The sequence below is a fragment of the Cyanobacterium sp. T60_A2020_053 genome, assembly GCA_015272165.1.
Lineage (GTDB): Bacteria > Cyanobacteriota > Cyanobacteriia > Cyanobacteriales > Cyanobacteriaceae > Cyanobacterium.
This window is the reverse complement of sequence record JACYMF010000020.1, coordinates 1-40,718: the sequence shown is the minus strand read 5'-3', so window position 1 is coordinate 40,718 and position 40,718 is coordinate 1. Positions and strand designations below refer to the sequence as shown.

The following is a 40,718-nucleotide window of genomic DNA, read 5'->3' as shown; positions in this document are numbered from 1 at the left end:
AAATCAAGAAGGGGGGAAATAAATAAGGGTGTCGCTATCCTTCCCCAATCCGCTTTGCTGAGATTGGGGACTGTCGCAACGAACGTTCAAATGAAGAATTAAAAATTTGGGCGTTGGTGATTTTCCCTATGATTTCTGGTTAGGGTGAAGGAAAGGGATGCAGAGGAAGCAGAGGTGGAAGGGGAAGCAGGGGTGGAAGGGGAAGCAGGGGTGGAAAGGGAAGCAGGGGTGGAAGGGGAAGCAGGGGTGGAAGGGGAAGCAGAGGTGGAAAGGGAAGCTAGGAGATAATAATTCATAATTCATAATTCATAATTCATAATTCATAATTCATTTTATTTCTTGTGCTAATTTAATTAAGGTTTCTTCTACTTTTTTCATACTGCCCGGATTAACTAATCCATAGTAATCAAAGTCATAAATTTTATCTTCTTTCACTGCTGTTAATTCACTCCAAAAAGGCTCTTTTTTTAATTGCTCTAATATACCTTCTCTAGCTGGGTCAACTATAATAATTTTTTCGGGATTTGTCTCTAAAATTTTCTCAGGAGACAGTGTGACATAACCACCAAATTCTGAACTTCCTTGCAAATCTGCTACCACATTTTGATATTTAAATTGGGTTAATAAATCCCCTGTCCAACTATTTTTATTAGGTGCTAAAATTGGTTGACGACTAACTAAAATTAAAATAGAAGAATTAGAGTCTAAATTATCAGGAATCATGGCTTGATAACGGTTAATTAAAGGTTCTGCATCAGCGCCCGTCACCGTTGCCAATTCTTCGATCATTTGTAATAATGAAGCCCAACTATTAATATTTGTAGTCATGGTTTTTACGCCCAATTCTTCTAAACGAGTGAGAATTTGATCGCTAAAACCTTCTGCGCCCACCACCAAATCAGGCTCAAGTGCCATAATTTTCTCTAAATCCGGCGGAGTGCGCCCTTCACTCACCATCACCAAATCGTTAAAACGGCTATCTTCTTTTAATAAACTACTACCGGGAATCCCGACTAATTTAGTCGGCTCTAATTGCTGAATAATATCAGCACTGAGGGAAGTTAAGGCGACAATGCGGTTAACGGCGGTGGAGGGCGCTGGATTTTCTACTGGTGTGCTATTATTTTCACTTACTGAATTAGTGGTGTTATTACAAGCGGTAACTCCAAATAAAGAGATAATTAAACTAAGTTTGATTAATAAAGATAAATTAATTTTTTTCATTCGTTAATACCAATTAAAATTTAGTCAAAAGGGCAAGAAGCAAGGGGATGTAACCCCCTTTTTAATAACTCGATAATTTCTAAAAGTTCAATTCATTGAACGATATATTATTAGCCGTGTAATTCATTACACGGTGAGTAAATTACGAAGGGATAAAACCTCAATAATTCATCTGTTCAAATTGGGTTGAATGATATTCAACCCCTACACAGAAAAAAACAAATTTTTTTACTAAAAATTTATTGGGTAGTGCATAATAATTACCCATGAAAAAATAAATTAAAAGCGCACGATAAAATTAACTCCCATATTAAAACCGGGTGGTGCATAACGAGGTAAATTAGCATTATCAGCAGTTAAACCGCGCACATCAGACCATGAAAAATATTCCGTATTAAACAAGTTAAATAAACCTACATTAAGAGAAGTATTAGGAGAAAAATTATAGTAACTAATTAAATCTAATAACACATAACCATCAGGGGCAAATAAATTCTCTCCATCAATGCGATCGGCAGATTTAGCGCCCACAAAAGTGCTGAGTAATTGTGTACCCCATTTATCCTCATCAGCACGATAGCGCACTCCTAACACCGCCTCAAAAGGATTAACTGAGTTTAATGGCACAAAACCACTACCCGAATCACTGTCTCCCACAGCCCAAGCCAGACTACCTAAAACACTAAAACCAGTTTTATCAGGGTTGAAGAAATACTCAGTTTTAGCCTCGATACCATAGATACGGGCGCTGTCGATATTTTGACTCTGAAACTGCTGGAAACCATCGGCACGAGTGCCAACATTAACCGTGTCAATAAAATCCTCATAGTCATTATAAAAACCAGCTAAACTAAAGTTAAATTGAGGATAATTACCTCTAATTCCTACTTCAAAACTATTGCTTTTTTCTGGTTTCAAATTAGCATTAGGTAACACCGCATAACCAAAGGCAAAATTAGTAAAACCAATATTAGCATCATCATAAGGAGGGCTACGAAAACCGCGCGCATATTGCCCATACAGCGCTAATTCATCCCTAGGTTTATAGACAATGCCAATCTTAGGAGAAAATGCCGAATCGCTACGATTTTCCACAGTGAAACCATCTACATTAATACGGCGAAAATCATCATCTTCCTTGGCATTTAAACCGAAATAATCCCAACGAATGGCAGGAATAATAGAAAAGCGCCCGATTTCAATTTCATCCTGTAAATAAAGCCCTAATCTAGTGGTATCTGTATCAGGAAAAGTTTTATTCGGAAAGGTTTCCCCCACTACAAATTTACTGGTAGTGCCATCAGCAAAAATTAAAGTATTATCCCGGGGGCGAGATGTGCTAGTCTGGGAAAAATCTACCCCATAAACGAGACGATGGGAAGCCCTACCCGTATTAAAATCGCTCTGTAACTGCAATTCAGCACCAAAAATATCCTGTTTAAACTGGTTTAACTCATCCCTAGTGACAGGGCGAAAACTCGGTTGCTCCTGTCCAAAACTCTGCTGAATACCAACAGATAATTTTTTTTCTTTGATATTAGCATTTTGATAATAAATTTTAGCGTTGAGATTCTCTAACCAACTGGGATTAGGAGATTGATAATTATAGTCAAGGCTGAGACGATTGCGACTGCGTGTGTCGTCAGCGTTAACTTCCTGACGATCAAAAAAGATGAAGTTTGGCGGGCGCACGTTAAATGGAGTGCTACCAATTTCATTTAATACTACAGTATCAACATCATCTCGTAAAAATTCTCCTGTGAATTTGAGACTGCTATTTTCATCGAAATTGTAAACTAACTTGCTGGTGAGACTGTAACCCGTAATTTTTTGAGGGTTAGTTTCAGCGCCCGTCACCGTTTTTAATTCGCTACCATCGGTAAAACTAGCCACTGCGGAAAATTGTAGCTTTCCGTCTTCGTCTTCCCCTGCGATTACTCCTGTAAGATTAAGTAACTCACTACTGGTATCATAACCAATTTGACCACTACTATAAAAGGAATTACCAAAGGTATTGAGATAATCTTGAGGGTCTTTAGTAATAAATGATACTACACCCCCGATGGCATCACTACCGTATAAAGCAGAAGCTGGACCTTTAATGATTTCCACCCGTCTAGTGGTTTCTAAGTTAAAATAATCCCTTCCTCTACCGACATAGTTATCTGGTACAGAAATACCATCTACTTGTAATAAAACTCGGTTGCCGTCAATACCCCGAATATTAAAATCTTGATTGCCAAAACGGTTGGCATTTCTACCCACAGAAACACCGGGTTCATAGCGCACTAAATCTTGTATATCATTGATTAATTGTCGCTCAATTTGTTGGGAATCTATAATGGTAATAGAGTTAGCAGAATCTAATAAACTTCTAGCGGTTCTAGTGCCAGTAATAGTGATGGTTATATCATCTAAATTAGGTAAATTTTGAGCAAAATTTCTCTCACTAATTCCCAAGATTAAGTTCCTATCTGAAGGAATAATTTGGGCTTGATAATTACGGTTATTATTACTAATAATTGTTAATCTAACGGTGCTATCATCAAGGGTTTTTAAACTAATTTCCGCAATATTTGCGGTGGGATTTACCCTGATAATGTCAGTTTGGAGGGCGCTGTCAACTAAGTCAATAACTAAACGATTTTCTTCTCTCATGATGAGAGGTACAATAGATTTTCCATCTTGAGTGACGATAGTTAATGATAATTGATTATCGTTTTCTTCAATTAATAAATCGGTAATTTGCTTGACATTTTCATTATTTTGTGTTAGTAAAAAGTTGGTACTTTTATGATTAATAAATGATAATTTATTTTGAGCTAATACTGATTGATTAGCAGTTAAAGCGATTAAAGATAATGATGTAAATGTTAAGACATTTGCTGTTTTTTTGTTCATTTGCTCACACCAATTAATTGTTATGAATTTGTTAAACGAGGTTTTAACCCCTCCTAATAATCAGTAGGGTGGGCATTGCCCACCAAAACCAACCCTTGAGATACTGTTTTATCCCCATAAAAAATAAAAAATATTACCCCCCTCTCCTGTGGGAGAGGGGTTGGGGGTGAGGGTAAATCAAGCCTGAATCAAATCAAGGGAAGGAGAAAGAGGACAAATCTGCTCACCCACTGGAGTAGAAATAATCGCCACCTGCACATCAAAAACTTGAGCGATATTTTCTACTGTCAAAACCTCCTCAGTTTTTCCCACCGTAAACAAGCGCCCTCCCCTCAAGAAAGCAAGTCTGTCACTGTATCTCACAGCGAGGTTAATTTCATGTAAAACGGTAATGATGGTTAATCCCTGTCGATGCAACTTTTTCAATAAATCCAACAACTGTAATTGATAATGAATATCAAGATAGGTAGTCGGTTCATCCAGTAAGAGGATTTGCGGATTTTGGGCTAAAGCTAAGGCTAAAAAAGCCCGTTGCCTTTCCCCCCCTGATAATTGAGTTACTGGGCGCTCACTTTTTGCCGTTAAATCAGTTTCTGCTAAAGCTAAATCCACCGCTTCTCGATCCTCTTTAGTTAAATCCCACTGATACCATGACTGGTGTGGAGTGCGCCCTAAAGCCACCAACTGACGCACCGTTAAACCAGATGGAATAGTTTGCTGTTGGGGTAAAATAGCGATGCGTTTAGCCACCACCGCAGGAGGTAAAGCGTAAATTTCTTTGCCATCTAACAAAACTTTTCCCTGAGAAGGAGAGAGAATGCGAGACAGTAACTTGAGAAAAGTTGATTTTCCCGAACCATTAGCGCCCACCAAACTAAGCCACTCCCCCGAATGTATATCGAGATCGAGATTATGGACAATGGTGCGCCCCTCATAGCCACCACTGAGGTTATAACTGTTTAAAGGCATGGTTTAATTAAATTAGTAAAATACAATTTGATCGCCCCTTCATTTTTATAAATAAGGGGTTTTTTGTTGTTTGTTGATGTGTCTAAATCTTGCTTACTGTTTTATTGTTGGGTTTCGTTACCTCAACCCAACCTACTTTTCCCCCCTCTCCTGTGGGAGAGGGGCTGGGGGTGAGGGCATCCCTTAAACAGAGCGCCGATAAAGCAACCAGACGAATAAAGGAGAACCAAAAAGAGCAGTTACAGCGCCCACCGGCAACTCCACAGCGCCCATCCTTGAGAGCAAATCAGCCCAAGCCAAAACCAGCGCCCCTCCCACCGCCGAAAGAGGAATGAGCAGACGATAATCATTGCTTTTGAGCAGAAAACGCATGGCATGGGGTACGAGTAATCCCACAAAACCGATTAAACCAGCGATGCTAACTGCGCCCGCCGCCAAAAGGGTTGCCGTGCCACCGATGAGTAAACGTGAACGCCCTAGAGGTATGCCCAAACCCACCGCTAATTCATCCCCCAAATTAAGCACATTGACATAACGGGATAATAGACAAGCCAATACTAAAGCAAGGATGATGTAAGGAGTGGCTAATTTTAACTCACCCCAACCCCTACCATTGAGACTACCCACAATCCAGTTAAGCGCCCGTTGAATGCGCCCATCTTCCGACATCAGCAATAAAGTAGTTTGAATTGCGCCAAAGAGAGAAGACACTGCTACACCGCCCAGAATTAAACGCTCTACATTGATACCATTACTTTGTTTTGCCAAAAAATACACCAACGCAGTAGTTAACACAGCGCCCACCCACGAGGCAAGGGGAATCAAAAATAAAAATACATCAAAGGTAATTAATACAACTACTACCAAACCAGCGCCCGCCGAAATACCGAGCAGGAAGGGAGTCGCCAGAGAATTGCGTAACATCCCTTGCAATAAAGCGCCCGAAGTCCCCAAAGCAGAACCAACGAGAAAAGCCGATAAAATGCGCGGTAGCCGTAAATCCCAGATGATAACTTGATTTAACCTTTCTCCTTGATGCCATAAAGCCTGATAAATTTCCCCTAAACTGAGGGAAACTGAGCCTATGGACAAAGACACTAAAAAGGTTAGTAACAAGGCTAAACAAATAAAAAATATTACTAATAGTGCTCTGGATCGTTCATCTTGTATGGCTAGATTACGACCCTTCACAAGTGCATTAACCTCCATTTAATTGATTTATAATTGATTAGTTTGCTTAGTTAATGAAAGTAATTAGCGATTACTTAGTTAAAGAGTATAACAAGATTTAAAAATTATTGCAAACTATAATCATTAGTATAATGGATAATTGATAATGGAAGGAATGCAAAATGTAGAAGTAATTGTTTTCTAAATTCTAAATTCTAAATTTTTTCTCCCCTTCTCCCCTTCTCCCTTACTCATTCATTACCTCCGTTAATTTTTCGATGGCTTTGGTAAGATTTTCTTGGGCGATAACTTCCGGGGTGGAGGGCGCTAGAATCAAAGGGGTGATAATATCTGTGACAAAAGAATTAATGATGCCACTAAATGCACCACCAATAATAACAGCCACGGCTAAATCGATGACGTTTCCGCGCATGATAAATTGACGAAACTCTTTAAAAAAACTACTCATTTTAGGTAACTCCTTATATTTATTATCTGGTTTATAACGTGAATTTTGTTATATTTTAAACACGGTTACAATAGCAAAATTATTTTGAATTGGTAATAAAAATATGAATTGGTGGCGCAAATTACGCAAAAATCCCCTCGCTAAATTAGGGGCAATAATTCTCTTTTTCTTTTATATTATGGTGATTGGAGCGGATTTTATAGCGCCTTATAATCCTTACAGCGCCCTTGACAATAGTTCATTATTACCACCTACCCAGATATATTGGCGCACTGCACAACGGCAATTTATTGGCGCTCATGTTTATCCTACCACTCAGGGGGCTACAGATTTAACAACGGGAGAGCGATTATTAGACGTTGATTTTACGAAACCTTCTCCCCTACGCTTTTTTGTGAAAGGTTTGCCCTATCAATTATTACAAATTAAACTACCTCTACCACCTACTTTTGCAGAAAAAGAAATCTTTTCAGGCTTTAAATTTGACCGTCATTTATTTGGTGCCATGGGAGATGCACAAATTAATATTTTAGGTACAGATGAACAAGGTAGAGATCAATTTACTCGATTATTATTCGGGGGAAGAATTAGTTTATTTATTGGCATAATTGGTATTTTAATATCTTTTCCTTTAGGTCTTTTAATTGGTGGTATTGCTGGTTATTTTGGTGGTTTAATTGATAATATTTTAATGCGCTTAGTGGAAGTTTTAATGACTATACCCGGTATATATTTATTAGTGGCTTTAGCCGCCGTTTTACCGCCTAGTTTAAGCAGTAGTCAACGGTTTTTATTGATTGTTTTAATTACTTCTTTTATTGGTTGGTCTGGACTAGCTAGAGTCATTAGAGGGCAAGTTTTAGCCCTGAAAGAGCAAGAATTTGTGCAATCGGCACGGGCGCTGGGGGCAAAACCTTTTTATATTATTATTAAACACATTCTTCCTCAAACTGCTACTTATATTGTTATTTCTGCGACTCTTTCTATACCGAGTTTTATTGTGGCTGAATCGGTGTTAAGTTTGATTGGTTTGGGTATTCAACAACCTGATCCTAGTTGGGGAAACTTACTTTCTTTAGCTTCTAATGCTTCCATTATTGTATTGCAACCTTGGTTAATTATTCCCCCTGCAATTTTAATTATTCTCACAGTTTTATCGTTTAATTTATTAGGGGATGGTTTACGAGATGCTTTAGATCCAAAAAGTCTTAAATCTAATCGTTGAAACTTTCCACATCAAACTTAAGGGGTTTTATCTTCAATAAAATAACTGTAATAATTTATTAAATTTCTCTCACAATTATGAAGTTGTTAACAGATTACACAATTATCGTTAAACCTGACTATTTCATTTATGTTAACGAGTATATCTTTTTCTCTCTCCCTAAAGGGACTTGACTATTTGAATGAAATTATGATCAGCGCCCGTCACCGTAGCGCCCCATTCTTGTAAAAGAGTTAAATAGTCTATAATTTCACGAGTAATAACTTCCCCCGGCATGAGAAGAGGAATACCCGGAGGATAAGGGCAAATAGTTTCAGCACAAATATGATTGATACTATCAGCAAAAGTCACAGAGATTTTACTTGCCCAAAAGGCTTGACGGGGCGACATTTTAACATGGCTTAAAGGTTGAGGGGGAATTAAGTAATTTTTAACTTGATTAGTTTGATAGGGAGCAATTTTTTCACAAGCATTAATTAACATTTTTATATCTGTTTCAGTATTACCAATAGAGATAATAAAAGTCAAATTAGTAGCAGTGGGCAACTCACAACTTACACCTAATTCTCGATGAAAAATATCATCTATTTCATAACCATTTAAAGATAAATTATTAACATTAATTGTCAATCTAGTTATATCTAAATCGAAAAAATTATCCTGCGGTGAAGGGCGCTGTAAAACTTGTAAATAATCAAATTTTTCAAGCTCATTTCTAGCTAATGTTGCTAAATTAATAGTCTTAGTTAATAATTCCTTGCCTTCCCTTGCCATTTGTTCTCTTACTGCATCTAAAGAAGCTAAAAGAAGATAATTAGGACTAGAAGATTGTAAAAGCCTTAAAACTTCACTAATACGCTCTTTTTTGACTAAATCTCCCTGTAAATGAATCATCGAAGCCTGAGTCAGCGCCCCCAACACCTTATGAGTTGACTGAATAACCACATCAGCCCCGCAACTTAAAGCCGATGAAGGTAAATTATCATGAAAATGAAAATGAGCGCCGTGTGCTTCGTCCACCAAAAGAGGGATATTGTATTGATGCGTAATTTTCGCAATTTCAGAAATATTACTGCATATGCCCTCATAGCTAGGAGAAACTATCAACACCGCTTTAATATCATCATTTTCGTTTAATATTTTAGTAATTTGTCGAGGAGAAACACCATAACATACATTAAAATTACTATCATATTCAGGGCTAATAAAAATAGGCATAGCGCCCGACAAAATTAAGCCAAAAATTGCCGATTGATGAACATTACGTGGTAAAACAATCTTATCCCCTTTCCCACAAGTAGCTAAAATACTAGCAATTACGCCACAAGTTGAACCATTTATTAAAAACCAACTATTTTTAGCACCGAAGACGGGCGCTGTTAATTCTTGTGCCTCCTTAATTACCCCTGCTGGTGCAAATAAATTGTCCAACTCCGGCAACTCAGGTAAATCAGCATCCAGCGCCCTTCCCCCTAGCAAACTCAGTAAGGCAATATCAGCCCCTTTTCCCCCTTTATGGCCCGGGCAATAAAACCGCGCATGAGGGCGCTGGGATAATGTTTGTAGCTGAGAAATAATTGGAGTTGTCACAATAATAAATAATTTATAAAGTAAAAAGAGCAAAAGTTTTCAAAGGGAAAAGTGTATCTAAAAAATCCCTATTTTTAGCATTTAGATAAAAAAAATATTGATATGAATAATCACATTAGGAAAGATGGTAATTATTCTATAATGATCATCACTTTTCAAACAGTTTCTTAGCTAACACTTGCTACATTATGACTTTTAAACAATAAAAAAGGGGATTGATCATCCCCTAAAACAATCAACTCAAAAAATGAATAAATAATAAACTTAGTCACTGAACTAAATTAATTTTATCTCAATACCTAGTTGAGATAATAGCGTTTTTCCGCCTCTAATTGATTAACTAAAGAATCTTGACCTTTAGTTCTAGCAATCTCTAAACGATGCTCTAAAGTAGATAGTAAAGATTGACGATGAGCTTTTTTTGCTTGTTGTAATGTGCTTTGCTTAATCATGGGATAACTCCTGAAATTACTAAAATTGGAATAATAGACAGAGGCTAGAAAACCTCTCTTCTAAAGATGAAATAATATCTATAAAACTATTAACAGAATAATTATTGAAGTCCTACTTCATTAGAGATTCTGGTTAACATATTCGCCTGACGGTTTTGCTGACGTTGCCGACTATTTCTCATCAGTAAACGAGCTTGTTGAGAAACAGAACCAACCGAATTATTACTTGACGTTTGATTAGCGTTCATAATGTCGCCTCCTCTAATTTTGTTGTGGTTAGATTCGAGGCGCGTTCCTTCAGAAACTTTCATCGCTTCTTACTTCCGTCTGTGTCAACAGATGAACGATTTATCCTTACAGTATTTAATATAACATAACTGTATCAAATTTGACGGTTTTTGTTAAAAGTTTATTTATCTTAACAACCTTGTTTTATAAAGGAACAAAATTAAACTCTCTGGTAGGGTTAATTATATTTGTCACTCCATTGGGTTTTTGACATTGACGAAATTATATGCAGGGTCTTCACATTAACAATGAAATACTCAGTTAATTTTGCTTACCTAATCAATCTCGAAGTAAGATAATTATTGATTAGAATAAAAATAGCAAAATTTTCAATAAATGGATGAATCTAAGTCTTCAATATCCCATATTCGGTCCTCAAATTCAATGTCCCCATTGTCGGCAACAAATCGAAGCATTAACCTTAACAGATAGTTACTTATGCCCTCGTCATGGAGCATTTGAAGCCGATCCTAATACAGAAGTATTAGTGCATTTGCAATCAGGGCGACAATGGCGACAATGGGAAGACAAATGGTATCGACAGCATACCCATCCTGATGGTATCCGTTTTGAGATTCATGAAGCGTTAGAGCGTTTATACACAGATGGTTATCGTGCTACTAAAATTATAATTGCCCATCGCTATGAATCTTTAATTAGTTCTTATTTAGAAAAAGGAAATCATTGGTCAAAAGAATCGGTAAAAAGTCAGGTATTATATGGTTTACCAGTGGAATTCAGCGCCCCTCACCATAGCCCACAATGGGAAATTGTGAATTTTCAATTAGAAAAAGAAAAAGGTAGCCCTTCTCGTTATCCCTACTTCCGTCTATTTGAGTAAGGTTTGCACTCATTAGTGGTGTCATTGAGGTAGAGAAAAGGGAAGAGGGAAAGGGTGTTGAGTTATTCAGCAAAGCCTAATTATTTGCCATAACTTGAGAAATTCTGTCTAAATCTAATTCACCAAGATAATCAGCGCACCAATCCGCTTTACGGTGTAATAGGTGAAAGGGATAAGTATGGGTGATACCGACTACTTGCATTTGGGCGTTTTGCCCTGCTTTAATTCCTGGGAAGGTATCTTCTACCACAAGGCAATTACTGGCTCCTAGGCATAAATCTGGGTGTTTTTCCTGCAACTTTTGTAAGGCGCGTTGGTAAGATTCGGGGGATGGTTTTCCAGCGCACTTATCCTCAGCAGAAACGATGATACTAAAGATAGATGATAAATTGGCACGGTCTAAAATTAATTGTACTTCCTCTAGGGGGGCGCCGGACACTAAACCCACTATCAGACATTTTTCGGGCATTTGCCGCAGAAAACCGATGACAGACTCGTATAACGGTAGTGATTCGAGATTATTAATGATTTGGCAATATTGGGTTGATTTTTGGTTAATTAACTTACTGATATATTCTTCTGATACTACACGCCCTTTATTCGCTAATAAATCTTTTAGACAGGCATAGTCACCCCTTCCCCAACAGAAACTATCATAGTCGGAGGGCGCTAGACGGAGATTTTCACCGATTAATAATTCTTCGATTAATTGTTTATGGATAGATTCATCATTGATGATTACTCCATTGAAATCAAATAAAATCGCCTTTAGTGTCATGATTGGTGATTTTTTTTACAAGTAGAAAGGGAAGCAGGGGGAGAGAGGGAAGCAGGGGAGAAAGGGGAGAAAGGGAAGCAGGGGAGATTATGAATTATGAATTATGAATTAATAATTTCCTTTGCCCCTTGCCCTTTTAACTTTGCCCTTTTAATCCATTATCCATTGATAATTTGTGTTAATGCTAGTTTTATTTCAGGATACTGATAATTATAGTTAATCACTTCCGTTGTCTTTTCTGGTAAGACTTTTTGCCCTTCTAAAACAACTTTTGCCCCTTCTCCTAATAATAATTCTAAAGCAAAACTAGGTACAGGCAACCAAGAAGGGCGCTTCATTACTTCCCCTAACTTCTCACATAAATTATTCATGGTAACGGGGAAGGGCGCTGTGGCATTAAAAGTGCCTTCAATATTATTATTTTCCATGGCAGTAACAATTAAATTCACAACATCATCAATATGAATCCAAGAAAACCACTGTTTACCCTCGCCTATAGGACCTCCCGCAAAAATCTTAAAAGGTGGTATCATTTTAGCTAAAGCGCCCCCCATCCCTAACACAATACCAAAACGGAAAATAACTAAGCGCCCTCCCACCTCTTTCACCTTCTCCGCTTCCGCTTCCCATACCTGACAAACTTGGGCGAGAAAATCATCACCGGCGGGGCTAATTTCTGTATAAGTAGCGGTTTCGCTAGTGCCATAATAACCAATAGCAGAAGCATTGATCAGAAATTGCGGTTTTTGAGCAGAATTTTTGATGGCATCAACAATCATTTTTGTGCCATCTCGACGACTGGCAAGGATTTCCTGCTTATAACTACCACTCCATTTTTCGGCGATGGGCGCCCCAGCCAAATTCACCACCCCATCACAACCATTAATTTTATCTTGCCAATCTCCAGCAGTTTTGGGAGTATAACTAGCAAATTCCAGATTAGATTGTAAATAAACAGGAAAAACTGATTTAGCCTTCTCCACACTACGGGTTAAAACCAAGATTTGATGATTTACCGCTAATTTTTCGACTAATGCTTTCCCCACAAATCCCGTGGCACCTGTAATGGCAATTTTCATCTTTACTTTTCAATTAATATCATTTTTAACAACAATGGGTTTAAACCCATTGCCTCTTTAAACTAATGCTGTATAAGATTTACTCACTTTCTCCAGTAACTTTGAGTAGTAAAAAACCCCAAGCCAAACCAACTAAAACAACGCTAAAACAAAGAATTGCGCCACCAAATAACATACCTTCTGCCGTCATTGTGAATATCTCCTTTTTAAACTGTTAATTTTTATTATTCTGATTATAACCTGAGTTAGGATCTGATGAAAAAATGTTTTCAAAGGGCAAAAGTATTAAAAACAGTGATTTTTTGCGATATTATTTTGTAAGACGAAAAATTTTCTCTAGCCTTACAATTAATAAAACTCATCACATCTTAAAACCACACTTGTATCCTCATAAAATATCTTTGCGCCTTTGCGCCTTTGCGAGACATTAAAAAAGTGGTTTAGTAATTTACAAAGCACTGTAAGAAACTTTATAAATAATCAATTCTCACGAAAACTAGCTTAACATGACAACTAATTACTCTAATCCAGCGCCCTTCACCGCAGAGATACCAGATTTAAAAATGCCCACCGTATTGCGTTTAGGGTTATTTAATCTCGGCTTAGGATTAATGGCAGTCTTAACCCTAGCGGTATTAAATCGAGTGATGATTACGGAATTAGGCATTCCAGCCACCATTGCCGCCACCACTTTAGCATTATCGCAATTAATTGCCCCCATTCGAGTTTGGTTGGGGCAACTATCAGACGGTAAAAAGTTATTTGGTTTACACCGCACCGGTTACATTCGCACGGGGATTATTTTAGCAGGAATAACCATTTTAATTGCCTTACAAATCGTTTGGTTTTTAGGTAATCAAATTGAAATTAATAACGGTTGGCAGTGGAATTTTGCCACCATTAGCGCCTGTATTTTACTAGGTATAACATTTTTACTCCATGGAGGAGCGCTGGGTATGAGTTCCACTCCTTTTACTGCCTTACTGGTGGATATTTCGGAGGAGGAAGGGCGCTCGAAAATTGTTGCTACAATTTGGTCAATGTTAATGGTAGGTATTGTTATTGGTGGAGTAACAGGAAAAATATCCTTAGATAAACTGGCTATCGGTGATGCTGATAACCCTCTTTTAACCGTGGCGAATTTACAAGCGCCCATCAACCTCTTATTTATGTTAGTCGCTATAGTTGTTATATTTCTCGCCTTCATTGGCACTTGGAAGATTGAAAAAACCTATTCTCGCTATCATTTACGCAGTAGCGCCCTTCAAAGAGAGGATAGTATTGGTTTAAAAGAAGCCCTAAAAGTGTTAACTTCTTCCCGTCAAACCGCCATCTTTTTCTTTTTCTTAATGATGATAACCACCAGCTTATTTATGCAAGAATCAGTATTAGAGCCTTATGGTGGCGATGTATTCGGTATGAGTATCGGTGATACTACCATGTTAAATTCTTATTGGGGTATCGGTATTCTCATCGGTTACAGTTTAACTGGCTTTTTCATTGTGCCTCGTTTAGGGAAAATTAACACCACTCGCATCGGTTGCGTTTTAGTTTCTATCTGTTTCGGTTTAATTATCCTCGCTGGTTTAACTCAACAGGAAAATGTGTTAAAAGGGGCTATGGTATTATTTGGGGTAGGCGCTGGTGTTACAACTATCGGCTCTCTCAGTTTAATGTTAGATTTAACTGTAGCCGAAACTGCTGGTACGTTTGTGGGCGCTTGGGGTTTATCTCAAGCGATGGCGCGGGGTATTGCCATCGCTTCAGGGGGATGGGTGTTAGATTTAGGCAAACTACTATTTGATAATGTTTGGCTATCTTATAGTTTGGTGTTTTTCACCGAAAGTATCATAATTCTTCTCGCTATTTTGCTACTCAATCAGGTTGATATTAAAGAGTTTCAGGAATCCACTCGCAAAGCTACTACTCTCGTTATGGAAAGTGATTTGGATTAATGATATAGTCAATAATAAATAGTAAACTACTGAAAGATAGAGAATAGTCAATAAAAAGTGCAACAACTGATACAATAGCTCTAGTTCAATTAATCGAACCTTGTCTAATAGTCGTGTAATTGATTAGACATCTTCAGAAACTATTTTTTGTTGGCTTCTAGTCAAGGCTTCAGCCCTGAAAATAGCTGTTGTAGGAAATGTCTATGATATGGTAGCGAAATGACTTGAGATAATATCAAGTTTGTTTGATCACTTATAAGATCAAGTCCGTTTGATCAGCCGAAGGCTGCCGCTGCGCGATCACTTACAAATTAGTAATATCAATATCTTAGTTCAATTTATTGAACGAGATACTATTGGTTCCGTGTAATTCATTACACGGTGGGTAAAATGCGAAGAGATAATCTATTTATAACTAATTATCCGAACTTAATATAAAACACGGTTTTACTTTTTATAGATTAAAGAATAAAAAAAAAGATGATTAATATACTGTCTTGTCTGTTAATTATTTTAGGTATTTTGTTTTGGTATTGGGGAACAACATCTCTTTTAAGTCGCAGAAGTGTATTATTTAAAATTCATAATTTAACTGTTTCTGATAGTTTAGGGTCAATGTTAATTATTGTGGGTTTATTATTAAAAATACCTAGAGAATTTCCCCTTCTAATTCTCGCTATTATTTCCCTCGCAATTTGGAATACTATGTTAAGTTATGTATTTGCTTACGGTTCTAGCACCAAAGAAGAGTAAGTTTAATTTAAGTAAAAAGTTTTAATATTTAAGGCTTTTTATTTTGAGTATGTAAATTGTTAATTAAAGGAGGGAAGAGGGGAGGGGAAAATAAAATTTAAAATTTAGAAAATAATTACTTCTGCATTCTACATTCTGCGCTTTTAAAGTTTGTTTGGGTTCTTGGGCGGTTATTCTTTTATTTATTCGTTATCGAGGGTTATTGTAGGTTTTCGTTGTAAATACCATTGTCGCCATTCGTTGGAACTGCGCAGGGCAATCCATAATAATAGCATGGCGATAATTCCGCCATTTTCCGGCGCCCTCAGCGCGAAAATAACCAAAATGGCTGAAAGTATATCTTCTACGAAGGTAAAAGCGATGGGTAGCCTTCCCCAACGAAAAAACCAACCGACTAAGACAAAGCGTAATATTAGGGCAAATACGCCACCAATGATACCGATAAGCCAGAAGGGCGCTTGATCAAATTCTGTCCATTTAGCAGCGCCAATGGCTAACATAGCGCCCACCACCGGACTCATAATTAATTGTATAATTTGAATGATACGCAATCCCAGTAATTTTTTTGTGCCAAAAATTTCAAAAATTGTCCATGATACCAAAATACCAATGACAACTTCAGGGCGGATTTGATCAAGTAAAGGAATTTCTGACCACAAAGTGTTAAGGTTGGCTAAACCAAGAATCAATAATGGTAACCCAACTCTCAAGCCACCGGCGGCAGATGCGGAAAGAATGGCGAGAATTTGAATCATTTTCGTAAAAAAGGCAATAAAATTAAAGAAGAAGAATTATAGTTTTTGTTTCCATCTCAGTGCGTAAAATTAATTTAGCTATTACTCTCGGTGATCCTGTTAGTATTGGTGGTGAAATCATCCTCAAATCTCTTGCTAACTCTGCTTTACATCAAAAAGCCCATATCACTATCATCGGTGACGGGCGCTGGTTAAAATATACCTACAATTCTTTAACAGCTAAAGCTAACTTAACACATCCTCACACATTAAATATAATTGATGTAACTAACGACTTTCAAGGAGAATGGGGCAAAGGTGATGCAGAATCAGGAAAAGCCAGTTTTTTATATCTCCAAAAAGCCATTGAATTAACCCAACAAGGGCAATTTGACGGCATCGTCACAGCGCCCATCGCCAAATACCTATGGCAACAAGCAGGTTACAACTATCCGGGGCAAACAGAAGTATTAGCCGAAAAATCAGCCACCGCCAAATTTGCCATGATGTTTGTCGGCAAATCCCCTTACACCCATTGGGTATTGCGCACCATTTTGGCGACTACCCATATCCCCTTAAAAACCGTCTCAAAAAGCCTTAATGAAGACGTGATGGACGTAAAACTAGAACTTTTGATAAAAAACTTAAAAGAAGACTTTAATCTCTCTCAGCCCACCATAGCCATAGCTGGATTAAACCCCCATAGTGGAGAAAATGGCAAATTGGGTAAAGAAGAAAAAGAATGGCTGGAAAATTGGTTAAATAAAGCAAGGCAAAAATATCCAGAAGTAAAATTAATCGGTTTAATTCCGCCTGATACCATGTGGATTAAGCCCACTCAAGCATGGTTTCGGGATGGCAAAATTAAGACGGCTGACGGTTTCTTCGCCTTATATCATGATCAAGGATTAATTCCCGTTAAAGCCATGGCATTCGACCAAGCCGTGAATACCACCATCGGCTTACCCTTCGTGCGCACTTCACCGGATCATGGTACAGCTTTTGACATCGCAGGTCAAGGCATTGCCGACGCATCTAGTCTGACATCCGCCATAGAATGGGCAATTTATCTTTGTCAAAATCGATTGCGCCTGAAAAATTTAGTTTAATCCTTGACATTTATTTTTATTTTCGACATAATATTATATGTGTTAACTGCGGGTATAGCTCAGTGGTAGAGCGTCACCTTGCCAAGGTGAATGTCGCGCGTTCGAATCGCGTTACCCGCTTATATAAAGAATAAAATAAAAACATGACATATTACCCTATTATTTCGGTAGTGTATTATTTTCACTATTGGTCAAAACTTTTATTAAAGATAATAAGGGTCTGCTGAATAAATTAGAACCCTTGTCAAATAAAGGTCTTAAACACAGCTATAAAGGTGTCAGGTATCGGGTATTAGGTTTGAAAATTACACCTGCAACCTGAAGCCTGAAACCTACTCACTTTTAAACCTTTTCCCTTCACCTCACCATTGCACTTTTTCAGTACCACCGAATTAGATGCTTCTTGGCTTATGGATGACCAAATAAACGATAAAATAGAAAGAGAAGAAAAATAGCATAAAAGAACAAATAGAGAATATGACCTCAGAAACTCAGAGTAAAACCCTTGAGGCGATGAAAAATTTTGCCGAACAATACGCCAAGCGCACGGATACTTATTTTTGTGTTGACCCCTCTGTAACTGCCGTAGTTATTCAAGGTTTAGCCGAACATAAACAAGAATTAGGAGCGCCTCTCTGCCCTTGCCGTTACTATGAAGATAAAGAAGCAGAAGTTAAAAATACCTTTTGGAATTGTCCTTGCGTACCGATGCGCGAACGGAAAGAATGCCATTGTATGCTTTTTATTACTCCTGATAACGAATTTGCAGGAGAACAGCAAGAAATTACTTGGGACGATTTACAAGGTGTCAAGAGCTAAAATTTTTGGAAAGAACTGGAAAAATAGAAATTATTTTTAATCCGTTCGTAGGGGTTGAATATCATTCAACCCTTACAGGCTTTAGATATCAAAATAGCTGTTGTTGGAAAAACCTAATATTATTTAGGGTTTGCTGAATAAATCAAAACCCTTTTAAAACAAAGATTTTAAGTACAATAAAATCTTAAAAAAGTGCTAAAAATAGCCTTTTTTCTCTAAAAATGCCCTCTTTTGTTTACCCTAATCAAAAATTATTAATCCTAAATTCTACATTCTAAATTCTACATTATCTTCACTAAAATACTTTTTCAGCAACACCTAATTATCTCCCCTGCTTCCCCTTCCAAAATAATTTAAAATCCATGCAAGAAAACAAATCATTAATATCTCTACCTCAGCCAAGTCAAGATGAAGTAACCTTGTTAGCAGCAGCGGTGCGTAGTTCTCATGATTCCATCGTCATTACTACCACTGATTTAGACTATCCGGAACCTGAGATTGTATTTGTTAACCCAGCCTTTACTCGTATGACGGGTTACACGGCAGAGGAAATGATTGGCAAAACTCCTCGTATTCTACAAGGTCCCAATACAGACCGTAAAGTTTTTGAAACCCTGAAAGGCAAATTGCGCCATGGAAAAACTTTTTTCGGTGAGGCTATCAATTATCGTAAAGACGGTACTGAATTTTACAATCAATGGCATATTGAGCCTATTAAAAATGATTATGGTGAATTAACTCATTATTTAGCAATTCAAAGAGATGTTACTGCCAAAAAAGAAGCAGAACAAAAATTAATTTATGATGCTTTTCATGATGCTTTAACGGGGCTATATAATCGAGCTTGGTTTTTAAAGACATTGGCTGAAGCCATTGAAAAATCAATGGATGATCAAGACTATGTTTTTGCCCTGTTATTCATCGATTTAGATGGATTTAAACTAATTAATGATACCCTAGGTCATTCTGTAGGGGATGTATTTTTGAGGGAAGTGGCACAAAGATTAGAGCGCAGTCTTTCTGTTGATGATAAGTTAGCACGGTTAGGGGGAGATGAATTTATTATTATCATTGAAAGTGTTGATGATTTGGGTCTTATTTCTGACCGTTGTCAAGAAATTCAAGATAATTTACAAAAGCCTTTATTTCTTGGCAGTCAAGAGGTTTTCACTTCTGCTAGTATCGGTATTACCCTTAGCACTATGGGTTATGAGTCTTCTGAGGAAATGCTCAGAGATGCTGATTTAGCTATGTATCGAGCTAAATCACTGGGCAAATCCCGCTCGGCAATTTTTAATAAAACTATGCACCGAGTGGCGGTAAAAAGGCTTAATTTAGAAAGTGATTTACGCAAGGCTTTAGATCGGCATGAGTTTGAGGTTTATTATCAACCTATCATTAAAACTGCTACTCAAAAATTAGTCGGTTTTGAGGCGCTGGTGCGGTGGAATCATCGGGAAAAGGGTTTAATTTCCCCAGCGCACTTCATCCCTTTAACGGAGGAAACGGGGTTAATTATTGATATGGGGCAATGGGTGATGACTCAGGCTTGTCAGCAACTGGCTTTATGGCAATTATCTTCCCATCATCAAGATTTATTTATGAATGTTAATCTTTCCCCTCGTCAATTTAAACAACCAGATTTAGTGGCTAAAATTGAGCAAATTTTTGTGGCAACTAAATCAAATCGTGGCACCATTAAATTAGAAATAACTGAAGGTACCCTCTTGGAAACAGATGACCGCGCTGAGAAGATGTTGGGGGCGCTGAAGGAGTTAGGAGTTAAATTATGTATTGATGATTTTGGCACTGGTTACTCTTCTCTCAGTCGTTTATACAAGTTTCCTATTGATACTCTGAAGGTTGATGGTTGTTTTGTGCGTGCTATTGGTAAAAATAAACGTAAAGAGAAAATTTTACAAACTATTGTTACCTTAGCTCATAATCTCGATATGGAAGTAGTTGCCGAAGGAGTTGAAACCGAATTTCAATTCAAAAAAATTGTTGAAAATGAGTGCGAATATGTACAAGGCTATTTATTTGGTCATCCAATGCCATCTTCTGAAGTTAATAACATTATTTTCACACCACTTAAAAAAGGGCAAAGTTGAAAGGGCAAGGGGCAAAGGTTTAAAGGTGAGTAGGTTTCAGGCTTCAGGTTGCAGGTTTCAGGTGTAATTTTCAAACCTAATACCTCATACTCGATACCTTTATAGCTGTGCTTAAAACTGTTGTTTTAAAATGGTTTTAATTTATTCAGCAGACCCTAATTCTTAAAAAACTTCATCTTCAATGCCTTGCCACCATTCTCCTAAATTCATCATATCTTGGTAAATATCGGCTAGGTGTTGATCATATTCTCCAGAAGTTAAATTTTCTCTATTTTCTATTAACTTTTTTAAACGTAACTGGACTAATAACCAAGGTTTAGTAATACCATTAGTTTGCTCCATATAAGAAGCTAATTCTTGACTATCCACGACATATTCTCCTTACATTTTTTTATATTTCTATACAATAAAACTACAAAACTGTCAAGATATTTAATCTTATTTTAAGATTCTTGTCGAAGTAGTGAAAAAACAAATGAAAAGACGTAATCTTAAAAATAAGTCAAAGTAAAATCAATTACGATGGCACCTTCTTGACTAACCATTCAGGACTCCTTCAGGAGTAAATGATTATGAATATGTGGTTATCTTTTTTATGTTCCCTACTATTAACCAGTTTAGCTAGTTTTACAGCGCCCGTCATCCTCTGCGTATTAACTCTAGTGGGGTTAACTCTTATCACTTATGTGCCACTGATGGGCGCTTGGGGAGAGAAAGGATACGAATTAGTGTGGAATTTTTTAACGGTTTTTGGCGATGGTTCTGGTAGTATGGGTATATTAACCATCGGCTTAACTTGTGGTGTAGTGGGAGTCTTATTTGAAGCCTTGAATTTTTACCGCTATCGAACTTTAGTACATCAACCTATTACTTCTTGGTTATTACAGCAAAAATCTTCCAACGTTTTTTCCGATAAGAGTATGAAATAGCAACAGCATAAAAAAAATCCCCCCAATCAAGGAGGGATTTAACTCACACTAATATTACTTTAATAATTTTAGAGAGCGTTACCACGAGGTAATACTTCTTCAGGAAACTCAAATCTCTCATGAGGCTGATCTTGAGGTGCCATCCATGCGCGTAAACCTTCATTCAAAAGAATGTTTTTAGTGTAGAAGGTTTCAAATTCAGGGTCTTCAGCCGCTCTCAATTCTTGAGATACGAAGTCATAAGCACGAAGGTTAAAAGCTAAACCCACGATACCAATAGAACTCATCCATAAACCCGTCACAGGTACAAACAACATGAAGAAGTGTAACCAACGTTTGTTGGAGAAAGCAATACCGAAAATTTGAGACCAGAAACGGTTTGCTGTCACCATTGAATAGGTTTCTTCCGCTTGGGTAGGCTCAAAGGCACGGAAAGTATTTGCTTGTTCACCATCTTGGAATAAGGTGTTTTCTACCGTTGCACCGTGAATAGCACAAAGTAAAGCACCACCAAGAATACCAGCTACTCCCATCATGTGAAAGGGATTAAGAGTCCAGTTGTGGAAACCTTGTAAGAACAAAATAAAGCGGAAAATTCCTGCTACTCCGAAAGAAGGAGCGAAAAACCAGCTAGATTGTCCTAAAGGATACATTAAAAATACGCTGACAAATACAGCAATAGGACCAGAGAAAGCAATAGCGTTGTAAGGACGAATGCCCACAAGACGAGAGATTTCAAACTGACGTAACATGAAGCCAATTAAACCGAAAGCACCGTGAAGGGCTACGAAGCTCCATAAACCACCGATTTGAAACCAGCGAGTGAGATCGCCTTGAGCTTCAGGTCCCCATAAAAATAGTAAGGAGTGACCGAAAACATCAGCAGGACTGGATACAGCAACGGTTAAGAAATTAGCGCCTTCCAAATAGGAACTAGCTAAACCGTGAGTGTACCAAGAGGTTACGAAGGTAGTACCAGTTAACCAGCCACCCAAAGCCATGTAAGCACAAGGGAAAAGAAGGATTCCAGACCAACCAACAAAAACGAATCTGTCTCTTTTGAGCCAGTCGTCTAGGGCATCAAACCAACCTCTTTCGGCTGGTGCGCGTCCGACTGCAATAGTCATATTATTTTGCTCCGAATGTTTATAATTTCTAAAATGTTAAGAGTATTTCCCTGTAAATGAGAAATGTTTACTTTTCTTAACGTTAATCTATGTCACCATCATACAGCAAAATTAAGGGTTTTGACAACAAAATTATTAAAAAAATATAAAAAATGGATAACTTTTCTGAGAAAACTTGGACAATGGGTTATGAATTATGAATTATGAATTATGAATTATGAATTATTATTCACTAGACCCTAATTAAGAATCAAGTATTTTCCTATCACCTATTTATGAATAAAACAATTACCATTAAATATTTTGCTTCCTTGCAGGAATTGGCGCCCGTGGATGAAGAAATTATTACTACTGATTTAAGTAGTTATCGAGAGCTTTATCAATTTTTAGCCTCAAAATATAGTTTTAGTTTATCGGATCAACAAATAAAATTAGCTGTTAATCATGATTTTGCTGATTTAGATCAAATCATTGAAAATAATGCTTATGTAGTTTTTATACCTCCTGTTGCTGGAGGATAGAGTATCTTTTTTCTTTAGTTGGTATCACAATGTATTTGTTTTGACAGGGAAGCAAAGGCGAAAGGGAGAAGGGGTGAGTTAAAGAAAATCTGCTGAATAATTCATAATTATCCATTGTCCATTTACCCTAATAACACCACTTTTTCAGTAACCCCCAAAGACATCATCGTTTATAATCATAGGGTTTAGTTTGGAAAACAAAGTCAATGAGTAAAAAATATCAAGTTTACGGCATGGGAAACGCGCTAGTGGATATGGAGTTTGAAGTTACTCCAGAGTTGCTAACCCAGCTAGGCATCAATAAAGGGGTAATGACACTAATGGATCAAACCCAACAACAGCACATTATCAATCAACTACCAGCGCCCCTCAAACAAGCCTCTGGCGGTTCGGCTGCTAACACATTAGTGGCAATTAGTCAACTAAGTGGTAAAGGTTTTTATTCCTGTAAAGTTGCTAATGATGACAGTGGGGCTTTTTACTTACAAGATTTAATCGCCTGTGGTTTAGACACCAATTTGACTAGAGATAATCGCCCTGATGGTATGACTGGAAAATGCTTGGTTTTAGTTACTCCTGATGCAGATCGTACTATGAATACTTTTCTTGGTATTACCGGAGAACTAAGTACAGATGAACTGGATTATCAAGCTCTTGCGGATTCGGAATATCTCTATATTGAAGGTTATTTAGTATCCTCACCCACCGCTAAAGCCGCGGCAGTAAAAGCGAGGGAGTTTGCTCAAAATAATGGGGTGAAAACTGCTTTTTCTCTTTCTGATGCCAATATGGTCGATTTTTGCCGAGATGGTATTATGGAGGTGATGGGCGCTGGAGTCGATTTACTTTTTGCGAATGAAGTTGAAGCACTGAAAATGGCGGAAACAAGTGATTTAACCAACGCTATTGATTATTTTAAAACTATTGCCAAAACTTTTGCTATTACTTTAGGCAAAAAAGGTTCATTAATTTTTGATGGCAAAAAAGTCCTCGAAATTCCAGCATTTCCTGTTACTGCAGTCGATACGGTGGGCGCTGGGGATATGTATGCTGGATGTGTGCTTTATGGCATCACCAACGGTTTAACTTGGTTTGATAGTGGGAAATTAGCTTCCCTCGCCTCTTCACGTCTCGTCACCAGTTTTGGACCTCGCCTAAGTACAAATGAACTACAAGAAATTTATCAATCCTTAGTGTAAATAGAGGTTGATGAAAAAGTGGTGTCATGACCGTAATGGACAATTACATAATGGATAATCGACCATAATGAGCTTTCTCATCTCACGATTATGTCCATTATGTTACTTTTCTACGATATTTTTTTATCCATTACTTTAACATCTAATTAGGACTTGCTGAATAATTCAGAAACGTTGATTGATAATAGTAAAGACACACCACAAGCCTCAAAAAATAAGCAAAATCAGGTTTTTTTTAATAAGAATGCAGTGAAAACACAAGATTATATCTACTACATAGAGATAGTAAAACTTCATCATTATTAATTACTAATTGTCAATTTGCCCTTACAACTCTACTTTTTCACCAGAGCCTAATTAAAAATAGACTGCACCGCATTTACATCTAAACCTTGTTTACTTAATTCCTGAGTGAGAAGCAAATTATTTTGCACCCTATCCACAAACAAAATGCCATTCAAATGATCCATTTCATGTTGAATCACCCGTGATAACCACCCTGTCGCCTTCATTTTCATTAATCTACCATTAATATTCTTAAAATGTACCTCAATATCACGAGGTCTTGTCACATCGATAAAGACATTAGGAATACTTAAACATCCTTCCTCTAAAAGACATAAATCACGGCTATACTTTTTTATGACGGGATTAATCATCACGAGGGGAGGATTAACTGGATTATCTGGTTGACAATCAATGACAATCATTTGTTTATTGACTCCCACTTGAGGTGCTGCTAAACCAATACCATTTTCACTATACATAGTTTCTAACATTTCTTTTGCCAAGTCTTTTATAGATTGGTCAATTCGGGCAATTTTTTTAGCATTTTGCCTCAATACTTTATCACCTAAAATATGTACTTCGAGGGGAGGGTTGGCTAACTTTTCTTTGGCAACGGTGAGAACTTCATTCATAATACATTATATTTTAAAAAATACTGATTCTTTACTATCTGATCTTAGCAAGTTCGGGCTTTGAGGTAAATATATAACCCTTGCTAAATAATCGCTGTCGTTAGTGCATTAATACGAAAGAAGAAATAATTCTAGTAATCTATTTCAATATTTAATTGTGGCAAAATATTTTCTCCTGATAAATTAATGGGCATTTTAGCCACTTCTACTGGTTGATTTGGTCGATAAATTTCTACTGTTTTATCTTGGGGATTGATTAACCAACCTAATCTTAATCCAGCTTCTAAATATTCCTGCATTTTAGCTTGTAATACTTTTAATCGGTCAGTTTTTGACCTCAATTCAATCACAAAATCAGGACAAATGGGTGCAAATCCTTCTTTTTCTTTTTCTGTTAGTTTTTCCCATTTTTCTGAGGAAACCCAAGCCACATCAGGCGATCTATTGCCACCATTTGGTAAACTAAAAATAGTTGATGAACTAAATACTTCTCCTAATTTTTTTTGTTCATTCCAAATGCTAACTTTAAAAATTAAATTGGCTTCTTTTTTTCCACTTTCAGCGCCCACCGGTGACGTAATTATTAATTCTCCTTGAGGATTCGTTTCTAGGTTTAAGTCTGGATTATTGAGGCAAAGTTGATAAAAATTTTCTTTAGTTAAAGCAGTAATTGACTGAAGATTTAATGTAGTTGTCATATAATTTATCCCTGTAATTTTATATAATTAGCTAATATTTAAATCTAAATAATTAACTCAATGGGTAAACCATCAGTATCGGCAATAAATGCTACTTGGTAAACTCTCTCACCAATCATTTGCTGTTGAGGGGGTAGGAGTATTTTTAGGGGTGGTACTTGTTGTTGTTGCTCGAATTTTTGTTTTAATTCTGCTATCCATTGCCCTAAATTATCTGTATAGTCACTGACATCTAATGATAAGTGATAATAACCCACATAATGCTCATCAGCAAAGGCATCGGGCGCAGGATTTGGTTCAGGTATTTCGATCAATTCAATTCTAGCGCCCTTCCCCGTTAACCAACAGGCTAAAGTATAACCAGTGGTGAATCTGGTTTCTACTTCAAAACCTAGTAAACGGTAAAACTCTATAGCATTGAAAATATTAGCCGTGCGAATGGAGACGTGATGTAACATTTTATTTATAGAAAGGAAAGAAGGAGAGATATTAATTTATAACTCATAATTCATAACTTAACTGACGTTACGCAATTATTCAGGTTTCAGGAAATAATAAAAATGATTGAACTAAAAAGTTATCGAGATTTAACGGTTTGGCAAAAATCAATGGATGTGGTAGTAATATGTTATCAATTAACTTCTCAATTTCCCAAAACAGAAATTGATGGTTTAAGTAGTCAAATACAAAGGGCCGCAGTTTCAATTCCTGCCAACATCGCAGAAGGAAAAGGGAGAAATCATTTGGGTGATTATATCCGTCATCTTTCTATAAATGGCTCACTCAAAGAGGTAGAATTAAAAGTTAGTTTAAACAAATATGAGGAAATTGGTAAAATGTTACATAGTTTAATCTAAAAACTAAGTCAAAAGAAAAAAGGGTGAATTTTTTTGACTTTAAACCTGACACCTCAAAACAACAACTAATTATTTTTTTGCGTAACATCAGTTGTGAATTATGAGTTATGAATCAATAATTGATCATACTCAAGACATAAGAGCCGATATTTTTTTGATTAAGGTGTCATCATTAGTTAGGTATAAAAAGTTTGAAAAAAATAATTTTGGTAACAGGCGCAGCGAGTAGTGGTAAAAGTGAATGGGCAGAGTCTTTGGCTCAAAATCAAGGTAAACAGGTGATATATATTGCCACAGGGCAAAAAAATGAGCAGGATGAAGATTGGATGGCAAAAATAGCTCAACATCAGCAAAGAAGACCTAGAAACTGGCAAAATTGGGAGATTACCCGTGATTTAGCTTCCGCTATTACTGGTATAACTGATGATAATTGCGTTTTAATTGATTCCCTTGGCACATGGGTAGCGAATCACCTTGACAAATCTAATGATTTATGGTATGCAACGGTTAAAGAATTAATTACAGCGATCAATGATACTGAAGCGGATATTATCATGGTAGCAGAGGAAACGGGGTGGGGAGTGGTTCCTGCTTACCCTGAAGGGCGCTGGTTTCGTCGTCGCCTGGGCAGTGTTACCCGTGATATAGGGCAAATTTCTCACCCAGTTTATTTAGTAGTAAGCGGTTATGCGGTTGATTTAACTCAAGTGGGAGTTAAGTTGGGTGGAGGGCGCTGGTTAACGCCCCGATTTTGAACGGAAAATCAAAATTAACAACTAAACATCATAGGGATTTTTCCCAGAGAATTTGAGGGTGACAGGCTCAGGATTTCTGCCAATATTACGGTCTTTTTTGCCGTGAAACTCGCGCCCTTCGTTAACTTTTTCAGGGAAAACACCGTCAGCAGGGTGAAGATATTGAATTTCACCAGTGGGGAAGACTCGATAAATTTTATAATCTTCCAGTTTGGGCTTAAACTTGGTGCGTAATTGAGTGCCGAGGGCTAAACATTGCTCTTTACGAGCGAAATAAAAGAGATTTTCTCCTTCATTCATAATTGCAGCGCCACCGGTAGGCATTTCAAAAACTTGCTCTTTGCTACTTGTCCAAGTAATGGCGTATTTTTCCTCTCTGTCGGCTGCAGAAAGTAATCCGCCGGTGCTACCACCAAATTTAGGCATTTGACCTGTTAATTGAATTGTTTCGCTCATATAGATATTGCTTTTATCCAAATCAGATTTAGTATCTAGGCAATGGTATCATTGACTTAACCTCTCTTGCTTACCTCTGTTATGAACTGTAACAGTCTGTTACTTTTTGTGACTATAGGGTTTTAATTAGATGTTGCTGAAAAAGTGCAATGGTGAGGGGAGGTGTCAGGCTTCGGGTTTCAGGTTTCAGGTGAAATACTTATAAATTAAAGACTTTAGCCAAATAGTTATTTTTCATAAATTGCTCATTTGTATCAATTATTTTTGATTCGGATAGAAAAAATAGAGTATTTTTAAAGAAAAAAATCAATTTATGACACTTTTTGTTATGTAGAATAGACTTTGAACCTTTATTTGACAAGGGTTTCGATTTATTCGGCAGACCCTAATTAATCTAAAAAATCGGGCTAGAAGCCCGAAATACGATAATAAGTCTTTTTCAATAAATGGGTTTTGTGTCTTAGCCTAACCTATAAATTTTTTAAATGTTTTTAGCTTCTTCGGCTCTGTTGCCCCACACTGTATTTTTCAACAAAAACACCCACAAAATCAGTGTGGGATGAATTGCCGTCCAGATTTATGATATAATTCTATTAATCGGTGCTAGAGAGATGTAGCCGTAGTCGGCGAACTCCCCGTTGTAGAAAGGCTAGAGACTACCTATCAATTAATTAATTGATAGCCCCAATGCTTCACTGTTCCTCTTGTAAGCAATAAGCGTAAATGAACAAAGGCGGGTGAAAAACTAAAAAATTAAAAGACCTTCGGAACGAGGGATAAAGCCTACCGCCTGAAAGTAAGACTCGTTACTTCTCGGAGTAAAAAGCATTTCTTTGGGTAGGAAGCCTACACCATAATCTTTGATTTGGTGTATGGTAGTTCACTGACAAAGAGTATGATCAATTTTTCATCACTGCTGAAATAAGATAAAATGTTGGTAACGATGGTTACGATTTTCGTAACGGTAAACAGTGCCGAATTATATAGTTTAACGAATGCAGATTTATCTTGATTCTTGTGCCACCAGCGCCCCTCGCCCCGAAATTATCAATCTGGTGGGGGAAACCTTAACCAAGAATTGGGGCAACCCGTCAAGTCTGCACCACTGGGGCGAAAGAGCCACTTTTATCTTAGAAAAAGCCCGTTATCAAGTGGCTTCTTTAATTAACGCACCTGATGCCGAATCGATTATTTTCACATCAGGTGGCACAGAGGCTAATAATTTAGCCATTTTTGGGGTAGCAAATAGTTATGATACGCCTCAACATATCATTATCTCTAGTGTAGAACATTCCGCCGTCAGTGTCCCCTGTGCCATGTTAGAAAAAAAAGGATGGCAAATCACCCGTTTATCTGTTGATTCTCACGGCATAATTAATGCAGACGATGTCAAAAAAGCCCTACAACCTAATACAGTTCTAGTTTCCATCATTTATGGACAAAGTGAAATTGGCACGATTCAACCAGTACCAGAGTTAGTGCAAATTGTCAAGAATAATTCTTCTAGTTTATTTCATACTGATGCGGTGCAGGGCGCTGGGCGTATTACCTTAGATGTGGAGAGTTTGGGCGTTGATTTACTTTCGCTGTCGGCACACAAAATCTATGGAATGCAGGGGGGAGGGGCGCTGTATATCCGTCAAGGAGTTAGTATCACCCCTCTCAACGGTGGCGGAGGGCAAGAAAAAGCCATCAGGTCTGGTACACAAGCACTACCTGCCATTGCTTCCTTTGGTTTAGCCGCCGAATTAGCCCAACAGGAATTACCTTTAGAGCATATCCGTTTACAAAAATTAAGAGATTATTTTTTTGAGCTTCTCGCGCCTTGTGATTGGTTGTCAATAACGGGGCATCCCTTCCAGCGCCTTCCACACCATGCCAGTTTTTTGATTAATCACCCCAATCCCGAATTAACTGCGCGCAAAATGGTGCGAGAGTTAAATTTTGCTGGTATTGCCATCAGTGCCGGTTCTGCTTGTCATAGTGGTAATTCTGTACCATCTCCCATTCTTCTTGCGCTGGGTTACAATGCCATAGAAGCGACTAAGGGTATTAGATTTAGTTTTAGTCGTGATACTACCCCAGAGGATTTGGCATGGACTGCCATGGTTGTTCGGCAAGTTGGGTTAATATATAACCTAAGTTCGAGATAAAATTTTCGGTGCTGTAAAGGTGTTAGGTATTAGGTGAAAGAATTGACAAAAAATACATCTTAATTGATTTTTTAGGTTCAAATTTTTCCTCGAATTATATCATCGTCTAAAAATTACACCTGAAACCTGCAACCCGCAACCTGAAACCTGCCCTTATCAGGTATTATTGCATCGAACTGAGATAATATATACTATTGGATAAGTGATTTTTTTGTGTCTCGCCAAGGCACAAAGGGTGTTTAAGGACATGAAATTTTTGGTTCTTCTATAGTAGTTGTGACAAATTAATAATAAATAACCAATAAAACTTTTGATATATAATGGTTTTAGTATTTAAAAAATGCAATTGTTATAAATTTATGGTTTGCATTTCACCTAATACCTGACACCTAATACCTGACACCTTTTTTTAGCGTTAATGTGAGTTTATAATGTCTTCTTCTTCTCCTTATAAAAGTCGTCTTTTTAGTTTTCTTAATCGTCAGTATATTAAGTTAAATGATTCTTTCGGTATTAAGTTTAGACAATTACAACAGGTTGTTAATACTGGTATTGCTACGATTATTTATCCTTTTTATCTACTTTTACAAACTACTCAAAATTTGAGTAAAGCCCTTCAATCTAATTTCTCAAATGAGGTTAATAATATTCTTGTTTTGCCCAGTTGTGATCAAATTATTGAAGATGTAGCAAAAGAAATTATTAAGTATCCTCAAATACAACAACTTAATCTTAATAAAATTCAAGGTTTAGCTAGTATTTTAAGTACCAAAGAAATTGTTTTAGTTAAGAAAAATAAGGAGATAATTAAAGTTTTTTCTTCACAAGGAGAAATTAAGGCAATTATCAGAAGCGCCCGTCACCGTTATTGGCAGAATAAAAGGTTTTTACAACTCCAGTCAACATCCCCTAAAACGACTAAAAAACTTTCTCGTGGCGTTAATTTATTTAGTTTTATTCGTTTCTTTACTGCTAAAAATAATATTAGTAATAAGTTAAATCAACAAAATAATTCATTATTAACTAATCAAGTAAATTTGACAGAAAATAATAAACAGAAACTTAATGGGTTAATTTTATTTATTGATAATTTTCTTGCTAAATTTGATTCAAATTCTAGTCAGAATAGTTTATCTCAACAGTCAGTTAATAAAGAAGTTTTAACTAATTCTGAAACTAAAAAACAATCAATATTAGGGATAATTCAATCAGCTATCGCTTATTTTTTCGGTTTTAACAGTAAAAATAATTCTTTAAAAGAAAAATCTTATAATAATCAGTTAGCATCTCAAGAAAATAAGCCTTCAAATCAATTAAATCCAGCGCCCTTCACCGATATAATATTAAGTTTGGCAGAAAAAACACAGCAGAAAACTGCAGAAATTATCCCCGTTATTCAAAATGCAGTAGAAGGGTTAATGGTGCAAGGTTTAAAACAAGTTGCGGTGGTAAAAAATCAAGTTAATAATCTAATAGGTGACGAAAATGATCCTTATCAAATCCAGCATTTAATTTGGATGGCAATAGATTATTTTTTCAATGTTAAGTTACAACAAAAAACGAAATATACTTTTTCTCATCAAGAAGAAAAATTATTGTTAATTGATGGAGAAATTGCTGATCCTTGGTTATCTTGGCAAGATTTATATGGTGATAATCAATCTATTTTAAGCGCTAACAATACAGCAAATATCACCATAAATAATATTAATAACTTTATTCCTGATACTACGGTGGAGGGCGCTGGATTATTAAAAAATGAAGAGAAAAAGAAAATAAACATAGTTAATAAAATTAGTGTGAGCAATAAAACTCAAAAACACGAAAAAAACTCGAATCATGTAGCTATAGTTGAAAAAATAAGCGATAATAAACCGACTTCTCAAGAAATAGAAGCAACAGTAATTAGTATTGAATATGAAAAGCATTTATTAGAAATAATCCTCGAAAAAATAGACCAATTTATTGCATGGTTAGAAAATATTTTTATTAAGATTATAGAAAAGTTAAAAAGAGTAAACAAGGCAAAAGAGCAAGAAAAAATTTAAAAATACCTTAAATCACTGTTACAGGTTAATAATCGCTTTAGCAGATTTAAGCTATAAGCCTTGTCAACTTATTGCAAGGCGGATAATGGTATAAATTTACAAATCTTTAATTGCTATTGAATCATTTTTTATTTAGTGTTCTCTTAGAGTTTGATTTTGTGAAATTGCTATATACTAAAATTAAGGATTATGAATAAACATTAAGAATTATGAAGGAAACAATTACACAGGCACTGCAACCAATAGCAGATTTTTTTTCTAGTTTAAACACCCCAGCGCCCATCGTACATTGGGGACATCCTTTCTTTATGGGTATTGTTATCTTTGTGATGGGTAGCATTGTTGGTTTAACGGGATGGCGTAGTCGGGTTGTCACATCTCCTGAAGTAGTGATAGAAAATAAACTCAATCACCGTAAAATTGCCCCGTTGATGTTTTTATTCATTGTCATGGGTTATAGTGGTGGTTTGCTATCTTTGATTATGCAAGGAGAATCGATTTTATCTAGTCCTCATTTTTGGACTGGTTCATTAGTTATCGGTTTATTAGGTTTAAATGGTGTAATTTCTGCCACTGGTTTTATTGGCAATAAGGATAGCTTGCGCACTGTTCATGCTTATTTAGGTAGTATTGCTTTAATGGTGATGTTTCTTCATGCCATTTTAGGTTTAAAATTAGGACTTTCTATTTAGTTATTAGCAAAGGGTTAAAACCCCTTGTCATATCAAATTCGTTTAATAATTTTAAATTAGTTAAAAATAATCTTAGTTAAATTTATTAGACATCTCCAACAATTAGAATTTTTGCAGGGTGAAACAGGCATCTTGCCTGTTTTTCTGGATTACCTACTTATTCAAAAGTTTGATAAATTTTATACTATTCTAAAAATATAAATCTTATCATTTATAAGCATTGAAACCTTTGCCCCTTGCCCTTTCAACTTTGCCCTTTTTTAACCTTTGCACCTTGCCCTTTGCCCTATACCAACCAATAATTTATCATACTCAAAGTAAGAGAGTCAAAAGTGTCTATTGTTGTTCATTATTCCTTAGAAAATATTATCAAACCAAATGCCATCGCTTTGGGAAATTTTGACGGCATTCATCAAGGGCATAAGACAGTAATTAAACCCATTTTTGAGCAATTTAATAATCATCAGGTTTGTCCAACATTAGTGACATTTTTTCCCCATCCTCAAGAGTTTTTCAGTGGTGAAAAAAAGCAACTATTAACTCCTCTGGAAGAAAAGCAAGAATTATTAGCACAACTAGGCATTAAACAATTAATTTTATTACCCTTTGATCGAGAATTAGCATCCCTCAGCGCCCCTCACTTTGTGCAAAATATATTAGTTGAAAAAATAAACGCAAAATACATTAGTGTGGGGGAAGATTTTTGCTTTGGTTATCGCCGTCAAGGTAATGCAGAAGATTTACAACAATTAGCAGAAAAAAATGGCGTGAAAGTAAATATTACAAAGGAAGAAAAAATAAGATTTCAAGATAATTTAATTCGTATCAGTAGTTCAGCTATTAGGGAAGGATTAAAAGAAGGAAATTTGGAGTTAGTTAAAGCAATGTTGGGTCGTCATTATAGTTTAATTGGTAAAGTAGTAGAAGGGGATAAAATAGGTAGAACCATAGGCTTTCCTACGGCTAATATTGAAGTAAATTCCCGTAAATTTTTACCAAGAAAAGGAGTTTATGCCGTTATCGTAGAAGTAGATAAAAAAATTATTAGAGGCGTAATGAATCGAGGGGAAAGACCGACAGTTTCAGGTTTAGAAACTACTAACGAAATTCATTTGTTAAACTGGTCAGAAAACTTGTATAACAAAGTAATAAAGGTTAACTTAATTCAGTACCTAAGAAGTGAACAAAAATTTAACTCTTTAAATGAACTAAAACAACAGATTAATTTAGATTGTCAGCGCACGTCACAATTAATAAAATTATGAGTAATAAAACAGCATTAATTACAGGGGCATCATCGGGTATTGGTAAGGCTTTTGCTGAGGAATTAGCCCAAAGAAATTATGATTTAGTTATTATTGCACCCATAGAAACTGAGTTAGAATTAAAAGGGCTACAATTCAGTTTAGAGACAAAATTTTCCATCAAAGTAACAGCTATTGTTAAAGATTTGACCCAAGAAAATGCTTGTCAAGAAATTTATGCTCAAGTTAAAAATGAAAATATTACTATTGATTTATTAATAAATAATGCCGGATTTGGAGATTACGGAAAATTTGCAACGCGCCCTCTACCCAAGTTATTGAATATGATTCAGTTAAATATTAGCGCCCTTGTGGAATTAACCTATTTATTTTTACAAGACATGAATGAAAGAGGGCAAGGGGATATAATTAATGTTAGCTCCATTGCTGGTTTTCAACCAACCCCTTATCTAAGTGTTTATGGTGCTACCAAAGCCTTTATTTTATTTTTTTCTGAGGCATTATGGGCAGAAAATCAGGACAATGATATTAATATTTTAGCTCTTTGTCCGGGTGCTACCAGTACAAATTTTGCTAAAACAGCGGAGTTTATTCCTATGGCTACCATTAATCCTAATGACATAGCAACTCCCCAAAAAGTAGTACGGAGGGCGCTGGATGCACTACAGGCAAAACAAGCTAATGTTGTCACGGGAAATTTTAGTAATCAAATTGCTGTTAACTTGTCTCGTTTTTTACCCAGAGAGAATGTAGTTAAAATCATTGCTCAAATGTTGGGAAAAAATAAATAAATTCATTTAAAAAGTGCCAAAAGTAGTCTTCTTTGCTTTAAAATGCCCTCTTTCCTCCACTCCAATCAAAAACTATTGACGCAAAATAGTAATTTATAATCAATTAACAAATTTGCTAAAGTCTTTGATCTATGAACATTTTCCCTAAATCCTAACCCCTAATCCCTAACCCCGACCTTAAAGACTAAACTTTTTCAGCAACCCCTACTTAAATAAAGTTTTAAGATAATAAGTCGAGGATGTTCGACCAACTTCTTAAAATTTGGCATTCACGCCGACTCTTACGCTTCTACCCAAAGCAGGAAAACCCGGGAATTGTTCATATTCTTGGGCGAATATATTATCAATACCACCGGTTAAAGTGACATTAGCAGAAAGAGGAATACGGGCTTTTAAATCAAGAGTCGTATAACCCGGCAAAGATGAGGTATTACTATTATTAATGAAATAACTGCTAGAATTGCGTAATAGTAAAGCTACATAAAAGTCTTTTTCATAAGCAATACCGAGATTAAGACGATCAGCGCCCCTAAAACTAACCTCATTACCTTCAATGGAAGTATTAGCATCAGAAATAATGCGCGGATTATTAAGAGTATAGTTAGCAAAAGCAAACACATTGGGCGCTACTTGTACATTCAAATCAGCTTCCAATCCTGTACTTTTAATTTCGCCGATATTGGTAAAAGTGCTAGGGTTGCCAAACTGAAAGTTAATTAAATTATCGATGCGATTAGCGAAAAAGGTGAGACGTAGTAAGCCAAAATCTCCTAATTTTTGGTCAACACCCACATCAAAGCTAGTGCCTCTTTCTGCTTTTAATTCTGGATTACCAACGATACCAAAGGCACTGAAACCCTCAAGGTCAGAAATTTGTGGACTGCGGAAATTTTGTCCAAAGTTAGCTCTTACGGTAGTATTAGGAGTAATATGGTATCTCGCACCCACGCTAGGAGAGGTAAATGAGCCATTAACTAAGCTATTAAAATCCTGTCTCAAGCCCAGATTAAGGTTAAATTCGGGAGAAAAATTGACATCATAACGGGCAAAAAATGCTTGTTGAGCAATGTTACCATCATAATTAAGAGTTGTTACATTGCTACCAGTGCTAAGAGTATTATTTTGAGCGTTAGTATTACGATAATCAAACCCATAAATCAAGTTTTGATTAGGTTTGATTTGCCAGTTATGTTGAATTTGTAACCCTAAGGCTTGACGGTTAACGTCATCTTTACCGCCAAATTGAACAGGATTCTCAAAGGTATAATCGAGAAAATCCCCATAAACACGAGTGGTTAGGATAGAATCATCACCGTCTCCCAACTTAGATTCTACTGCTAAATCTAGTAACCAATTATTGGTATTTTGACGAGCAAGAGGTGATAAACTATTAAATTGAGCTTCCGGCACGGCAACACCGCCGGCTACGCCAAATTCTTTGTTAAGATAAAGGGCGTTGAAACTGACACGGTGACGAGCGCCCACCGCCCCAGCTAAGGAAAGGTTAAAGTTATTATAGAGAACATCGGCGTTACTGCGTTGAGATTCTAAACCGATGCGATCAATTTTAAAAGGGAAATTATTTTCCGATTCCGTGCGAGTATAACCCAGCGCCCACCGCACTCCATTATTTTCTCCCCGTGTTTGAATAGCTTGTTCATTTAAGCCAAAACTACCGAGATTTGCTCTTACCGTTACTTCAGGTTTGGAGGGCGCATCTTGACGAGTAACAATATTAATAATACCACCGATAGCATCGGAACCGTAAAGGGTAGAACTACCGCCCGGTAAAACTTCCACCCGTTCCACATTATCAGTGGTAAAGGTAGATAAATCAAAACCACCGAAAAAACCCACATCGTTAATGGGTCTGCCATCCAGTAAAATTAATACTTGTGCTGTACTACCACCCCGAATAATTTGCCCACTTTGTGCGCCTAATTGCCCTCCAGCCGTACCATCTCCGATGATACCGGGTAAGTATTTGAGCGCTTCTTGTACGGTGCGTGCGCCTTGTGCTTCAATTTGTTGCCGATCAATTACATATACTGGGCGACTGGAATCCCTAACGGTGGCTTCCCTTCTGAAAGGGGCATAAACAGGCTGATTAAGGATTTTATCGGTGATAATGATAAAAATTTCGTCCGAAGGCTCTTCTGTCTCTGATTGAGCTTGTAAAGGGGCGGAGTGAGAGAAAAAAACAGCCACCCCTAAAATTGGCGACACCAAAAAAAGACTTTTGCTGAACAAAAGTCGGCAATTTCTATGATTCATCCATACCTCGCAGATGATGTTATGTTTATATCAACTTTGGTGGGCATCCTGACTCAAAGACTAACTAAGTCTTAACACAGTTGCGGGACAGCGCTGGATTCTAACCAATCTTTCCCCGTTACCTCTAATGGCTGACTCCCATTAGAACCAAATTTTGTTACATCATATACTATCTCAGTTTGATCTCTGTTGTCAAATAAAGGGAAAAGGGCAATGGGCAAAGGTTAAAATCCTTATAAATCAAAGACTTTGCCATAATAGTTATAGCTATTTAAATTGAGATTGAGACAAATTCAAAAATTTTGTAGGGTGGGCATCGCCCACCATTTAAGACTTTACGATAATTATTAGTAATAAAAAACTGTCTCATTGCTATTTTAGGTGACTATATTTCCCATCAATAATATTCTTTCGAGCAATGAACTATCATGTAAATAAATAGCCAAGATAGGAAATTAATACTATGATTGCAACCTTAACAAGAACAAGTATAACTCTTGAAGAATTTTTGGCAAATCCCCCCGAACATCAAGAATGGATTAACGGAGAAATCACAGAAACTACAGCTATGACTATTAGACACAGTAAAATACAAGCAAAATTATCCCGTTTATTAGGAAATTACGTTATTGACTCTCAATTAGGTGGAGATGTATATACAGAATTGCCTTGTAGAACTACAAAACAAGGCAGAAGACCTGATGTAGCCTATCTCACAGCCGAATTAGTGGCTATTTCCGATGATAACTCTAGTTTACCTCAAAGTCCTTCTTTGGTCGCTGAAATTGCTTCTCCGGCTGATTCTGCAGAAGATTTATTTGCTAAAGCTAGTGAGTATTTAGCTTCAGGATGTGAGGAAGTATGGTTGGTTTTACCAGAAAATCAACGGGTTTTTATTATTACTAAAGAGCAAACTTTAGCGTTTAATATTGGTGATAATATTACCACTCAAAAAGTTTTACAAGGTTTTACCATTAGTTTGCAAAATTTATTTAGTTAGCTTTTAAACCATTCCCCATAATACTTTTTCAACAACCCCAACTTAGAGATTAACTACACAATTTCTACCCTGATTTTTTGCTTCATATAAAGCTAAATCAGCGCCCCTCACCAAAGTATCAAAAGGTAAATTAGCATCAGGTATAGTAGAAGATACTCCTAAACTAATGGTAATAACTGGACTAATTTCTGATTGAGCATGGGGAATCGCTAAATTTTCCACTGTTAGCCGAAGAGTTTCCGCAATGGTAAGGGCGCCGGTGAGAGGAGTATTAGGTAAAATAATAGCAAATTCTTCCCCTCCATAACGTGCTAAAAAATCAGATGATCTTTTGACGATTTCTGCCATAATTTTCGCTACTTTTTTTAAACATTTATCTCCTTGAATATGACCATAAAAATCATTATAAGGCTTAAAATAATCCACATCGCAAATAATTAAAGATAAAGGTTGTTTTTCCCTAGCGCCCCTCGTCCATTCTTTAGATAAATTTTGATCAAAACTTTGACGATTATAAACCTTAGTTAGACCATCAAAAGTAGCTAATTTATTTAATTTTAATTCTAATTTTTTACGTTCAGTAATATCCCTAACAGTAACAGAAAAACCATCTCCTAGTTTTACTGCGATAAAGTGATACCAACAAGTATTATTATTAACAGTATATCTAATATCTTTTTCTAAGGCTTTTCCTGTTTCCACCACCTGCACAAAGGCAGGAAATAATTGTGGATTAATTTTACTAATAAAACGTCTAAAAACTAACTTACCAATTAAATCTTCTGGCTCTAAATTAAATACTTGTGCCGTGATAGGATTAACCACAATACAACGAAAATCCTCAATATCTCCCGTTTTCGTATTACGCACAGACTCTAACGCCGCAATACCACATTTTCAAAAACTATTTTATTAAAAATATTAACCCCCCCTTCTTCAGTAAATTTGATGCCATTATTAATCAAATTTAATAAGTAACTACCACTACGATGAATAATACTAATATTTTCGAGATGATCGGGCGCTAAACTTTGCGAACGCATCATGATTTGCGAAAACCCTAAAATAGCATTCATAGGAGTGCGCAATTCGTGGCTCATATTCGCTAAAAAAATGCTTTTGGTTTTATTAGCAATCTCCGCTTTTTCCTTCGCATTAACTAATTCTAAATTACCTTCCAATAACTGTTGAGAAGATTTTTCTAAAGCATCAATTAACTGATTATAACGATTAGCAATATGTCCAACTTCCGTAAATGGTTCAACTGGTACACGCAAACTAAGGTCTTGAGTTTCAATCTGTTGATCAATTACCGTCATTAAATCATATAACTCCGTTTTAGCACGATGCTCCGAAACATTTAAACCCAATTCTTCTTCATAGGGGGTAACTCGTAACGGGAAAAAACGATTAGTGATTTTAAAAATTAACCAACTTATCCCAAATGCCCACACAAAACAGACGATAATTCCTAATAATTGTAATAATAATTGGCGCATCGGACTTAATCCCGTACCTAATAACTCAGGATTAGCGAAAAAGGGTGCAGCTAAAATTCCCCAAGTGCCACCACCACCATGCACCGCCACCGCATCCACCGCATCGTCAATACGATAATATTCCAAACGATGCTTAACCCATAACATAATTCCAGCGCCCACCGCCCCAATTATCACAGATTGAGGGGTAGAAACAGCGTGACACACAGCAGTAATGGATACTAAACCAGTGATAGCACCATTCATTAAAGAGTCATGAGCCATTAACCCGAAAATTTTTGATGGTAAAGCGCCCTTGTCGTGGTCCAATAATGATTAGTGCTGCCAAACTAACCCAAGCGCCGATAGAATGAACAACAGTACAACCAGCAAAGTCCACAAAGCCCATTTTATCAAGCCAACCGATAAAACTACTATGATTAGCGTCAATGCCATTCCATACCCAATGCCCAAAAACAGGATAAACGATGCCCGAAATTAACAGCGCCGCCACCAAATAAGAGCTAAATTTTAATCGTTCTGCCACCGCTCCTGATACGATAGTAGTAGCGGTACTGCAAAACATGGCTTGAAATAAGAAAAAAGCACCTAATCCAGCGTTATTTCCTACATCCAGAAAAAAATTATCTGCACCAATCCATCCTAGCCAAGATTGCCCAAACATTAAACCATAACCAAAACACCAAAATAGAGCAACGGATACACCAAAATCAGCTAAATTTTTGACGGCTACATTAATATTATTTTTCGAGCGAGTTAAACCCGATTCCAGACACATAAAGCCGGGTTGCATGAGAAAGACTAAACCAGCGCAAATTAAGAGCCATTGTAAATCTGTCATAGTTAAAATAATTGATGATGGATAATTACTCAAAGGGGCAAAGGAAATTATTATTTCATAATTTATAATTCATAATCTTCCCTATTCATTGACACTCCCACCACTAAACCCTACGGGTTATAGTGGGGGATTCTTGGTTCACCGACTCGCCGTTAGACGACAGGTTTGCACCAATCGCCCAAGAGGGCAAATCTCCCCAAGCGTATGTTCCCGTATGCCCTACGGT

Annotated in this window: 41 protein-coding genes, 1 tRNA gene and 1 riboswitch; of the genes, 20 read left to right on the top strand and 22 right to left on the bottom strand. The window is 36.7% G+C overall.

Annotated elements, in window-relative coordinates; genetic code table 11:
* Positions 1–144 precede the first annotated feature (144 nt).
* Positions 145–288, top strand: a complete 144-nt coding sequence (locus tag IGQ45_03350; protein MBF2056263.1) for a hypothetical protein — start codon at positions 145–147, stop codon at positions 286–288.
* A gap of 39 nt (positions 289–327) precedes the next feature.
* Here the strand turns inward: IGQ45_03350 and IGQ45_03345 are convergent, their stop codons facing one another.
* From IGQ45_03345 to IGQ45_03325, 5 genes are all read right to left on the bottom strand, one after another.
* On the bottom strand, positions 328–1,224 hold the full coding sequence (locus tag IGQ45_03345) for an ABC transporter substrate-binding protein (protein ID MBF2056262.1): 897 nt from the start codon (positions 1,222–1,224) through the stop codon (positions 328–330).
* A gap of 279 nt (positions 1,225–1,503) precedes the next feature.
* Positions 1,504–4,125: a TonB-dependent hemoglobin/transferrin/lactoferrin family receptor gene (locus IGQ45_03340; protein ID MBF2056261.1), complete on the bottom strand. Its 2,622-nt coding sequence runs from the start codon at positions 4,123–4,125 to the stop codon at positions 1,504–1,506.
* Positions 4,126–4,302: 177 nt separating this feature from the next.
* Entirely contained in the window at positions 4,303–5,094 is a 792-nt protein-coding gene (locus tag IGQ45_03335; GenBank protein ID MBF2056260.1) for an ABC transporter ATP-binding protein, read from the bottom strand.
* Between the two features lie 183 nt (positions 5,095–5,277).
* Positions 5,278–6,303: an iron ABC transporter permease gene (locus IGQ45_03330; protein MBF2056259.1), complete on the bottom strand. Its 1,026-nt coding sequence runs from the start codon at positions 6,301–6,303 to the stop codon at positions 5,278–5,280.
* A gap of 208 nt (positions 6,304–6,511) precedes the next feature.
* Positions 6,512–6,733 carry an MscL family protein gene (locus IGQ45_03325; GenBank protein MBF2056258.1) on the bottom strand — a complete coding sequence of 74 codons (222 nt, stop codon included), beginning with the start codon at positions 6,731–6,733 and terminating at the stop codon, positions 6,512–6,514.
* A gap of 103 nt (positions 6,734–6,836) precedes the next feature.
* Between IGQ45_03325 and IGQ45_03320 the strand changes: the two genes are divergently transcribed.
* On the top strand, positions 6,837–7,958 hold the full coding sequence (locus IGQ45_03320; protein MBF2056257.1) for an ABC transporter permease: 1,122 nt from the start codon (positions 6,837–6,839) through the stop codon (positions 7,956–7,958).
* A gap of 159 nt (positions 7,959–8,117) precedes the next feature.
* Here the strand turns inward: IGQ45_03320 and IGQ45_03315 are convergent, their stop codons facing one another.
* The 3 genes from IGQ45_03315 to IGQ45_03305 all read right to left on the bottom strand — a co-directional run bounded on the left by IGQ45_03315 (position 8,118) and on the right by IGQ45_03305 (position 10,311).
* Positions 8,118–9,548, bottom strand: coding sequence for an aminotransferase class I/II-fold pyridoxal phosphate-dependent enzyme (locus IGQ45_03315; GenBank protein ID MBF2056256.1), 1,431 nt, complete (start codon positions 9,546–9,548; stop codon positions 8,118–8,120).
* A gap of 299 nt (positions 9,549–9,847) precedes the next feature.
* Positions 9,848–10,000, bottom strand: coding sequence for a hypothetical protein (locus IGQ45_03310; protein ID MBF2056255.1), 153 nt, complete (start codon positions 9,998–10,000; stop codon positions 9,848–9,850).
* Between the two features lie 101 nt (positions 10,001–10,101).
* Complete coding sequence (locus IGQ45_03305; GenBank protein ID MBF2056254.1) at positions 10,102–10,311, bottom strand: hypothetical protein; 210 nt, start codon at positions 10,309–10,311, stop codon at positions 10,102–10,104.
* Between the two features lie 317 nt (positions 10,312–10,628).
* Between IGQ45_03305 and IGQ45_03300 the strand changes: the two genes are divergently transcribed.
* Entirely contained in the window at positions 10,629–11,129 is a 501-nt protein-coding gene (locus IGQ45_03300) for a TIGR02652 family protein (protein MBF2056253.1), read from the top strand.
* 76 nt (positions 11,130–11,205) lie between these two features.
* On the opposite strand, the gene IGQ45_03295 is transcribed toward IGQ45_03300, so the two are convergent.
* From IGQ45_03295 to IGQ45_03285, 3 genes are all read right to left on the bottom strand, one after another.
* Positions 11,206–11,907, bottom strand: a complete 702-nt coding sequence (locus IGQ45_03295; GenBank protein MBF2056252.1) for an HAD family phosphatase — start codon at positions 11,905–11,907, stop codon at positions 11,206–11,208.
* 158 nt (positions 11,908–12,065) lie between these two features.
* On the bottom strand, positions 12,066–12,986 hold the full coding sequence (locus IGQ45_03290; GenBank protein MBF2056251.1) for a TIGR01777 family protein: 921 nt from the start codon (positions 12,984–12,986) through the stop codon (positions 12,066–12,068).
* 79 nt (positions 12,987–13,065) lie between these two features.
* Positions 13,066–13,176, bottom strand: a complete 111-nt coding sequence (locus tag IGQ45_03285; GenBank protein ID MBF2056250.1) for a PetM family cytochrome b6-f complex subunit 7 — start codon at positions 13,174–13,176, stop codon at positions 13,066–13,068.
* A 316-nt stretch (positions 13,177–13,492) separates the two neighbouring features.
* On the opposite strand from IGQ45_03285, the gene IGQ45_03280 reads away from it, so the two are divergent.
* Positions 13,493–14,941, top strand: coding sequence for a BCD family MFS transporter (locus IGQ45_03280; GenBank protein MBF2056249.1), 1,449 nt, complete (start codon positions 13,493–13,495; stop codon positions 14,939–14,941).
* A gap of 480 nt (positions 14,942–15,421) precedes the next feature.
* On the top strand, positions 15,422–15,694 hold the full coding sequence (locus IGQ45_03275) for a monovalent cation/H(+) antiporter subunit G (protein ID MBF2056248.1): 273 nt from the start codon (positions 15,422–15,424) through the stop codon (positions 15,692–15,694).
* A gap of 182 nt (positions 15,695–15,876) precedes the next feature.
* Here the strand turns inward: IGQ45_03275 and IGQ45_03270 are convergent, their stop codons facing one another.
* Positions 15,877–16,449, bottom strand: coding sequence for a DUF4126 domain-containing protein (locus IGQ45_03270; GenBank protein ID MBF2056247.1), 573 nt, complete (start codon positions 16,447–16,449; stop codon positions 15,877–15,879).
* A gap of 59 nt (positions 16,450–16,508) precedes the next feature.
* Here IGQ45_03270 and pdxA point away from each other — a divergent pair, with 59 nt between their 5' ends.
* From pdxA to IGQ45_03250, 4 genes are all read left to right on the top strand, one after another.
* The gene (gene pdxA / locus IGQ45_03265) at positions 16,509–17,537 is read left to right on the top strand and encodes a 4-hydroxythreonine-4-phosphate dehydrogenase PdxA (GenBank protein ID MBF2056246.1); all 1,029 of its coding nucleotides are present in this window, start codon (positions 16,509–16,511) and stop codon (positions 17,535–17,537) included.
* Between the two features lie 48 nt (positions 17,538–17,585).
* Positions 17,586–17,657: transfer RNA gene (locus tag IGQ45_03260), tRNA-Gly, on the top strand.
* A 357-nt stretch (positions 17,658–18,014) separates the two neighbouring features.
* Positions 18,015–18,356: a ferredoxin--nitrite reductase gene (locus IGQ45_03255; GenBank protein ID MBF2056245.1), complete on the top strand. Its 342-nt coding sequence runs from the start codon at positions 18,015–18,017 to the stop codon at positions 18,354–18,356.
* A gap of 362 nt (positions 18,357–18,718) precedes the next feature.
* Positions 18,719–20,467: an EAL domain-containing protein gene (locus IGQ45_03250; GenBank protein MBF2056244.1), complete on the top strand. Its 1,749-nt coding sequence runs from the start codon at positions 18,719–18,721 to the stop codon at positions 20,465–20,467.
* A 162-nt stretch (positions 20,468–20,629) separates the two neighbouring features.
* Here IGQ45_03250 and IGQ45_03245 read toward each other — a convergent pair whose 3' ends face one another.
* On the bottom strand, positions 20,630–20,836 hold the full coding sequence (locus tag IGQ45_03245) for a hypothetical protein (GenBank protein ID MBF2056243.1): 207 nt from the start codon (positions 20,834–20,836) through the stop codon (positions 20,630–20,632).
* A gap of 203 nt (positions 20,837–21,039) precedes the next feature.
* On the opposite strand from IGQ45_03245, the gene IGQ45_03240 reads away from it, so the two are divergent.
* On the top strand, positions 21,040–21,396 hold the full coding sequence (locus IGQ45_03240; GenBank protein MBF2056242.1) for a hypothetical protein: 357 nt from the start codon (positions 21,040–21,042) through the stop codon (positions 21,394–21,396).
* A gap of 68 nt (positions 21,397–21,464) precedes the next feature.
* On the opposite strand, the gene psbD is transcribed toward IGQ45_03240, so the two are convergent.
* On the bottom strand, positions 21,465–22,523 hold the full coding sequence (gene psbD, locus IGQ45_03235) for a photosystem II D2 protein (photosystem q(a) protein) (GenBank protein ID MBF2056241.1): 1,059 nt from the start codon (positions 22,521–22,523) through the stop codon (positions 21,465–21,467).
* 275 nt (positions 22,524–22,798) lie between these two features.
* Here psbD and IGQ45_03230 point away from each other — a divergent pair, with 275 nt between their 5' ends.
* The gene (locus IGQ45_03230) at positions 22,799–23,044 is read left to right on the top strand and encodes a MoaD/ThiS family protein (GenBank protein ID MBF2056240.1); all 246 of its coding nucleotides are present in this window, start codon (positions 22,799–22,801) and stop codon (positions 23,042–23,044) included.
* A gap of 206 nt (positions 23,045–23,250) precedes the next feature.
* A complete protein-coding gene (locus IGQ45_03225; protein MBF2056239.1) occupies positions 23,251–24,243 on the top strand; it encodes an adenosine kinase in 993 nt (330 codons plus the stop codon).
* 353 nt (positions 24,244–24,596) lie between these two features.
* Here IGQ45_03225 and def read toward each other — a convergent pair whose 3' ends face one another.
* From def to IGQ45_03210, 3 genes are all read right to left on the bottom strand, one after another.
* Complete coding sequence (gene def, locus IGQ45_03220; protein MBF2056238.1) at positions 24,597–25,163, bottom strand: peptide deformylase; 567 nt, start codon at positions 25,161–25,163, stop codon at positions 24,597–24,599.
* Between the two features lie 131 nt (positions 25,164–25,294).
* Positions 25,295–25,861, bottom strand: a complete 567-nt coding sequence (locus IGQ45_03215; GenBank protein MBF2056237.1) for a Uma2 family endonuclease — start codon at positions 25,859–25,861, stop codon at positions 25,295–25,297.
* A gap of 44 nt (positions 25,862–25,905) precedes the next feature.
* Positions 25,906–26,319: a VOC family protein gene (locus IGQ45_03210; protein ID MBF2056236.1), complete on the bottom strand. Its 414-nt coding sequence runs from the start codon at positions 26,317–26,319 to the stop codon at positions 25,906–25,908.
* Positions 26,320–26,421: 102 nt separating this feature from the next.
* Between IGQ45_03210 and IGQ45_03205 the strand changes: the two genes are divergently transcribed.
* Both IGQ45_03205 and cobU read left to right on the top strand, forming a co-directional pair.
* On the top strand, positions 26,422–26,718 hold the full coding sequence (locus tag IGQ45_03205; protein ID MBF2056235.1) for a four helix bundle protein: 297 nt from the start codon (positions 26,422–26,424) through the stop codon (positions 26,716–26,718).
* 191 nt (positions 26,719–26,909) lie between these two features.
* A complete protein-coding gene (gene cobU, locus IGQ45_03200; protein MBF2056234.1) occupies positions 26,910–27,473 on the top strand; it encodes a bifunctional adenosylcobinamide kinase/adenosylcobinamide-phosphate guanylyltransferase in 564 nt (187 codons plus the stop codon).
* 21 nt (positions 27,474–27,494) lie between these two features.
* Here the strand turns inward: cobU and IGQ45_03195 are convergent, their stop codons facing one another.
* Positions 27,495–27,929, bottom strand: coding sequence for a photosystem I reaction center subunit II (locus IGQ45_03195; protein MBF2056233.1), 435 nt, complete (start codon positions 27,927–27,929; stop codon positions 27,495–27,497).
* A 995-nt stretch (positions 27,930–28,924) separates the two neighbouring features.
* Between IGQ45_03195 and IGQ45_03190 the strand changes: the two genes are divergently transcribed.
* The 5 genes from IGQ45_03190 to IGQ45_03170 all read left to right on the top strand — a co-directional run bounded on the left by IGQ45_03190 (position 28,925) and on the right by IGQ45_03170 (position 34,878).
* Positions 28,925–30,082 carry a cysteine desulfurase gene (locus IGQ45_03190; GenBank protein MBF2056232.1) on the top strand — a complete coding sequence of 386 codons (1,158 nt, stop codon included), beginning with the start codon at positions 28,925–28,927 and terminating at the stop codon, positions 30,080–30,082.
* A 431-nt stretch (positions 30,083–30,513) separates the two neighbouring features.
* Positions 30,514–32,130: a hypothetical protein gene (locus IGQ45_03185; protein MBF2056231.1), complete on the top strand. Its 1,617-nt coding sequence runs from the start codon at positions 30,514–30,516 to the stop codon at positions 32,128–32,130.
* Between the two features lie 209 nt (positions 32,131–32,339).
* On the top strand, positions 32,340–32,822 hold the full coding sequence (locus IGQ45_03180; GenBank protein ID MBF2056230.1) for a DUF4079 domain-containing protein: 483 nt from the start codon (positions 32,340–32,342) through the stop codon (positions 32,820–32,822).
* A 338-nt stretch (positions 32,823–33,160) separates the two neighbouring features.
* On the top strand, positions 33,161–34,087 hold the full coding sequence (locus IGQ45_03175) for a bifunctional riboflavin kinase/FAD synthetase (protein ID MBF2056229.1): 927 nt from the start codon (positions 33,161–33,163) through the stop codon (positions 34,085–34,087).
* Positions 34,084–34,878, top strand: a complete 795-nt coding sequence (locus tag IGQ45_03170; protein MBF2056228.1) for an SDR family oxidoreductase — start codon at positions 34,084–34,086, stop codon at positions 34,876–34,878. The genes IGQ45_03175 and IGQ45_03170 overlap by 4 nt, the downstream gene beginning before the upstream one ends.
* Before the next feature lie 255 nt (positions 34,879–35,133).
* Here IGQ45_03170 and IGQ45_03165 read toward each other — a convergent pair whose 3' ends face one another.
* The gene (locus IGQ45_03165) at positions 35,134–37,152 is read right to left on the bottom strand and encodes a TonB-dependent receptor (protein ID MBF2056227.1); all 2,019 of its coding nucleotides are present in this window, start codon (positions 37,150–37,152) and stop codon (positions 35,134–35,136) included.
* 20 nt (positions 37,153–37,172) lie between these two features.
* Positions 37,173–37,319, bottom strand: a riboswitch (cobalamin riboswitch).
* A gap of 296 nt (positions 37,320–37,615) precedes the next feature.
* Here IGQ45_03165 and IGQ45_03160 point away from each other — a divergent pair.
* Positions 37,616–38,152, top strand: coding sequence for a Uma2 family endonuclease (locus tag IGQ45_03160; GenBank protein MBF2056226.1), 537 nt, complete (start codon positions 37,616–37,618; stop codon positions 38,150–38,152).
* A 42-nt stretch (positions 38,153–38,194) separates the two neighbouring features.
* On the opposite strand, the gene IGQ45_03155 is transcribed toward IGQ45_03160, so the two are convergent.
* From IGQ45_03155 to IGQ45_03145, 3 genes are read right to left on the bottom strand one after another with little or no spacing between them, the layout of a single operon-like run.
* The gene (locus IGQ45_03155; protein MBF2056225.1) at positions 38,195–39,040 is read right to left on the bottom strand and encodes a sensor domain-containing diguanylate cyclase; all 846 of its coding nucleotides are present in this window, start codon (positions 39,038–39,040) and stop codon (positions 38,195–38,197) included.
* Positions 39,028–39,915, bottom strand: a complete 888-nt coding sequence (locus IGQ45_03150; protein ID MBF2056224.1) for a hypothetical protein — start codon at positions 39,913–39,915, stop codon at positions 39,028–39,030. The genes IGQ45_03155 and IGQ45_03150 overlap by 13 nt, the downstream gene beginning before the upstream one ends.
* Positions 39,905–40,492, bottom strand: coding sequence for a hypothetical protein (locus IGQ45_03145; GenBank protein ID MBF2056223.1), 588 nt, complete (start codon positions 40,490–40,492; stop codon positions 39,905–39,907). Before IGQ45_03145 ends, IGQ45_03150 begins: the two co-directional genes overlap by 11 nt.
* Between the last annotated feature and the right edge of the window lie 226 nt (positions 40,493–40,718).

Coding starts and splice junctions, on each gene's coding strand:
- IGQ45_03345 (MBF2056262.1), bottom strand. CDS start 1,224: ATGAAAAAAATTAATTTATCTTTATTAATCAAACTTAGTTTAATTATC.
- IGQ45_03340 (MBF2056261.1), bottom strand. CDS start 4,125: ATGAACAAAAAAACAGCAAATGTCTTAACATTTACATCATTATCTTTA.
- IGQ45_03335 (MBF2056260.1), bottom strand. CDS start 5,094: ATGCCTTTAAACAGTTATAACCTCAGTGGTGGCTATGAGGGGCGCACC.
- IGQ45_03330 (MBF2056259.1), bottom strand. CDS start 6,303: ATGGAGGTTAATGCACTTGTGAAGGGTCGTAATCTAGCCATACAAGAT.
- IGQ45_03325 (MBF2056258.1), bottom strand. CDS start 6,733: ATGAGTAGTTTTTTTAAAGAGTTTCGTCAATTTATCATGCGCGGAAAC.
- IGQ45_03320 (MBF2056257.1), top strand. CDS start 6,837: ATGAATTGGTGGCGCAAATTACGCAAAAATCCCCTCGCTAAATTAGGG.
- IGQ45_03310 (MBF2056255.1), bottom strand. CDS start 10,000: ATGATTAAGCAAAGCACATTACAACAAGCAAAAAAAGCTCATCGTCAA.
- IGQ45_03305 (MBF2056254.1), bottom strand. CDS start 10,311: ATGAAAGTTTCTGAAGGAACGCGCCTCGAATCTAACCACAACAAAATT.
- IGQ45_03300 (MBF2056253.1), top strand. CDS start 10,629: ATGAATCTAAGTCTTCAATATCCCATATTCGGTCCTCAAATTCAATGT.
- IGQ45_03295 (MBF2056252.1), bottom strand. CDS start 11,907: ATGACACTAAAGGCGATTTTATTTGATTTCAATGGAGTAATCATCAAT.
- IGQ45_03290 (MBF2056251.1), bottom strand. CDS start 12,986: ATGAAAATTGCCATTACAGGTGCCACGGGATTTGTGGGGAAAGCATTA.
- IGQ45_03285 (MBF2056250.1), bottom strand. CDS start 13,176: ATGACGGCAGAAGGTATGTTATTTGGTGGCGCAATTCTTTGTTTTAGC.
- IGQ45_03280 (MBF2056249.1), top strand. CDS start 13,493: ATGACAACTAATTACTCTAATCCAGCGCCCTTCACCGCAGAGATACCA.
- IGQ45_03275 (MBF2056248.1), top strand. CDS start 15,422: ATGATTAATATACTGTCTTGTCTGTTAATTATTTTAGGTATTTTGTTT.
- IGQ45_03270 (MBF2056247.1), bottom strand. CDS start 16,449: ATGATTCAAATTCTCGCCATTCTTTCCGCATCTGCCGCCGGTGGCTTG.
- IGQ45_03255 (MBF2056245.1), top strand. CDS start 18,015: ATGACCTCAGAAACTCAGAGTAAAACCCTTGAGGCGATGAAAAATTTT.
- IGQ45_03250 (MBF2056244.1), top strand. CDS start 18,719: ATGCAAGAAAACAAATCATTAATATCTCTACCTCAGCCAAGTCAAGAT.
- IGQ45_03240 (MBF2056242.1), top strand. CDS start 21,040: ATGAATATGTGGTTATCTTTTTTATGTTCCCTACTATTAACCAGTTTA.
- psbD (MBF2056241.1), bottom strand. CDS start 22,523: ATGACTATTGCAGTCGGACGCGCACCAGCCGAAAGAGGTTGGTTTGAT.
- IGQ45_03230 (MBF2056240.1), top strand. CDS start 22,799: ATGAATAAAACAATTACCATTAAATATTTTGCTTCCTTGCAGGAATTG.
- IGQ45_03225 (MBF2056239.1), top strand. CDS start 23,251: ATGAGTAAAAAATATCAAGTTTACGGCATGGGAAACGCGCTAGTGGAT.
- def (MBF2056238.1), bottom strand. CDS start 25,163: ATGAATGAAGTTCTCACCGTTGCCAAAGAAAAGTTAGCCAACCCTCCC.
- IGQ45_03215 (MBF2056237.1), bottom strand. CDS start 25,861: ATGACAACTACATTAAATCTTCAGTCAATTACTGCTTTAACTAAAGAA.
- IGQ45_03210 (MBF2056236.1), bottom strand. CDS start 26,319: ATGTTACATCACGTCTCCATTCGCACGGCTAATATTTTCAATGCTATA.
- IGQ45_03205 (MBF2056235.1), top strand. CDS start 26,422: ATGATTGAACTAAAAAGTTATCGAGATTTAACGGTTTGGCAAAAATCA.
- IGQ45_03195 (MBF2056233.1), bottom strand. CDS start 27,929: ATGAGCGAAACAATTCAATTAACAGGTCAAATGCCTAAATTTGGTGGT.
- IGQ45_03190 (MBF2056232.1), top strand. CDS start 28,925: ATGCAGATTTATCTTGATTCTTGTGCCACCAGCGCCCCTCGCCCCGAA.
- IGQ45_03185 (MBF2056231.1), top strand. CDS start 30,514: ATGTCTTCTTCTTCTCCTTATAAAAGTCGTCTTTTTAGTTTTCTTAAT.
- IGQ45_03180 (MBF2056230.1), top strand. CDS start 32,340: ATGAAGGAAACAATTACACAGGCACTGCAACCAATAGCAGATTTTTTT.
- IGQ45_03170 (MBF2056228.1), top strand. CDS start 34,084: ATGAGTAATAAAACAGCATTAATTACAGGGGCATCATCGGGTATTGGT.
- IGQ45_03165 (MBF2056227.1), bottom strand. CDS start 37,152: ATGAATCATAGAAATTGCCGACTTTTGTTCAGCAAAAGTCTTTTTTTG.
- IGQ45_03160 (MBF2056226.1), top strand. CDS start 37,616: ATGATTGCAACCTTAACAAGAACAAGTATAACTCTTGAAGAATTTTTG.
- IGQ45_03150 (MBF2056224.1), bottom strand. CDS start 39,915: ATGGCTCATGACTCTTTAATGAATGGTGCTATCACTGGTTTAGTATCC.
- IGQ45_03145 (MBF2056223.1), bottom strand. CDS start 40,492: ATGACAGATTTACAATGGCTCTTAATTTGCGCTGGTTTAGTCTTTCTC.